The sequence below is a fragment of the Vibrio sp. 378 genome, assembly GCF_033339435.1.
The window spans coordinates 1-57,671 of record NZ_JAWOUO010000012.1; the positions used below are offsets into that span (position 1 = coordinate 1).

47 protein-coding genes, 5 tRNA genes and 1 rRNA gene (1 of these 53 running past the window's edge) are annotated in these 57,671 nt (G+C 46.1%); 32 read left to right on the top strand and 21 right to left on the bottom strand.

What is annotated here, in order from left to right:
• Positions 1-9 precede the first annotated feature (9 nt).
• A 5S ribosomal RNA gene (gene rrf, locus R7Q48_RS18805) occupies positions 10-126 on the top strand.
• Between the two features lie 91 nt (positions 127-217).
• Here rrf and ilvY read toward each other — a convergent pair.
• Entirely contained in the window at positions 218-1,108 is an 891-nt protein-coding gene (gene ilvY, locus R7Q48_RS18810; RefSeq protein WP_005379097.1) for an HTH-type transcriptional activator IlvY, read from the bottom strand.
• Between the two features lie 143 nt (positions 1,109-1,251).
• On the opposite strand from ilvY, the gene ilvC reads away from it, so the two are divergent.
• Positions 1,252-2,736: a ketol-acid reductoisomerase gene (ilvC, locus tag R7Q48_RS18815; RefSeq protein WP_005379098.1), complete on the top strand. Its 1,485-nt coding sequence runs from the start codon at positions 1,252-1,254 to the stop codon at positions 2,734-2,736.
• A gap of 267 nt (positions 2,737-3,003) precedes the next feature.
• Here ilvC and ubiK read toward each other — a convergent pair whose 3' ends face one another.
• The 4 genes from ubiK to R7Q48_RS18835 all read right to left on the bottom strand — a co-directional run bounded on the left by ubiK (position 3,004) and on the right by R7Q48_RS18835 (position 8,226).
• Complete coding sequence (gene ubiK, locus R7Q48_RS18820; protein WP_005379099.1) at positions 3,004-3,255, bottom strand: ubiquinone biosynthesis accessory factor UbiK; 252 nt, start codon at positions 3,253-3,255, stop codon at positions 3,004-3,006.
• A gap of 132 nt (positions 3,256-3,387) precedes the next feature.
• Positions 3,388-6,510, bottom strand: a complete 3,123-nt coding sequence (gene vmeD, locus R7Q48_RS18825; protein WP_005379100.1) for a multidrug efflux RND transporter permease subunit VmeD — start codon at positions 6,508-6,510, stop codon at positions 3,388-3,390.
• Between the two features lie 12 nt (positions 6,511-6,522).
• A complete protein-coding gene (locus R7Q48_RS18830; protein ID WP_053349778.1) occupies positions 6,523-7,626 on the bottom strand; it encodes an efflux RND transporter periplasmic adaptor subunit in 1,104 nt (367 codons plus the stop codon).
• An 18-nt stretch (positions 7,627-7,644) separates the two neighbouring features.
• Positions 7,645-8,226: a TetR/AcrR family transcriptional regulator gene (locus R7Q48_RS18835; protein WP_005384254.1), complete on the bottom strand. Its 582-nt coding sequence runs from the start codon at positions 8,224-8,226 to the stop codon at positions 7,645-7,647.
• 170 nt (positions 8,227-8,396) lie between these two features.
• Here R7Q48_RS18835 and rep point away from each other — a divergent pair, with 170 nt between their 5' ends.
• Complete coding sequence (rep, locus tag R7Q48_RS18840) at positions 8,397-10,412, top strand: DNA helicase Rep (protein ID WP_005379104.1); 2,016 nt, start codon at positions 8,397-8,399, stop codon at positions 10,410-10,412.
• A gap of 73 nt (positions 10,413-10,485) precedes the next feature.
• Here rep and R7Q48_RS18845 read toward each other — a convergent pair whose 3' ends face one another.
• The gene (locus tag R7Q48_RS18845; protein ID WP_005384252.1) at positions 10,486-10,899 is read right to left on the bottom strand and encodes a c-type cytochrome; all 414 of its coding nucleotides are present in this window, start codon (positions 10,897-10,899) and stop codon (positions 10,486-10,488) included.
• Between the two features lie 335 nt (positions 10,900-11,234).
• Here R7Q48_RS18845 and R7Q48_RS18850 point away from each other — a divergent pair.
• From R7Q48_RS18850 to R7Q48_RS18870, 5 genes are all read left to right on the top strand, one after another.
• Positions 11,235-11,311, top strand: a tRNA-Arg gene (locus R7Q48_RS18850).
• Between the two features lie 33 nt (positions 11,312-11,344).
• A tRNA-His gene (locus R7Q48_RS18855) sits at positions 11,345-11,420 on the top strand.
• 69 nt (positions 11,421-11,489) lie between these two features.
• Positions 11,490-11,566 (top strand) — tRNA-Pro (locus R7Q48_RS18860).
• Between the two features lie 48 nt (positions 11,567-11,614).
• Positions 11,615-11,690, top strand: a tRNA-His gene (locus R7Q48_RS18865).
• A 64-nt stretch (positions 11,691-11,754) separates the two neighbouring features.
• Positions 11,755-11,831, top strand: a tRNA-Pro gene (locus R7Q48_RS18870).
• Between the two features lie 195 nt (positions 11,832-12,026).
• On the opposite strand, the gene R7Q48_RS18875 is transcribed toward R7Q48_RS18870, so the two are convergent.
• On the bottom strand, positions 12,027-12,752 hold the full coding sequence (locus R7Q48_RS18875; protein WP_318132404.1) for an HAD-IA family hydrolase: 726 nt from the start codon (positions 12,750-12,752) through the stop codon (positions 12,027-12,029).
• Between the two features lie 661 nt (positions 12,753-13,413).
• Between R7Q48_RS18875 and R7Q48_RS18880 the strand changes: the two genes are divergently transcribed.
• The 5 genes from R7Q48_RS18880 (at position 13,414) to R7Q48_RS18900 (ending at position 20,024) form a co-directional block, all read left to right on the top strand.
• The gene (locus R7Q48_RS18880) at positions 13,414-15,129 is read left to right on the top strand and encodes a dipeptide ABC transporter ATP-binding protein (protein ID WP_005379108.1); all 1,716 of its coding nucleotides are present in this window, start codon (positions 13,414-13,416) and stop codon (positions 15,127-15,129) included.
• Between the two features lie 92 nt (positions 15,130-15,221).
• Positions 15,222-16,775 carry an ABC transporter substrate-binding protein gene (locus R7Q48_RS18885; RefSeq protein WP_186584564.1) on the top strand — a complete coding sequence of 518 codons (1,554 nt, stop codon included), beginning with the start codon at positions 15,222-15,224 and terminating at the stop codon, positions 16,773-16,775.
• Between the two features lie 147 nt (positions 16,776-16,922).
• The gene (locus R7Q48_RS18890) at positions 16,923-17,900 is read left to right on the top strand and encodes an ABC transporter permease (RefSeq protein WP_005379110.1); all 978 of its coding nucleotides are present in this window, start codon (positions 16,923-16,925) and stop codon (positions 17,898-17,900) included.
• 2 nt (positions 17,901-17,902) lie between these two features.
• Positions 17,903-18,853, top strand: a complete 951-nt coding sequence (locus tag R7Q48_RS18895) for an ABC transporter permease (protein ID WP_005384239.1) — start codon at positions 17,903-17,905, stop codon at positions 18,851-18,853.
• A gap of 157 nt (positions 18,854-19,010) precedes the next feature.
• Positions 19,011-20,024: an SPOR domain-containing protein gene (locus tag R7Q48_RS18900; protein ID WP_186584562.1), complete on the top strand. Its 1,014-nt coding sequence runs from the start codon at positions 19,011-19,013 to the stop codon at positions 20,022-20,024.
• Between the two features lie 208 nt (positions 20,025-20,232).
• Here the strand turns inward: R7Q48_RS18900 and R7Q48_RS18905 are convergent, their stop codons facing one another.
• The 5 genes from R7Q48_RS18905 to R7Q48_RS18925 all read right to left on the bottom strand — a co-directional run bounded on the left by R7Q48_RS18905 (position 20,233) and on the right by R7Q48_RS18925 (position 27,792).
• Entirely contained in the window at positions 20,233-22,554 is a 2,322-nt protein-coding gene (locus tag R7Q48_RS18905; RefSeq protein WP_186584560.1) for an acid phosphatase, read from the bottom strand.
• A 262-nt stretch (positions 22,555-22,816) separates the two neighbouring features.
• On the bottom strand, positions 22,817-24,376 hold the full coding sequence (locus R7Q48_RS18910; RefSeq protein ID WP_186584558.1) for a hypothetical protein: 1,560 nt from the start codon (positions 24,374-24,376) through the stop codon (positions 22,817-22,819).
• Positions 24,377-24,378: 2 nt separating this feature from the next.
• Positions 24,379-24,951, bottom strand: a complete 573-nt coding sequence (locus tag R7Q48_RS18915; protein WP_005379118.1) for a sigma-70 family RNA polymerase sigma factor — start codon at positions 24,949-24,951, stop codon at positions 24,379-24,381.
• A gap of 2 nt (positions 24,952-24,953) precedes the next feature.
• Positions 24,954-26,426, bottom strand: coding sequence for a chromosome partitioning protein ParA (locus R7Q48_RS18920; RefSeq protein ID WP_138939185.1), 1,473 nt, complete (start codon positions 26,424-26,426; stop codon positions 24,954-24,956).
• A gap of 13 nt (positions 26,427-26,439) precedes the next feature.
• The gene (locus R7Q48_RS18925; protein ID WP_138939184.1) at positions 26,440-27,792 is read right to left on the bottom strand and encodes a serine/threonine-protein kinase; all 1,353 of its coding nucleotides are present in this window, start codon (positions 27,790-27,792) and stop codon (positions 26,440-26,442) included.
• Positions 27,793-28,011: 219 nt separating this feature from the next.
• Here R7Q48_RS18925 and R7Q48_RS18930 point away from each other — a divergent pair, with 219 nt between their 5' ends.
• The 4 genes from R7Q48_RS18930 to R7Q48_RS18945 all read left to right on the top strand — a co-directional run bounded on the left by R7Q48_RS18930 (position 28,012) and on the right by R7Q48_RS18945 (position 31,010).
• Positions 28,012-29,019 carry a substrate-binding domain-containing protein gene (locus tag R7Q48_RS18930; protein WP_318132405.1) on the top strand — a complete coding sequence of 336 codons (1,008 nt, stop codon included), beginning with the start codon at positions 28,012-28,014 and terminating at the stop codon, positions 29,017-29,019.
• Between the two features lie 55 nt (positions 29,020-29,074).
• Entirely contained in the window at positions 29,075-30,010 is a 936-nt protein-coding gene (locus R7Q48_RS18935; protein ID WP_318132406.1) for a LysR family transcriptional regulator, read from the top strand.
• 269 nt (positions 30,011-30,279) lie between these two features.
• Positions 30,280-30,684: an SMR family transporter gene (locus R7Q48_RS18940; RefSeq protein ID WP_005379135.1), complete on the top strand. Its 405-nt coding sequence runs from the start codon at positions 30,280-30,282 to the stop codon at positions 30,682-30,684.
• Positions 30,681-31,010 carry an SMR family transporter gene (locus R7Q48_RS18945; RefSeq protein ID WP_005478614.1) on the top strand — a complete coding sequence of 110 codons (330 nt, stop codon included), beginning with the start codon at positions 30,681-30,683 and terminating at the stop codon, positions 31,008-31,010. Before R7Q48_RS18940 ends, R7Q48_RS18945 begins: the two co-directional genes overlap by 4 nt.
• A gap of 821 nt (positions 31,011-31,831) precedes the next feature.
• On the opposite strand, the gene edd is transcribed toward R7Q48_RS18945, so the two are convergent.
• Positions 31,832-33,628 carry a phosphogluconate dehydratase gene (gene edd, locus R7Q48_RS18950; RefSeq protein WP_318132407.1) on the bottom strand — a complete coding sequence of 599 codons (1,797 nt, stop codon included), beginning with the start codon at positions 33,626-33,628 and terminating at the stop codon, positions 31,832-31,834.
• A complete protein-coding gene (locus tag R7Q48_RS18955) occupies positions 33,628-34,152 on the bottom strand; it encodes a gluconokinase (protein WP_005467756.1) in 525 nt (174 codons plus the stop codon). The genes edd and R7Q48_RS18955 overlap by 1 nt, the downstream gene beginning before the upstream one ends.
• Positions 34,153-34,305: 153 nt before the next feature.
• On the opposite strand from R7Q48_RS18955, the gene R7Q48_RS18960 reads away from it, so the two are divergent.
• Together R7Q48_RS18960 and R7Q48_RS18965 are read left to right on the top strand one after the other, a co-directional pair.
• Positions 34,306-35,682 carry a GntP family permease gene (locus tag R7Q48_RS18960; protein ID WP_012841240.1) on the top strand — a complete coding sequence of 459 codons (1,377 nt, stop codon included), beginning with the start codon at positions 34,306-34,308 and terminating at the stop codon, positions 35,680-35,682.
• A gap of 9 nt (positions 35,683-35,691) precedes the next feature.
• The gene (locus tag R7Q48_RS18965; protein WP_025624148.1) at positions 35,692-36,303 is read left to right on the top strand and encodes a bifunctional 4-hydroxy-2-oxoglutarate aldolase/2-dehydro-3-deoxy-phosphogluconate aldolase; all 612 of its coding nucleotides are present in this window, start codon (positions 35,692-35,694) and stop codon (positions 36,301-36,303) included.
• A gap of 104 nt (positions 36,304-36,407) precedes the next feature.
• Here R7Q48_RS18965 and xapA read toward each other — a convergent pair whose 3' ends face one another.
• Positions 36,408-37,232, bottom strand: a complete 825-nt coding sequence (xapA, locus tag R7Q48_RS18970; protein WP_005379149.1) for a xanthosine phosphorylase — start codon at positions 37,230-37,232, stop codon at positions 36,408-36,410.
• Between the two features lie 121 nt (positions 37,233-37,353).
• On the opposite strand from xapA, the gene R7Q48_RS18975 reads away from it, so the two are divergent.
• Complete coding sequence (locus tag R7Q48_RS18975; protein ID WP_005379156.1) at positions 37,354-38,259, top strand: LysR family transcriptional regulator; 906 nt, start codon at positions 37,354-37,356, stop codon at positions 38,257-38,259.
• 81 nt (positions 38,260-38,340) lie between these two features.
• Here the strand turns inward: R7Q48_RS18975 and gorA are convergent, their stop codons facing one another.
• Positions 38,341-39,696, bottom strand: a complete 1,356-nt coding sequence (gene gorA / locus R7Q48_RS18980) for a glutathione-disulfide reductase (protein ID WP_005379157.1) — start codon at positions 39,694-39,696, stop codon at positions 38,341-38,343.
• Between the two features lie 259 nt (positions 39,697-39,955).
• On the bottom strand, positions 39,956-40,795 hold the full coding sequence (locus R7Q48_RS18985; protein ID WP_005379158.1) for a 23S rRNA (adenine(2030)-N(6))-methyltransferase RlmJ: 840 nt from the start codon (positions 40,793-40,795) through the stop codon (positions 39,956-39,958).
• 399 nt (positions 40,796-41,194) lie between these two features.
• Between R7Q48_RS18985 and prlC the strand changes: the two genes are divergently transcribed.
• Entirely contained in the window at positions 41,195-43,237 is a 2,043-nt protein-coding gene (gene prlC / locus R7Q48_RS18990; RefSeq protein ID WP_256903260.1) for an oligopeptidase A, read from the top strand.
• A gap of 66 nt (positions 43,238-43,303) precedes the next feature.
• Here prlC and asnC read toward each other — a convergent pair whose 3' ends face one another.
• Complete coding sequence (gene asnC, locus R7Q48_RS18995) at positions 43,304-43,768, bottom strand: transcriptional regulator AsnC (protein ID WP_005389595.1); 465 nt, start codon at positions 43,766-43,768, stop codon at positions 43,304-43,306.
• A gap of 113 nt (positions 43,769-43,881) precedes the next feature.
• Between asnC and R7Q48_RS19000 the strand changes: the two genes are divergently transcribed.
• The 3 genes from R7Q48_RS19000 (at position 43,882) to R7Q48_RS19010 (ending at position 48,635) form a co-directional block, all read left to right on the top strand.
• Positions 43,882-47,007, top strand: a complete 3,126-nt coding sequence (locus tag R7Q48_RS19000; protein WP_256903259.1) for an EAL domain-containing protein — start codon at positions 43,882-43,884, stop codon at positions 47,005-47,007.
• Positions 47,008-47,096: 89 nt separating this feature from the next.
• Positions 47,097-47,876 carry a class I SAM-dependent methyltransferase gene (locus R7Q48_RS19005; RefSeq protein WP_005379162.1) on the top strand — a complete coding sequence of 260 codons (780 nt, stop codon included), beginning with the start codon at positions 47,097-47,099 and terminating at the stop codon, positions 47,874-47,876.
• Between the two features lie 186 nt (positions 47,877-48,062).
• Positions 48,063-48,635, top strand: coding sequence for a hypothetical protein (locus tag R7Q48_RS19010; RefSeq protein ID WP_171343024.1), 573 nt, complete (start codon positions 48,063-48,065; stop codon positions 48,633-48,635).
• Positions 48,636-48,704: 69 nt separating this feature from the next.
• On the opposite strand, the gene R7Q48_RS19015 is transcribed toward R7Q48_RS19010, so the two are convergent.
• A complete protein-coding gene (locus R7Q48_RS19015) occupies positions 48,705-49,583 on the bottom strand; it encodes a carboxylate/amino acid/amine transporter (RefSeq protein ID WP_025768287.1) in 879 nt (292 codons plus the stop codon).
• Between the two features lie 64 nt (positions 49,584-49,647).
• Positions 49,648-50,073, bottom strand: a complete 426-nt coding sequence (gene uspA / locus R7Q48_RS19020) for a universal stress protein UspA (RefSeq protein ID WP_005379165.1) — start codon at positions 50,071-50,073, stop codon at positions 49,648-49,650.
• A 282-nt stretch (positions 50,074-50,355) separates the two neighbouring features.
• On the opposite strand from uspA, the gene ftnA reads away from it, so the two are divergent.
• The 3 genes from ftnA to R7Q48_RS19035 all read left to right on the top strand — a co-directional run bounded on the left by ftnA (position 50,356) and on the right by R7Q48_RS19035 (position 52,671).
• A complete protein-coding gene (ftnA, locus tag R7Q48_RS19025) occupies positions 50,356-50,883 on the top strand; it encodes a non-heme ferritin (protein ID WP_005379167.1) in 528 nt (175 codons plus the stop codon).
• Positions 50,884-50,974: 91 nt separating this feature from the next.
• A complete protein-coding gene (uspB, locus tag R7Q48_RS19030; RefSeq protein WP_005379169.1) occupies positions 50,975-51,298 on the top strand; it encodes a universal stress protein UspB in 324 nt (107 codons plus the stop codon).
• 179 nt (positions 51,299-51,477) lie between these two features.
• Complete coding sequence (locus R7Q48_RS19035; protein WP_065274997.1) at positions 51,478-52,671, top strand: NAD(P)/FAD-dependent oxidoreductase; 1,194 nt, start codon at positions 51,478-51,480, stop codon at positions 52,669-52,671.
• Between the two features lie 93 nt (positions 52,672-52,764).
• Here R7Q48_RS19035 and R7Q48_RS19040 read toward each other — a convergent pair whose 3' ends face one another.
• On the bottom strand, positions 52,765-54,108 hold the full coding sequence (locus R7Q48_RS19040; protein ID WP_005382945.1) for a sigma-54 interaction domain-containing protein: 1,344 nt from the start codon (positions 54,106-54,108) through the stop codon (positions 52,765-52,767).
• A gap of 436 nt (positions 54,109-54,544) precedes the next feature.
• Here R7Q48_RS19040 and R7Q48_RS19045 point away from each other — a divergent pair, with 436 nt between their 5' ends.
• The 5 genes from R7Q48_RS19045 to R7Q48_RS19065 all read left to right on the top strand — a co-directional run.
• Entirely contained in the window at positions 54,545-55,096 is a 552-nt protein-coding gene (locus R7Q48_RS19045; RefSeq protein WP_005379174.1) for a BON domain-containing protein, read from the top strand.
• 57 nt (positions 55,097-55,153) lie between these two features.
• Positions 55,154-55,318: a DUF1328 family protein gene (locus R7Q48_RS19050; RefSeq protein ID WP_411913275.1), complete on the top strand. Its 165-nt coding sequence runs from the start codon at positions 55,154-55,156 to the stop codon at positions 55,316-55,318.
• Positions 55,319-55,326: 8 nt separating this feature from the next.
• Positions 55,327-55,524, top strand: coding sequence for a hypothetical protein (locus R7Q48_RS19055; RefSeq protein ID WP_005379178.1), 198 nt, complete (start codon positions 55,327-55,329; stop codon positions 55,522-55,524).
• A gap of 104 nt (positions 55,525-55,628) precedes the next feature.
• The gene (locus R7Q48_RS19060) at positions 55,629-56,060 is read left to right on the top strand and encodes a hemerythrin domain-containing protein (RefSeq protein WP_017821107.1); all 432 of its coding nucleotides are present in this window, start codon (positions 55,629-55,631) and stop codon (positions 56,058-56,060) included.
• Positions 56,061-56,204: 144 nt separating this feature from the next.
• Positions 56,205-57,671, top strand: partial view of a diacylglycerol kinase family protein gene (locus tag R7Q48_RS19065; RefSeq protein ID WP_318132408.1) — the 5' portion only. Its footprint extends 198 nt past the window's final position; only the first 1,467 of its 1,665 coding nucleotides appear in the window; the start codon lies at positions 56,205-56,207; its stop codon lies beyond the right edge, outside the window.

The window sequence follows — 57,671 nt, forward strand, 5'->3', positions numbered from 1 at the left end:
AAGAATTTGCTTGGCGACCATAGCGTTTTGGACCCACCTGATTTCCATGCCGAACTCAGAAGTGAAACGAAATAGCGTCGATGGTAGTGTGGGGCTTCCCCATGTGAGAGTAGAACATCGCCAGGCTTTAAATTTAAGAAGCCCGCTCGAAAGAGCGGGCTTTTTTGCATCTATAGAGTTTTAAAATTAGCTCACTTTATACCTAAAAAGTGTTCATCTAAGGTGCGATATACTTGCTCTCTGCAACCTTCCAAAAGGCTTTAACAAGCGGATTCTCCAGCTGAGTTTTGTTGCAGCAAACACCAAGTTTAAAAGGTTTAATTGGTAAGACTTTTAAACGATTTATCTTTTCTCTTACCGGACTGTTGTTGATTACAACATCAGGTGCGATACCTACTCCACACCCCAATGCAACCATACTTACGATGGCTTCATGTCCGGAGGTTTGTGCGTAGATCTTTGGCTTTATTTTCATTTGTTTGAGCCAAGTATTGGCCCTGTCCCTTGCCGTTCCTGCTTCTGGGAGTATGAATGGAATGACCGACCAGTCTGGTTTTTCTTTTTGTAGCTCTTCAGCAAACGCACTAACCCCAACAGGTACGATGACAGAAAGTGGGATTTCACTGATCGTTTCAAATGCGATTTTATTTGGCATCTGTTCTGACTTGGCTGATATGGCAATATCGGCTTCATCTGCTAGTATTTTGTCGATCGCTTGAGCTGGATCGCCGGTTGATAGTTTGAATTCAATGAAAGGGTTCTGAATACGAAAGTCAGATATTAGCTCCGGAAGATGGCTGTAGCTTGCAGTAACAGAACAAAAGAGACGGATTTCTCCTTTCAATTCATCCTCGGTTCCCTTCAGGTGACTCTGATACTGCTGCCATTCGCCAAGAATCTTTAAGGCGACTGGGACTAGCTTTTTACCTTGGATAGTTAAATCAACGCTACGGTTGTCGCGTAAAAACAATTGTTGGCTGGTTTCCTCCTCTAATTTTTGTATCTGTCGGCTTAAGGCTGAAGGGCTAATATGCATTGCCGCTGCGGTCTTGGCGAAACTTTTACTCTCACAGAGATGAATGAAAAGTTGCAGGCTTTTGATATTCATTAAATTTTCATTTCCATGTTGCATAAATTGCAATAACTAATTGTGAATATATCACTTTAAGCAATCTCATGTCTGTTTTAGTATGAAGTTATTCGGTAAGGCAATTACTGACCTCAATGGAAGAATCTCAAAGGAGCACCCAGATGGCTAATTATTTCAATACCCTAAACTTGCGCGAGCAGTTGGACCAATTAGGTCGTTGTCGTTTTATGGACCGCAGTGAGTTCGCTTCAGAAGCGGATTATCTGAAAGGTAAGAAAGTCGTCATTGTAGGTTGTGGTGCTCAAGGTCTTAACCAAGGTCTGAACATGCGCGACTCTGGTCTAGACGTTGCTTATGCGCTTCGCCAAGCCGCGATTGATGAGCAACGCCAGTCATTCAAAAACGCAAAAGACAACGGTTTTGAGGTAGGTAGCTACGAAACGCTAATTCCACAAGCTGATCTAGTAGTAAACCTTACTCCAGATAAGCAGCACACAAACGTTGTTGAGACGGTAATGCCGTTAATGAAAGAAGGCGCAGCACTAGGTTACTCTCACGGTTTCAACGTTGTTGAAGAAGGCATGCAAATCCGTAAAGACCTAACGGTAGTAATGGTTGCACCTAAATGTCCAGGTACGGAAGTTCGTGAAGAATACAAGCGCGGTTTCGGTGTACCGACTCTTATCGCTGTTCACCCAGAGAACGACCCAAAAGGTGAAGGTTGGGATATCGCGAAAGCTTGGGCTGCAGCAACAGGTGGTCACCGTGCAGGCTGTCTAGAGTCTTCTTTTGTTGCTGAGGTGAAATCTGACCTAATGGGTGAGCAAACTATCCTTTGTGGCATGCTACAGGCTGGCTCTATCGTATGTTACGAGAAGATGATTGCTGATGGTATCGATCCTGGCTACGCTGGTAAGCTTCTTCAATACGGTTGGGAAACCATCACTGAAGCACTGAAGTTTGGTGGTATCACTCACATGATGGATCGCCTAACTAACCCTGCAAAAGTGAAAGCATTTGAGCTTTCTGAAGAGCTAAAAGAACTGATGCGTCCGCTATACAACAAGCACATGGATGACATCATCACCGGTCACTTCTCTAGCACTATGATGGCTGACTGGGCAAACGACGATGCAAATCTACTAGGCTGGCGTGCAGAAACAGGTGAAACTGCTTTCGAAAACTACCCAGAAACTGACGTAGAAATCTCTGAGCAAGAGTACTTCGATAACGGTATCTTGATGGTTGCTATGGTTCGTGCAGGTGTTGAGCTAGCATTCGAAGCGATGACGGCATCTGGCATCATTGATGAGTCTGCTTACTACGAGTCTCTACACGAGCTGCCACTTATCGCAAACACTATCGCACGTAAGCGTTTATACGAGATGAACGTGGTTATCTCAGACACTGCGGAATACGGTAACTACCTGTTCGCTAACGTAGCAACGCCGCTTCTACGTGAGAAGTTTATGCCAGCCGTAAATACTGACGTAATTGGTAAAGGTTTAGGTGAAACGTCTAACCAAGTGGATAACGCGACTCTTATCGCTGTGAATGAAACAATCCGTAACCACCCTGTAGAGTACATCGGTGAAGAGCTACGTGGTTACATGACTGATATGAAGCGTATCGCGGTGGGCGGCTAAATGACTCCATTTCGGTGTCGAAGGTGCTCGTTTACTATCGTAAAGTCCGCGCCTTCTCCTAGAAATGAAACCTTAATACAGCGTAATTTACTTAGTCTCAAGTAACGCAGTAGATAAACTCCAGGCAGACTGGAGTGATAAATACAAAAATAAAACACAACATCTAATCAAAAGGCTTGGTCGCCGTTGACCAAGCCTTTTTGTTTTTAGCCGATTTATCTGCGCGCCGATAAGAAAAACGCTCCTTTGTGAGGAGCGCTTTGATACTTATTTTTCAGCAAGCTTTTCTTCAAGTTGCGCCAACTTCTGTTCCATTTCTGTTAGCTTTTGACGTGTACGTAGTAAAACTTGAGTTTGAACATCAAACTCTTCGCGACTTACAACATCTAGCTTGTTTAGCTGGCCTTGGATTACTTGACGAACTTTCTGATCGACATCAGAGCCCAATTCTTTTACAGGTTGAGGCATTGAGTCGTGAATCTGTTTAGCAATTTGCTCTAATTTCTTTGGGTCAAACATAGTGGCTAAAACTCCTTTTGATTTGTCCTCATTTTAAGTAAATGATACGTGAAAGTCGCCACTTAGATGGCAAAAAAGAGAGCGGCAATAAAAAAGGCCACCGAAGTGACCTTTTTGAATGCCTTAGATAGCTTATCTGTTATCCGCTAATTCACGATGAGCTGCTTTCGCTTCGTCAACTCGCGCTAACTTCTCCAAGTCTTTGTCTTCAACAAATACTGGCAGAGGTTTGTGTTTTTCAGCTAGGTAGCTGTAAATCACAGGTAGTACGAATAGTGTGAACAGTGTACCGATTGCAAGGCCTGCAACGATGACGATACCGATACTGAAACGTTGCGCGGCACCTGCACCTGTTGCGTACATCAGCGGGATCAGACCTGCGATCATCGCTGCAGTGGTCATTAGGATAGGGCGAAGACGCACTTTCGCAGCTTCCATCACCGCATCAATACGAGACAGTTTATTATGTAACTGCTCTTCTTTGGCGACTTCACAGATCAAGATACCGTGCTTGGTTATTAGGCCGACCAGCGTGATCAAACCAACCTGCGAGTAGATGTTCATCGAGGCTGTACCCCAGGCCAATGCGATCAAGGCACCACAGATTGCCAGAGGTACAGATACCATGATGACAATAGGGTCGCGGAGTGATTCAAATTGAATCGCCAGAACTAGGAAGATGATCGCAAGTGCAAGACCGAAGGTTGCATACAAGGCACTACCTTCCGTTACAAACTGACGAGATTCGCCCATGTAATCGTGGTTATAGCCTGCAGGCAGCTTGGTTTGTGCAATATTCTCAAACCAGTCGATTGCGTCACCCATAGCAACACTAGGCGATGGTACTGCACCCACAGTCGCTGAGTTTAGCTGGTTGAAGTGTGGCAAAGAGCGAGGCTCAGCCACCACATCGATAGTAATCAGACTGCCTAATGGAACCGCTTTACCATCTACAGAGCGTACATAGTAGTTCTTCATCGATTCTGGGTTTAGACGCCATTTACGCTCAACTTGAGGAATCACCTCATACGAGCGACCATTCAGGTCGATTCGGTTTACATAACCATCTGCCATCATGGTGCTGAGAGTGATGCCAATGTCTTGCATCGTCACACCGTAGGCACCCGCTTTGTCTTTATCGATCTTGATCTTCATCGTTGCTGAATCGTAGTTCAAATCAAGGTCGGAATAGACAAACATTGGGCTACTTGCAACATCGGTTAGAATATCGCTAGCGATAGTAAACAAGCTCTCGAAGCTATTTGGTGTTGTAATTACAAACTGAACAGGTAGACCTGAGCCTGCACCTGGAAGCTCTGGCATTTGGAATGCAGTGACAGACATACCAGGCACACTTGATACTAGGCCACCCACACGTTTCGTGATTTCAGATTGGCTTGCCTCTCGTTCACTCCAAGGCTTCAATGTTGCTAGGCCAAACGCTTGGTTTGAGTTTGGTACACCATTAAAGACCTGTGCGTATTCCACCTCCGGTTGATCTGAGAGTATTTGGTTTACGTCATCCATGGTATTTTGGATATAGTCCAAGTTCGCGTTTGATGGGGCGGTACCCATCAGCATGACCACACCTTTATCTTCAGATGGTGCTAGTTCGCTAGGAATAAACTTGAACAAGACCGGTAAGCTTGCAAATACAATGATTGCAAACGCAATAACAACCGGACGATGAGCCATTACCGCTTTCAACATGCCTTCGTAACGAGTGGTCATGCCATCAAGGATATGGTGAACTTTTTGCTCAAACTTGCTTGGCTTCTCGTTCGCCTTCAGCATCTTCGAACACATCATTGGTGATAGTGTCAAAGCGATGATGCCGGATACGAATACTGAACCTGCCAGTGTCAAAGCGAACTCTTTGAACAATGAACCGGTGATACCACCCATCAATGCGATCGGTGCGTACACTGCACCTAGCGTCAATGTCATCGCGATAACTGGAACCGCAATTTCACGCGTACCAATGATTGCAGCTCGGAATGGTGATTCCCCTTCTTTGATGTGACGGTCAACGTTTTCTAGTACAACGATCGCGTCATCCACCACCAGACCGATGGCAAGCACCATCGCCAGTAGCGTCATCAAGTTCCAAGAGAACCCCATTGCCTGCATCACCATTGCCACACCAATCAATGAAAGTGGAATGGTCACGATAGGAATGATTACCGCGCGGAATGAACCTAGGAACAGTGTGATAACCACAAGTACGATGACCGCTGCTTCAAGAATCGTTTTGACTACTTCGTGAATCGATTCGTTGATGGCGATAGTTGAGTCGTACATTACGTTCATTTTGATGTTACTTGGTAGGTTGCGCTCAAGCTGAGGCAACAGTTCAAGTACGTCTGCTGCAATGTTGATTGGGTTAGCACTTGGCGCTGCGTTGATCGCCGCAACCACAGCTTCTTGACCGTTTGCACTTGCGCGATAAACGTCGTGACTCTTCTCTAGCGTTACTTTAGCGATATCACCTAGGCGGATGACATCCCCTTCACCAGTTTTCACGACCAATGCTTCAAGTTCAGCAACGTTTGATACCTGAGTATCTGCGCTACCGTTATAAAGCACGAACTCACCCGTCGCTTGACCGGTTGCAGATTGGTAGTTGTTGGCGTTAAGAACGCTCATCACATCGGTTGCGGTCAACTTCAAAGCGCCCATTTTGGCAGGATCTAGCCATACGCGCAGTGCGTACTTCATACCACCATACAGGTCAACTTTGGACACACCGTTTACGGTGAACAACTGCGGGTTGATTACACGCTCAAGGTAGTCAGTGATCTGGCTTGAAGATAACTCGTCACTCGTAAAGCCGATGTACAGTACCGCCGTTGTCGAACCTGTCGACATGGTTACGGTTGGGTCTTCGGCTTCTTTTGGTAGCTGTGAACGTACCGAGTTGGTTTTCGCCAGAATGTCAGACAACGCCGCATTTGGATCAGTATTCAACTTCATGTTTACAGTAATGGTCGATTTACCCAGTACCGATTGCGAAGTCATGTAATCAATATTATCGGCTTGCGCTACCGCTTGCTCCAATGGCTGAGTAATAAAGCCTTGGATCAAGTTGGCACTTGCACCGTAGTAACTGGTGGTCACGGTGACCACCGTATTCGTCATTTCAGGGTATTCACGAACCTGCATTTTGAACACCGCTTGCAAACCAAGCAATGCAATCAAAAAGCTGATCGATACCGCTAAAACTGGACGTTTTATAAAAACATCTGTAAAGCGCATGATGCCTCCAACTTAAAGCATTGGTGTTTCAGCAGGTGGGGTAGTTGCATCGCTTTCGACAATGCTTACTTTCGCATGGTTACTCAAACGGACTTGACCCGACGTCACCACTACATCACCTGGCTTCACGCCTTCTAGAATGTGTGCGATATCTTTAGAGCGTTCGCCAACTTTTACCACATGCTGCTTAACGCGTTTTTCGCCATCTTCTTCTGTTACGATGTAAACATTGTCGCCATACAGCGTAAATGTGATCGCGGTTTGAGGTAGAGTGACCTGATTTTCTAATTTAGGCAGAATGATGTTTGCACGCGCGAACATACCACTACGTAGTTTGCCGTCACTGTTAGGGATATCCGCTTGAACTTGAATCAAACCACTTTGTACGTTTACAGCTGGTTCAATCGCAGAAATAGACCCTTTGAAAGGTTGGTCTGGATAAGCGTCAACAAAGATATCCACTTCTTGATCGATATTGATACGTGAAATATCGGTTTGTGGCACGGTGAAGCGCAAGCGCATCACGCTGGTATCTTCAAGGCGAACAATGTCGGTTCCCGCCTGTAGGTACTGACCGAGGTACACGTTACGAATACCTACTACACCATCAAATGGCGCTTTGATTTCGCGTCGGTCGATGGTCGCTTTCAAGCTTTCAATGTCCGCTTTTAAGGAGAAGTAGTTCGCTTCTGCTTCGTCATACGCTTCTTTAGAAATAGAGCCTTTTTTAAATAGCCCTTGGTAGCGTTTGTATTTCGCTTCTGCTGCTGGCAACTTGGCTTGCGAGCTCTTTAAATTGGCTTTCTCAACGTCAGAGTCAAGCAGTACTAGTGGCTGACCTGCTTTGACTTGAGTACCGGAATCAAATGCGATTTTATCGATAACACCGCTCGTTTCGTTCGCTACCGTCACGCCTTGATTTGGCTCGATAAAACCAATTGCCTCGATGACTGGTACCCAATCCACCGCTTGCACTTCAGTTACGGTTACTGGGAATGCTGGTTCAGGGCGATTGGCAAACTGCTCCATTTTGTCTTTGATATCAATTAGTCTGTATGTAACAACGCTACCAAAAAGTAATAAAACAATTGATAGCATCAAAATCCACTTTTTCATTCTATTAAGAACTCCAAGTTAGTGTTTAATAATTGCATCCCAACTGGCTTCAATAGCGGCCTCTAATGCCGTCTTATCCAGTTGATAAAATCCCAAAGCGTGTTTCCGAGCAAGTGCAACACTTGCCTCAAAACTTAATCCAGAAAGTACTTCGTTATCGAGAAGCTTGAATACTCCCTCGTCTTTACCCTGATTAAAAAGAAGATCTACTTGGGCAAACATTTGTCTCTCAAGTTCCCGAGCTTTGCTACTATTTGAACAGGGTAAAGATTCATATTGGACTCGGTTGCTGATCGCACTTAAGTTCGAGCTCGCTAGATTCCAAATATTGAGCCACATGGTTCGATAACGCTGTTTTAAAGGCATCTCTTCACTAACACCTAGTTGCACCGCAGTAGCAACACGCTTAGCAACGTTAAGGCGTAGTTCCTCTAAAAGATGTTCTTTATCTGAGAAATAACGGTAAATCGTCCCTGCTGCGACACCTGCCTCATTGGCGAGCTTTTGCATGGAAAGCCCTTGAAAACCAGATTCAGCAATGAGTTGTTCAGCAGCGACTAAGATTTGTTCTCGTTTATCTACAGCAGGGTTATCCTTCATAATGTCACCCTTTAGTGAATGAACGTTCATTCATTATAGCTTAAATACCCGCCATTTATGCAACAGAATATTGCACTTAATTGGTGTGAAAATTACAAGAAATCAGCATAGCTTTCACGAGGCCACCCCTTTATCATAGGCGCCACATTCATCACCCGCAGAGAATTTCTATGAAGCTGAACCCTAGTCAAGATGAAGCCGTGAAATACGTGTCTGGTCCATGCCTAGTGCTAGCTGGTGCTGGCTCGGGCAAAACTCGTGTTATTACCAATAAAATCGCTTATCTGGTTCAGCAATGTGGTTACAAAGCGCGTAACATTGCGGCGGTGACGTTTACCAACAAAGCAGCACGTGAAATGAAGGAGCGTGTAGGTCAAACGTTAGGGAAAGGTGAGTCTAAAGGTTTGATGGTATCAACATTCCACACTTTAGGATTGAACATCATCAAGCGTGAGTACAAGCATTTAGGGTTGAAAGCGGGCTTCTCACTGTTTGATGACCAAGACCAGCTAGCGCTGCTCAAAGAACTTACCGAAAAGCAGCTTGATGGTGATAAAGATCTGCTACGTCAGCTTCTGAGTTGTATTTCCAACTGGAAAAACGACATGTTGACGCCAGAGCAAGCCAAAGCGCGTGCGCAAGGTGAACAGCAACAATTGTTTGCGTTCTGTTTTGATATGTACCAAAAGCAAATGAAAGCCTATAACGCGCTCGATTTTGATGACCTAATTTTGATGCCCGTTTTACTCTTACGTAATCATGAAGATGTTCGTCAGCGTTGGCAGAATCGTATCCGTTACCTACTGGTTGACGAGTATCAAGATACCAACACGAGTCAGTATGAGCTGGTCAAATTAATTGTCGGAGAACGTGGGCGATTGACTGTTGTAGGGGATGACGATCAGTCTATTTATTCATGGCGTGGTGCGAAACCTCAGAACCTCGTGTTGCTGGGTGAAGATTATCCGAATTTGCGTTTGATTAAGCTAGAGCAAAACTACCGTTCAACGAGTCGAATCCTGCGTGCGGCCAACATTTTGATAGCTAACAACCCTCACGTCTATGAGAAGTCCTTGTTCTCTGAAATTCCTGACGGTGAAAAACTCAAAGTGTTGTTGGCTAAAAATGAAGAGCACGAAGCGGAGCGAGTAACGGGTGAACTAATTGCGCATAAGTTCCTAAACCGTACCGAATATAAAGATTATGCGATTCTATATCGTGGTAACCACCAATCACGTTTGATTGAAAAGTCTCTGATGCAAAACCGCGTACCGTATAAAATTTCTGGCGGCACCTCGTTTTTTGCGCGCGCAGAGATTAAAGACATCATGGCGTATTTGCGCGTTTTGGTTAATCCGGATGACGACAATGCATTTTTGCGCATTGTGAATACTCCACGACGTGAAATTGGCCCAGTGACGTTAGAGAAGTTAGGCAGTTATGCCAATATGCGAGGGAAGAGCCTGTTTGAGTCGAGCTTTGAAATGGGGCTCGAACAGCACCTAACGGGACGTGGCCTAGAAAACCTGCGTCGTTTCACCCAATGGCTAGTGGCGATTGCTGATCAAGCTGAGCGTGGTGATACCGTCGAAGCGGTTCGTTCGCTAGTTCGTGATATCCATTATGAAGATTGGCTATACGAAACTTCAGCAAGTCCGAAAGCCGCTGAAATGAGAATGAAGAACGTTTCTGATCTTTATTCATGGATAGTGGCGGACCTAGAGGGTGACAACTACGATCAAGAAGAGAAAACGTTAAAAGAAGTCGTTCAACGTTTGACCTTGCGTGACATGATGGAGCGCGGTGAAGAAGATGAAGACAGTGATGCAGTACAACTGATGACCTTGCACGCATCAAAAGGCCTTGAGTTCCCATATGTATACTTAATTGGGTCCGAAGAAGGTATTTTACCGCACCAAACCAGTATTGATGAAGATAACGTGGAAGAAGAGCGTCGCCTGATGTACGTTGGTATTACTCGCGCGCAACGTGAACTGACTTTCACTATGTGCAAAGAGCGTCGACAGTTCGGCGAGTTGATCAAACCGACTCAAAGCCGCTTTTTGGATGAGTTACCATTTGATGACGTTGAATGGGAAGTAAACAAAAAGCCAGTATCAGCGGAAGAACGTATGGCGAAAGGTCAAGCACACATTGCCAATATTCGAGCAATGTTTAAGAAGTAAAGTAACCTTGTTCTCACTGATTAAAAACAAAAAGGCTTGCCAACTGGCAAGCCTTTTTCGTTGATGTCTTTACTTATAGACCTTCAATCATGTGGTCAATTGCTGCGATGATTTCATCGTCAGAACAGTCCATACAGGTTCCTTTGGCTGGCATCGCATTGAAGCCTTCTAATGCGTGCTTCACTAACGTATCTTTGCCTTGTGCAATACGCGGTGCCCAATCATCGGCATTACCTGTTTTAGGTGCGCCGTTTACACCAGATGCGTGACAAGCAATACAAAAAGTACCATAAACTGTGGCGCCATCACGTGGACCGGTTGGTTCTTCTTTCACTGGCTCAGAACCTGCTAGATAAACATCACCGACAGGTTGGATGCGTTCTGCGATCGCATCGTATTCAGTTTGGCTGATGTCAGAAGCTAAAGCTGCCGTAGAAAACGTTAAGGCAGCGAACAAAACGCTAATCATTTGTCGAGACATATCCATTAAACCCACTTCACATTCCCGAGGTAAGTGACTTACCTATTTATATAGTTAGAGTATTAATGCCGAGCAGAGAAATCATTAAATTCCACTGAATGGCATAGAATGATTAGACAACTTGGTTGCAGCTGTTAAATCAATGTAAATAATGGGTGATTATATCCCGATAACTTGTTGCAATAAACAACAAGTTATCCATGACAGGGCGTGAATCACATCAAAAATCCACTTTAACGGAAGATAACTGTCGAAAAAGAGACCAAACGATAAAAAAAGTAAAAAAAGTACTAGACGGCATAGTGTGATATCCGTATTATTCCACTCCGCCGATAGGGCATGCGCCCGTAGCTCAGTTGGATAGAGCGTTGGCCTCCGGAGCCAAAGGTCGAAGGTTCGAATCCTTTCGGGCGTACCATTGCCTCGGAGGATACATCGGTAAAAATCAGTGGTGGCTATAGCTCAGTTGGTAGAGCCCCGGATTGTGATTCCGGTTGTCGCGAGTTCAAGTCTCGTTAGCCACCCCATTCTTTCTTTTTTAGATTGAATGCGGTAGCATTGCTCCCAATCTTGATTCAATCAAGATAAAACATCGTCGGTGAATAGCGCAGCTTGGTAGCGCATCTGGTTTGGGACCAGAGGGTCGGGGGTTCGAATCCCTCTTCACCGACCACTATTTAGTTTATGGCTCTAATAGAGCGGTAAACAGCAAAAATTGATGGTGGCTATAGCTCAGTTGGTAGAGCCCTGGATTGTGATTCCGGTGGTCGCGAGTTCGAATCTCGTTAGCCACCCCATTAATTAAGGTGACTTCTTAGTTGAAGTGTCCTGTCTGATTTGAGAAAATCAGCAAATACAGTTCGGTGAATAGCGCAGCTTGGTAGCGCATCTGGTTTGGGACCAGAGGGTCGGGGGTTCGAATCCCTCTTCACCGACCACTATTTAAAGCCTCAGTCGAAAGACTGGGGCTTTTTTGCATCTCTCCTGAAAAGAATCGGCATTCCATTTCAATTTTCCCCAAAAGTGTACAGCTCTAGGGGCTTTTGACCACCTATGATCCAAATGCTTTTCGAGCTGACAAAATAAACCCCAGAGCAGTGTCTGGGGTTTTGTAGTTTTCTAATCCGCTGCTTTTATTGGGCGAGTGTTTTAAGGATTTCTTTCAGTTCTACCGTTTCTTGGATTTCAAAACTTGGCGTTATATCCGTTGAGTTACTTGCGCCTGTCGCATTCACCCACACACTCAAAATACCCATATTGTTAGCGCCAGCAATGTCAGCAGGTAAAGAGTCGCCCACGTGTAGAGCCTCTTCTGGTTTTACTTCGACCAAGTCGAGCGCTTTTTGGAAAATACTTGTAGCAGGTTTCTCTTCTGGCTCTTCTCCTCCCACAATAATATGGTCCACCCAGCTGCTCATTTGTGTCGCGTTTAATTTAGGGTGTTGAGAAAAAATCGGACCGTTAGTGATCACGACGAGTTTGTAATGTTGACGAAGGTCGCTGAGCATTTCTTTTACACCAGGGAAGAAGGTGAACGCGCCCATACGTGCAGAGTCAAAGTAGTCTTGAGCTTGTTGAGCCTCTTTTGCAGTGATGCTGACGCCTTGCTCCGCCAAGATGTTTTGGATCAGGCCACAACGGAAGGCATTTTCATCGGGTAGCAGAGCCACAAGGTGAGGGAACTCAGCATTCAGCTTTTTGTATACACCCTGTAAGTAGCGCTGCAAAAACGCTTTTGGCTCGGTAACTTGTGGGTAGGTCTTATGAATCCAAGTTGTAAACGCTTGTCCTGCAACTTTATCGGCTTGTGACGTTGCACATAAAGTCTCGTCCATATCAAAAAAAATCGCTTTAAGCACAGGGGCTCCTTTTATTTACGGCTTGGCTTTGACACTGTTCATCTATTATCCCACTCTCAATTGTGTCGTAAAGGGTTAAAACCGGCGAGTTTTCTTATGACGTACGAATGAGGATAGCGGTACTTTCCTTTGCTTAGTCAATAAACCGCTTAAGTGGCGCATAATCTGCGTTGGAGCAGGATTTGTGTGGTTTTGCTGTTTTGTTCACGTTTTGACCTATCCTTTCTCTTCCTAAGTTTGGCTTTTTGTATTTGCCGACTATTTTATTAATAGTTTTTTATGTTGAAAAAACACTTTTTTCATATGATATTGTTTGTTAAATGTTAATAAATGCACATGAATAATATGGTTAATGATCTTGTTTAGCTCATGTTTACTTTTAGAGCATTTTTCTAGTTTTATTGGTGCATGACGCACAAAAATAGTGTGATATGAAAATGGTTAAATACTTGTTAATGCATTTTTATTCGCTAATTGTGCGTTTATTTAATGTTTTTTCGGCGGAATATACTTTAATTGTTGCTTTTTTGTGTGATTTTTGCCAAATTATTTCCGCATTAAGATTTCAGAGTATTATTCTGAATTTGAACGGATTCATTCAGGTGATGAATGGTGCCTTTGGCATGATTCGATACCACAGACAAGGCAGTAGAGGTCTGAAATGTCACTATTAGAAGTGAAAAACCTTCGTATTGAATACCCATCCCGACACGGCGTTCACGCTGCCGTGAAGTCACTTTCTTTTCATATTGAACGTGGTGAAATCGTGGGTGTTGTTGGCGAATCAGGTGCGGGTAAATCCACCGTTGGTAACGCTGTTATCGATTTGCTTAGTCCCCCAGGTCGCGTTGCTAGCGGTGATGTATTCTTGGATGGAGAAAAAATTTCTGGCCTATCACCAGAAGCGATGCGTAAGGTTCGCGGCTCGAAAATAGGTTTTATTTTCCAAGATCCGATGACCTCGCTCAATCCACTTTTTACTGTTGAGCAACAGCTGAAAGAGACGATCCACGCTAACATGAAGGTCTCTGATGAAGAGGCGTATCAGCGCGCGCTTTCTCTTATGCAGCAGGTTGGTATTCCGCAACCAGAAAACCGCTTAAAACAGTACCCGCACCAATTCTCTGGTGGTATGCGTCAGCGTGTTGTCATTGCTATTGCTTTGGCTGGTGAGCCTGATCTCATCATCGCGGACGAACCAACTACGGCGTTAGACGTTTCTATCCAAGACCAAATCCTCAACTTGATCCGCGAGCTGTGTATCAAGAACAATGTCGGCTGTATGTTAGTTACTCACGATATGGGTGTCGTCTCCAACGTCACCGATCGCGTGGCGGTAATGTATCGTGGTGACTTGGTGGAGTTTGGACCAACAGCCAAAGTATTGGGCGATCCTGATCACTCTTACACTCGCAGTCTAATTTCAGCGGTACCACGTTCAGACAGAAAGCTAGATCGTTTCCCGTTAGTAAGCTATATCGAAGAAGCGGCGGAAATGGAGCCACTCGATATCAAGAACCACTGGTTAGGACAAAGCCAAGATGAGCGTGAGTACACTGGCCCGCTTTTGGACGTGAAGAACGTCAATCTTCGCTTTGTGACCAAAGACTCTTTGTTCGAGAGCCGCCGAGAATACGTGCAAGCATCTAATAATGTGAGCTTTGAAGTGCACGAAGGCGAAACCTTTGGTTTGGTGGGCGAGTCTGGTTCAGGTAAATCGACCATTGCACGTGTGATTGCTGGTTTATACCAACCTAACTCTGGTCAGGTGAAATTCGAGGGCATTGACCTGACCGCTTTAACCTCTGAGAAAGAGCGCCGCCCGATGCGTCGTCAAATGCAGATGGTGTTCCAAAACCCATATACTTCAATGAACCCTCGTATGAAGGTATTCGATATTATTGCTGAGCCAATCCGTTTCCATAAATTGACGAAAAACGAGTCGGAAACTCGCCAAATCGTGAATGACCTATTGGATCATGTTGGTTTGGGTCGAATGGCTGGGCTTAAGTACCCTCATGAATTCTCCGGTGGTCAGCGTCAGCGTATTTCTATTGCGCGTGCGTTGGCGACTCGTCCTCGACTTTTGATTTGTGATGAACCGACCTCAGCACTGGACGTATCGGTACAGGCACAAATTCTAAACTTGCTGAAAGATCTGCAAAGTGAGCTGAACTTGACTATGTTGTTTATCAGCCACGATTTACCTGTTATTCGTCAGATGTGTGACCGAGTAGGTGTGATGCAAATGGGTACACTTTTAGAAGTGGCACCAACAGAACAGTTATTCACGGCACCTCAACACGAATACAGCAAAAAATTGATTTCTCTGATGCCGGAGTTTACTGGCTTGCGAGAAGAGATCGAAACGGCATAAACCAAGCAATTCGCTTGGCTAACCTTTAGTCATAACAAAGACGCAAACACAACAACAAGGGATCCGTATCCCCGCATGAAGGAGTTATGCAAATGAAAACCATGAAAAGCAAATTAGCAGTGGCGCTAATGGCTGCGGGCCTAAGCTTTAACGCAATGGCAGCAGATATCAAAGTTGGCTATGCAGCTGACCCAGTATCGCTTGACCCACATGAGCAGCTATCAGGTGGCACACTGCAAATGTCACACATGGTATTTGATCCGTTGGTTCGCTTTACTCAAAAAATGGATTTCGAGCCTCGCCTAGCAGAAAGCTGGGAACGTATTAACGATACGACTGTTCGTTTCAAACTGCGTGAAGGTGTGAAATTCCATTCTGGCAATACTCTAACGGCTGACGACGTCGTGTGGACGTTCCAGCGTTTACAAAGCTCTCCTGACTTTAAAAACATCTTCGACCCGTACGAAAAAATCGTCAAAGTTGACGACAACACGTTCGATCTTGTAACTAAAGGTCCTTACCCACTAGTGTTGCAAACCGCAACGTACATTTTCCCAATGGACAGCAAGTTCTACACGGGCAAAACTGCGGACGGCAAAGACAAGTCTGAGTTAGTGAAGCACGGTAACTCATTTGCATCGACTAACGTATCTGGCACGGGTCCATTCATTGTGACTTCACGTGAACAGGGCGTAAAAGTGGAATTTGAACGCTTTAAAGATTACTGGGACAAAGAGTCGAAAGGTAATGTTGATAAGCTAACACTTGTGCCAATCAAAGAAGACGCAACTCGTGTAGCAGCGCTGCTTTCTGGCGGTGTAGACATGATTCACCCTGTAGCGCCAAACGACCACAAACGCGTTGAAGATGCTGATGGCATCGACCTAGTCACGCTGCCTGGTACTCGTATCATCACGTTCCAACTAAACCAAAACAGCAACGAAGCATTGAAAGACGTTCGCGTTCGCCAAGCGATTGTTCACGCAATCAATAACGAAGGTATCGTGAAGAAAATCATGAAAGGCTTCGCAACGGCTGCTGGTCAGCAAAGCCCGGCAGGTTACGTAGGTCACGATGACAAACTGGTTCCTCGTTACGATTTGAAGAAAGCGAAAGAACTGATGAAAGAAGCGGGTTACGAAAACGGCCTGACGCTAACGATGATCGCACCAAACAACCGTTACGTGAACGATGCGAAAGTAGCACAAGCGGCGGCGGCAATGTTGTCTAAGATCGGTATCAAGGTTGATCTGAAGACCATGCCAAAAGCGCAGTACTGGCCTGAGTTCGACAAGTGTGCGGCAGACATGCTGATGATCGGTTGGCACTCAGATACAGAAGACTCAGCGAACTTCAACGAGTTCCTAACGATGACTCGTAACGAAGAAACCGGTCGTGGTCAGTACAACTGTGGTTACTACTCAAACCCAGAAATGGACAAAGTAGTTGAAGCTGCGAACGTAGAGACGGACGCTGCGAAACGTGCAGAAATGCTGAAGGGCGTAGAAGCGACACTATACAACGACGCAGCATTCGTACCGCTACACTGGCAAAGTGAAGCATGGGGCGCGAAGTCTAACGTGAAAGCGGCAGATATCGTTAACCCAATGGTAATGCCTTACTTCGGTGACCTAGTGGTTGAATAATCACGGTTAGTCGACTTTGAGGAGGGATGGATTTCCCTCCTCAACTTAAAGCACTCGACTCAATTTTGTTTCAGTCGGATTGAGTTGGTTATTTAGACTGAATTTTCTCTCTAATTTAGAGATCTATGGATAGTTAAGGGGCAAGGAATGTTTTCGTTTCTGGTCAAGCGCCTGTTTCAGGCACTGATAGTGATGTTTGTGATCAGTTTGGTGGCGTTTGCCATTCAGGACAACCTGGGTGATCCGCTGCGTGAGCTTGTAGGTCAGTCGGTTTCGGAATCGGAGCGTCAAGCGCTACGCGACGACTTGGGCCTGAACGATCCCTTTATCACAAAGTACACGCGCTTTGTGGGTAATGCACTGCAAGGTGATTTGGGTACCTCATATTTTTTCAAGCGACCTGCGGTTGAGGTGATTCTCGACAAGCTGGTAGCTACATTAGAGCTCGTGTTTGGCGCGACGCTTATCATCATTGTTTTCTCTATTCCGCTTGGGGTGTACTCTGCGATTCATCCTAAGAGTGTTTTTACCAAATTTGTCATGGCGATGAGCAGTGTCGGTATCTCGATTCCGGTGTTCTTAACCGCAATCATGCTGATGTATGTCTTCTCCATAGAACTTGGTTGGTTGCCTTCCTATGGGCGAGGTGAAACCGCTAACGTACTCGGTTGGGAATCTGGCTTCTTTACCATTGATGGTATCAAGCACCTCATCCTACCTTGTATTGCGCTAGCGTCTATCATGTTGCCGTTGTTCATCCGCTTGGTGCGTTCAGAAATGCTGGAAGTTCTGAGTTCAGAATACATTAAGTTCGCCAAAGCAAAAGGTTTGAACTTACAAAAGATTTATTACCAACATGCACTTAAGAACACCATGCTGCCAGTATTGACAGTAGGTGGTGTGCAGATTGGTACCATGGTGGCCTACACCATTCTTACTGAAACCGTGTTCCAATGGCCGGGCACTGGCTTCCTTTTCCTAGAGGCAATCAACCGTGTAGATACACCGCTGATCACTGCCTACGTTATCTTTGTTGGTCTGATCTTCGTGGTAACCAATACCATCGTTGACTTGCTATACGGCATCATCAACCCAACTGTGAACCTAACTGGAAAAGGAGCTTAATCATGAGCCAATCAAATTTAACACCAGCTCCTGCTCCATCAGCGTGGCAGCGTTTCAAAGAGTCAGATTTTCTGTATTATTTCAAACGCGACAAAGTGGCGATGGCGAGTTTTACCGTCTTTATGATGTTCTTAGTATTGGCATTGGCTGCACCGATTCTTGCGCCAACAGACCCGTACGATCTGACGTCTATCGACATCATGGATTCTGAGTTGCCACCTTCGTGGATGGAAGATGGCGATGAACGCTTTGTGTTGGGTACTGATGAGCAAGGCCGTGATATTTTATCGACCATTCTTTACGGTTCTCGTTTGTCTTTGACGATCGGCTTTTTAGCCGTCGGTCTTCAGTTGATTCTGGGTATCATCATTGGTTTGTCGGCGGGTTACTTCGGTGGTCGTATCGATAGCTTCTTGATGCGCTTTGCGGATGTTCAACTATCGTTCTCAACCATGATGGTGGCGATCATCGTATCGGCCATTTTCAAAGCCAGCTTTGGCAGCGATTTTTACAGCCAATACGCAGTGGTGATGCTGGTGGTGATCATCGGTGTGGCTGAATGGCCGCAATACGCACGGACTATTCGTGCCTCGGTATTGGCAGAGAAGAAGAAAGAATACGTCGAAGCGGCGCGTGTGATGGGCTTTAAAGCTCCGCGAATCATGTTCCGTCACATTCTGCCAAACTGTCTATCGCCAATCTTGGTTATCTCGACGGTACAGGTAGCGAATGCGATCATGTCGGAAGCGGCACTGTCATTCCTAGGTTTGGGTCTTCCTGTTGATCAGCCGTCACTGGGTGCGCTAATCAGCATCGGCTTTAACTACATCTTCTCTGGTGCATGGTGGATTACTGCTTTCCCTGGCATCGTGCTAGTAACATTGGTTTTGGTTATCAACCTGTTGGGCGACTGGCTACGTGATGTATTCAACCCGAAACTGTACAAAGGATAAGAATTTTCCCACCAAGCGTTGTAAATTCACTTAATTCCTTCCTAAACTGAGAGCCGGATGCAAATTCCGGCTCTTTTTTTGCTAGTTATTCTTTGTTCACATTTTTTTGGCGCTTTTCCGCCATGATGACCTTACCCACTAATTTAGAGTGAAGTGTATGGAAATGAAGAAGGCCCAACGCCCATCTAACGTCTTCCAAGCAAGCCTGGCTTTGGGTTTGTTGCTGGTATGCGCCCAGTTTTCTAATCCAGTTGAGGCGGAGGAGTTCCTTTGCCAAGCCACTCAAGCCAGCGAGAAAGAATTACCGATGCTTGAGAAAACATGCCCAATTGGTAACGGAGTATGGGGAAAGAAAGTGCCGCAAGGAGGCAACTACCTCTACTGGATTCAATGCGGATTACTACCAAAGCCAATGTCACTCGCGAAAGCAAAGCCGCTTTACAGCAAGATTACGACCGACGTGTGGATGAAGCCTGAATCCAAAGGTTATCGCTGTTTGATTGGGCCTTACAAAGATCTGTCTGATGCGAGGGGAGATTTGCGAGGAGTCAAAACCTTGTCGAATTACAAAGAGGCGTTCATCCGCGTGGTTGGAAAAGAGAATAAACAGTCTACGACACTATCTAAACCCGCTGTGCCGTCGAAATCAGCCGCATCTTCGGTTAAGCCAACACCGACGGTGACCCCGAAACCCGCGCCAGTTCCTGCTGTGCGAGCTGATACCGACGCCTTTAAAGCGCGGGCAGAGAAGCCAGATACCAATGCAAAAAGTTCGCGTGATAGCTCTTCGTCTAAGCCTGTTGCTAAGACCAAAGCGAAGCCAATTGTCACTGGAAATGATGACATTGAAGTTCGCTTGAGAACTTCAGTACAGGGCAAAACGTACGTGGTCCCATATTTACTCGATCACCATAATCAGTTTTACATGGAACATGGTAAGCCGTGGAACCGCCTCAACTACGAAAACTCGCACAAAGTATGTCAGCAACTGGGTATGAGCTTAGCCAACCCTGCAGAGTTTAAAGCGCTGAGGGCGTCTGGGGTGATGGAAAAAAATCAATGGCCACTGCAACTGCCGTATTGGGGCAAAGATAAGAAAGGTTTGTTCGCCGATCGTGAGCCCAATCAGCTCACCGGGACCTCATTATTGAACGTGGTGTGCGTGAAATAACGACTCAGATATTGTGGTCAAAATATAGAAGAAAGCCCCGAGTTCGGGGCTTTTTTGCGGTCTCAAATATTATCGCTATTTGAGTGGCGTTTCTTTGTGACAGTTAGAGCAGATATACACTTCTTTGATGCCGACCAATCGTTCCCAAAATGTTCTGCGTCTTCTACGCAAATGCACGCTATCACAGCAAGGGTTAACGATGGTTGCTTTAGTCATCATCACCAGGCTCCAAAATCGGTAGTGAACTCGCGATGCTTGTCATGGCTTCTTTGCTGTTAGAGTACAGACCATATTCCGGTGCGGATTCATGACCGTTTTGTTCTTTACTCCAACGAATACCAATATAAAAGTCACCAAAATCGCGGTTGATGTAACGATGACGAGTTTTGTAATCTGACTCTGAGCCTGTTTCTTCTAGAATCAGCAGTTCACGGTCTTCATCATTCTGGATTTCCCAATTACCTGGAGTTTGGAATCCTGTTGGCATGAACGAAGTGTAGTTGTAAGTATCAGTGTCGTATTCGTACGCACCTGACGAGTATTTCAGGACTGTGTCGTCGCCTGTGCCATTACTTTCTACCATCAAGTCATGCTCTACCGTGCCTTGTTTGATGTACTCTGCAACCGAAAGTGATTCTGCAAATGGAGTATTGCTTGAATCCATCCAGAACAGCTCATCATCTGAGATTTTAACGATCATTTGAGTGCCGTTATGCTCGGTTTTGTGCTGGAACAACATTTCATACTCGTCGCCGTAGCTGTTGTATAGCTTGCCGTCTTTCAACTCAACGTCGTTACAGTCTTTATTGTTGTATTCTGTGTAACCAGTTTGTTGGTCCAGATCGGCAAGAATGGCGTAAGCATCGTGTTCCCATGTGTCTTTTAGGAAGTCACTGATGTTCGCTTTGTACTCTTGATTCATCTCATCGTGGTTTGAACCCCAGCAGAATAGTAGGCCTTCAGAATCTTGCATCAGCATGGCGTAGCCGATTTCACCGTCTTTTTGAGCGAAGCTACCCATTTTCCATTCTTGACCGTTGAAGTGCTCGTGAGTGAAGCCCAAAGTCGGTACTACTGGTGGTGGCGTGACGCCTTCGATAACCGTTGGCATGCTGAGCGCAATTTGTACCGCGGTATGGCCATCTGTTGCGCTAATCGCAAGTACTGCTCCAGCTTCACCTGCTTTTGTTGGTGTGCCTTTAATGGTGATAATTGCATTACCATCCTCAGATACTGTTAGACCTTCAATGTCTACATAGTCCGCTGAGTAGTCGGTAATTTGACCGTCTTTATCTTGGAACAAACCAGAAATATCGAGTGTTTGTTCAAACACTTCACCTTGTTGTAGGTACCAACCATCAACGATGGACTGCAGACGCGCTTGTTCTGTTTCTACAACCATTGGTGGTAAGTTTGCCGATTCGATTTCGAACTGAAATACGGTGCTTACCGTACCCAAAACCTTACCTGACGAATCAATGTCTTGCGCCGTTAGAACAATCTCAAAATCACCAGCTTTCTCTACGATTGCAGTTGGATGTAGAACAATCAGGTTGCCAGTTTGCACAACTTCAATGCCTGTGCCTGCAAAGTTGTGCGTCAGTTTGGTTGTCACAAGGTTTTGGTCTTTGTCTGCAAATAGACCTTCAATGTCTAGCTCTAAGCCATCAAAGTCCACGCCTTGTACGATTTTTGGTAGTTTTTCTAGCTTATCTTTAGCTGCCTTTTCGACGATTTTGTTTACGGTTAGCTTGTTATTAACTGCCGTTTCAGGTGCTAAGGTGTCGCTGTCTGGGGTCGCGTCAGTGATGATTGGACGTAGATTTGGGTCATTGATGTTTTCGCCAGATGCAACAAGACGTTCCACTTCTTGGTTTGCCGCTTGAGCAAACTCCGTGGCTTTTTTCTCGTAGTTCGTTGGGTTTTGTGCTTTCGAGTCGGTCAGAATCTGAGCGGTTTTATGTAGTTCGGCGTTTTTTGTCGCACCTTCAACAAAATCACTGTACAGATCAATTGGTGCTTCTTCTGAGCCTCCTAGCGCTTGGTTTACTTTCGCTTTCGCATCTTCTTCACTAATGGCTGGATCTTTTGCCATTTCAATCGCCACAAGATCCGTGATAGGTGAAATCACGTTTGACGATGTTGGTGCACGGAATACGATTTCGTGCGCCATAGCTTGGCCTGGATGATCCATATCAACCGTGTATTTGCCAGCGTACTCTTTCGCATCCAAGGCGATGAGCTGTTTCTGCTTTGAACCGTTTGGTGTGATGGTCTGTAGCGCTAGAGTGCTTTCTGGTTTTGCATCCAATTTCAGTTGACCTTTCTCATTGGTCAGACCAAGGAATGTTTCTTGAGTGTCCCATTGGCCGTTGTTGTTCGTATCTTCAAAAACAACGGCATGCTTGAAGTAGCCGTCAAAACCTGTGATCACAACGCCGTCGTTAGCACTTTTTGAACCACCATCTGAACCGCCACAGCCTGTAAGAGCGATAGCCACTGACGCTGCTAGTAAACTCACCTTATTCATTATTTATTTGTCCTTGTTTCGTTTCCGAATGAGAAAGTCGCTTTTTTAATTATTTTTTTCTTTATATCTCACTAGTGAGATATAAGAGAGTGGTGTCTTTTTAATGACTATTGAGCTTAGGTTCAAGACACGAAAATCCGCACAAAACCCGTAAAATTTATTTCTATTTTTTGTCTATGATGGAAAATTTATAATTTGATCACGGTTCCAGTTTTATTTTGGGAATGATTGTTTTGTTAATATAACCACCGGTAAAAAAGGTTTATTGGGTGCCGCTAAGGACAGGGGCGTGATAAATCATGTTGATCTTAAATTCCTCAACGCGATCAGCAAATTGAGGGTGAGGTTTAAGCACATAACTGTAGACTTCGCCTGGAATGAATATGTCGTAATCTGTGTATTCAAGGTTGTAAAACATAAATGTTCGTTGCCAGTAATCATCTGGCCATTCAGCACAATGTATTGGAGTTACGCCGTCAAAATCCATTGAGCTAGAGATAATATCGGCAAACTCTCCTCGCCCCGCTACGATAGAGCTGTACCAGTAAAATAAATAATCATGACAAAATAGGTCATGTTGATTTGATTTCATATTGAGATCAGAGTCCAGTTTGTGCACTGGTTCGTTACCCTGAACACTTCTATCAAATATGTAGTTGCTAGCAGTCCCGTTTATGTAACCTCCTCCTGAAATTGGGAAGAGGTAGTCAAACGACGTTCCTTGATATTCGTACTCGCCAGTGTGGACATTGATGCGCTTTTCCATGGACTGCTTGTTCTTTTGCATGGTATAGCTTTCGAATTGTTTACCATCAAACACGGTGGTGAAGTAGTTCCGAGTATCTTCATGAACCTGAGATGGGTATTCTTTTTTGATGGTCCAAATTTGGCGTACACCTTGGACATAAACGATCAACGAGTCATCACTGATTTTGTACTTGCCCACTTTTTTCAAGTCTCCCTTTTCAGGACACTGGCGTTTGTTATGTGAGGCGGCATAACTTACTTCGCCCCCCTCAAACTGAAAGGCCTCGCAATACACCACTTCATACGCGTACGCGATACCTGCAAGATTTTGTGTCGTCTCTAGGCGATAAACTACATCGCCAACTAACGGGTGTTCTGTGTCATTTTGATCGGGTGTGATAACGGGTAACTCAAAGCGCGTTGTGACCCATGCATGATCGCTATTACCGTGATAATCATCGCGCGCTGCTACCGCCAAATATGTGGTGGTTTTTATTTCCTCAGGTGCTCCTTGCACCATCATTTGTCCTTGGTTGAGGACTCTTAACCCATTGGCGTTTTCAAGCCAAATCTGAGTGGTGAGGAGATCGCCATCTGGGTCTTCAAAAAGCTGGTTAAGGTTGAGCGAATAACTCACCGGAGAGTTTTGTTTCAGCTCCCAAGCATAAATAATGGTTTGTAGCTGCTGTTCCACAGTGAGGTTGATGATGGGTTTATTATTCTCTGATGGGTCCTCTTGTGGTCGGCTGTTCTTATCACCCAATGCTGACTCGTAAAACGTGTTGTCTTCTGTGGTATGAAATGGATTCGTAACAGGGCCTGGTTGTCCTAAAAGGGCGGAGTTAAATGCGTCATCTCCCGTTTTTTTAGGAGTGCGATCCAACGCAGAACCTGTCAACGCTTGCTTTACTTCAACTAAAGATGTGCGCTCGTATTGACGATGTGCTTGCTGGGTTGACTTGTCGGCGTTGTCTGACAAGTCTTCCACAGATGCCAAATTGTGTTCGTTTGAAATGAAGTAAATACCAAACAAACCGACGCATACTGCGCCGATTATCCAAAGCTTTTTGTTCATGATTACGTGTGCGCCATTCGTGATTGCAGCCAACTGCGAGAGAATTTGAGGTCTTTCTCTATCAGGCTTGCGCTGCACTCGAGTAGCTCACTGATTTCTTGGTTTTTCATGCCCATTAAATACTTGAGTTTGAGTGCGCTCGATTGGCGTGGATAGCGGCTACTGAAACTATCCAGAGCTTTATCCATGATAATCAATTGCTCGAAACGATCTTCTTCATCTCTCATCAATGTAATGTGTTGACGCTTTTGTGCTTGGTGCGAGCGTGCGTTGTCGATCAAGATTTGACGCATCACTTTGGCGGCCATCAAAAAGAAATCGCGCTTTGTTTCAATTTCACTCATGTCGCAGTTGGACATCTTCAGGTAAGCATCATGAATTAATGCTGTGGTGCTGTTGACGCTATCGGCCAATACTTTGTTGTCGGTGCCGTACTTTTCTGCATTTCGTTCACGCTCGTGTTGGGCGATCTTACGCAACTGTAAATAAGCAAACTGATAGAGCTCGCTCTCAGCTCGTTTATCACCAGATTGCCATTGTTGAATGATTTGTGTCAGTGCTACTGCTGTTGCCATGGTTATACATCCTCGCTCACTTTGACAAATTCAGAAATGGTGTGGGTTTCAATGCGATCAGAGCCGTCTTGGTTGCGCAGAACATTTTGTTGATAGCGATATAAAATGCCTTGCTCCCAAGTTGCACCAGCTGGCAAGTATTCCCAGGTGGTGTAATTGATTTCGGATGGGGTTGTTGACCAACGTACCATGACGTTCATTTGCGCGAGTTCGGCTTTGGGGGCGCTATTGTTGACCCACCACATGTCGGCAAATTCGCGGGTAACATCTTGGGTGTACAGGCTTGTATCGGTTGGGCAGGTGTCCGTATTTTTCGGCAGTCGCATGACTTGTTGATGGCGCATCAATAGGCACGATTGTGTCATGGACTGTTGGTGGTATTCGGTTTGTTGCCACACGCCGAGGTAGTCAATGTCGTGTTCGCTAGTATTGGGATACGTAAACCAGAGCATTTCTGTGCGGTTATTGTGTTGGATGTTTTTTTTACGCCCGAGACCTTGTACTTTTTCCATCAATAACTCGGTGCTCGGATCAAAATTGAGGGCAACGGAGCGGTACTTCCAGTCGCCTTCATCATCGAAGTCTTCGAGAGAGAAGCCATTCAAGTCGTTGCGGGTGCACCCTGTGATTGAACAACCAACGATATTAAACCAATCCGCAAACTTGCTTATCGGTTCGACGACATCTTCCGTGATAGGGCGCTTCATCGAGAGGAAGCAGCCTTGAAAATGATCGCCAATGCTTGGGTGTTCAATCAATGAGTCTTTGGTGATGGTGAATCGAGTTTCACCAATAGGAGGACGATATTTGGGATGATGCTGATAGCGTAGATCGTAAGCACAAGCGCGGCCTTGCCAATCCTTCTTTTTGATGACGATGTTTTTGAACGTCATGTCGCGAGGTTCAAAAATGATCTCATCAGAGGAAAAGTTTTTTTCAATGTACTGCTGGCTTTCGTTTAGGTGCTCAATCGCCTCATTGACAGATACCCAATCGAGATTGAGGTAGCGTTTAGCGTCATCCAGGTAATTGAGATCAAGGCCTTTGAGCTGGCTTTGAAAGTGAGGATCAGAAAGCACACGGTTTGCTAGGACAATTTCCTCACGATTCTCAGGCGTGCTGTCGAGAGAAAGCAGCAGACGCGTCATATTGATGCTGCGGCTAGGTTTGGTTGTCGCCATCGTCGGCGTCAGCACTTCTTGGCTTGATAAGGTCGTCAGCAGATAACCTTTATCATCGTTACCAAGGAAGAAGCTAATTACATCACCGGGTTGGTAATGAAATGCTCCTTGCTGAGTGACGCCAGTGATATTGGAACTGGTTTTGTAATACAGGCCAGTCACTGGGGCGTCGATAAAGTAGCCTTGCTTCAAGGTTGAAGCTGGTGGTTGTGAAGTGGCAGCTGAAACGTCTGCTGCCAACGTGGACGTAGCCGTCAATGCAGACAGCCAAAATACCACTGAACGTGTATACATCTTGTTTTAAGCCTTATTGGTTGGTGCTGTCCTTAGACGCACAATTTGGCTGACAACTCATTGGTGTAGTTAGGTGCTTCTCTGGCACCGGTGTCATCATCGCCAACAACATTTTTTGTTTTATATGTTTGGGGATATCTGGGTTAGAGAGTATCCGCCTTCGTGTTAACTCCATCATGGAGTTCACTGAGAGATGTTCGACATTTTGCCCCTTCGCGTGGAAGATGAGGCGAGTCATTTCGTACATCATATCTTCTGCAATCTTCTTCTCTTGTTGCAGCTGGATATTCTTTTGCATCATGGCGCTGCCAAATAACACACCAGAGAGCACAATGATGCCTGACAATACCGAAGCAAGGGGACGTCGCTGTACCAAGCGAAAGGCGCTATACAATGGCCAGTTTTTTTTCTGCTCGATTGGACGGCGTTCGATAATTCGTTCGATATCAATGCGCAATGCTCTAACATCGGTATATCGCATTTGAGTGGCAGGACGCGTTGCGCGTCTTATCACCCAGTAAACATCAGACCAAATTGTTGGTGATGGAAACATCAAAGCGAGAATTTTGCCCAAGGAGTACACGTCGCTTTGCTCTGTTAGAACCAGTCCTGCTTGCTGCTCTGGGCTGGCAAAATTTTGGCTAAACGCAATCAGCGCTGAGGGTGAATCTTCTCGGTTGGAGTGCGCTTTTTGAGTCAAGTTGAAGTCAAGCAGCTTGGGACGCTTGCTACGATCAATCAGTATATTTTCTGGTTTTAGATCGGCATGCAAAACCTGGTGCTGGTGGGCGTGCTCCATCGCCTGGCAGATCTGCTTAAACAACAGCAGCTTCTCCGTTTTTTCTAGCTTATTTTCAGATAGATACTCATCCAAAGTTTGACCAAACACCCGCTCCATCACGATGTAAACCGAATCTTGATGGAGACCGCCGTCAAACACTTTCGCGATGTAAGGATGGTTTAGACGCGCGAGAAGTTGAGCTTCATCGAAGAGTGCGCGTTGCCCTAACACATTGCTCAAATTGCTTTGAATAAACTTGATAGCCAGATCTTGCTCGAACGTTTCATCTGCACGTAGAGCTGCGTATACGACACCCATGCCACCACGCCCCAACTCATGAGTTAGGCGGTACTTACTGATGATTTCTCCGCTTAGATCGACGTCTTGGTTCGTAGCCTGATGAGCACCAAAATAAAGTAACTGCGTTAGTTGTTCTTCCGGTGTCTCGTTGGCTAAAAGAGGAACGAGTTGTCGATACAGCTCAGGTTGACTTCGTTGCAATGCTTGGAGGTATTGCTGCTTTTGGGAGTCGTCCAGATCAAGCAGGTGGTAGTAAATCTGGGTTTCGCTAGAGCCTAACTGCACTGTGACTAATGTCTTATTCTTTTAGGTACGGCATTTTATAAGAACTTTGATATAAATGTCATTTATTTATTCGGTTTTGATTCACAATCCATGAAACGCAATTTGATGGCTAGTGGAGTAATAACGTCATGATTTTGCGAATTATTTTCACTGAGCTTGTCGGCAGAGAGTCTATTCGTCATAATGTTACTTGTAACATTACTGATAAATCACATATTTATGGCTCAACAGAATAAGAAAACTCGTACGACATTGCAGGATGTCGCAGACCAGGTTGGCGTCACGAAAATGACCGTTTCACGCTATATGCGTAACCCTGAATCGGTGGCAGAAAAGACTCGGGCCAAGATTGCGACTGCGATTGAAGAGATGGGTTACATCGAAAACCGTGCACCGGCGATGTTGTCAAAGTCCTCCAGTAAAGCCATTGGTATTTTACTGCCGTCTTTGTCCAACCAAATTTTTGCTTCCTTTGTTCAGGGCATAGAGATGGTGACCAAAGCCAATGGCTATGAGACGCTTTTAGCGCATTTTAGCTACGATGAGCTTGAAGAAGAGCGCAAGATCGCGTCATTACTCTCTTATCAAGTCGATGGGCTTATTCTAACTGAAAGCCATCACACGCCGCGTACATTACAGATGATCAAAAATGCGGGCATTCCGGTGGTCGAAACCATGGAACTGCCATCGGAGCCGATTGATATGGCGGTTGGACTCGATCATGAAGATGCGTCGTACACCGTGGTTAAGCAGATGCTAGATACGGGGAAGCGTACAATCGTCTATTTTGGCGCGCGTCTGGATACGCGAACCAAATTGCGGATGCAAGGTTACGATCGCGCGATGGCAGAAGCAGGGCTAGAACCCAAACATGTATTAACTGGTGATCATTCTAGTTTTTCTTTAGCGCATGATTTGCTCGAACGCGCACTGGAAACGCACCCAACGCTCGATGGGGTGTTCTGTACCAACGATGACATCGCAATTGGCACCATGCTGAGTGCGCAGCAACGTGGCATTCAAATTCCACAGCAATTGGCAGTGGCGGGCTATAACGCGCTGGATATCGGTCAAACCATCAGCCCGAAACTGACCAGCGTTGATACGCCGCGTTTCCAAATTGGTGTAAAGAGCGCAGAGCTATTAATTGCGCGCCTGAAAGGCGAAACGCAAGAAGAAAAAGTCTTCGATATGGGTTATCAGATCACGTCGGGAGAGAGTGTTTAACTAATTGTTAACTGCTCTTTGTATTCGCTCATCAATGATATTGGTAGGTTAGGGTATGGCACATCAGCTGGATGCATTGGATCTCAACTTAATGCGTTTATTAAAAGCCGTGGTGGAAAACCGCAGCATCAAGCTGGCCGCAATGCAGCTTGGCATTTCTCAACCGAGCGCCAGCCGCGGCGTGATGAAGTTGAAACAAGTGTTTGATGACCCGCTTTTTGTGCGTAAAGCACATGGGGTAGAGCCATCACCCATGGCGATTCGTCTCGCCGCCGAGTTCGACAATATGGTTGCACCACTGGAAAAAGTGGTGCAAGAATTTGAAGTGTTCGACCCGCTGCAATTCCAAGGGCAGATTGCGATTGTAACTGACCCTTATTTGATGGATGAACAAGGGCAGCGACTGCTCACTGGTTGTCATCGAGCCTTTCCCAAAGCGCACTTTGCTTTTTCCAGCTGGAATACTTACTCGCACGATGAAATGTTAGAAGGCGAGCACGATTACTGCATTCTTGACCAAGAGACCGAGCTGTCGAAAGACATTTACATGCGCCCGTTATTCGTTGAAAAACGAGTGATTTTGGCGCGCAAAAACCACCCAACGTTGTCGAAAGTCAGCAATGATTGGGACACGGTGTCCAAACTACCACTTGTCTCTTTGCCTGCGCCCGCGTCATATAAACCGCTTTGTACCGTGGAGTCCGAGTATCGACGCATGGGTTATGAGCCAGTAGTGTTACTGAAGTCCTATAATTTGCGTTTGGCTTGCCAAATGTTGCAAGAAACCGACGCGATTATGTATGCCAGTCAAAGCTCGGCATTGTTGATGCCAGAACTCGCCTCTTACGCAATGCCACCCGTTAATCGTGAGTTTAGCCAGTTTGTTGTCTCTGGCGGTTTCCTTCAAACCAACCGCAACCATCCTTTGCACAGACACCTACATAAAGTGGTGCGACAAACCCTCAATACGCCGCTGATTTTTACGCAATGACGTCATCTTATGGCATCGGCTGAATGAGAGAGTAGATGCTTTAACCTTGTCAATATTGTGTGATTACATAGACAACTTACTTCTTAAGATATTCAAAAATGAATATCTCAATTACCTGTCTCTTTTTCCTACCCAGCGCTAACCTTATCTCAAATAGTCAGGAGAAGTGGCTCATTTTTATCTTTTTAACTTTTTGAATGTCGATATAGGTACGCGACATTCACCATTCTCCGTTATGCATTTTTTTAATTTCTGATGGAGGATTAATCATGCTAGTTGCACGTCTATTTTTATTGCTCGCCATCGTTGCCGAAGTAGCTGGCACAAGCACTATGTCTCTTATCGGACAAGGGCACGGGTGGTGGGGCTACATCGTAATGTATGTGCTGATCGCAATCTCTTACTACTTTCTCGCGTTTGCCGCGAAGAAAATATCTATCGGTGTGGCATACGCTGTCTGGGAAGGGTTAGGTATCTCGTTGATCACCGTGGTGTCGATCATCGCCTTTGATGCCAACTTAAACCATCAAGAGTTGTTTGGTTTGATGTTAGCCGTTGTTGGCATTGTGTGTGTGACCTTAGGGGAATCACATGGTCAACCTAACGCCAAGAAAAATGCCGATAAACCGGCAAAAGAACGTTCATTTTCTACTAGTACAAGGTGCGAATCATGAGTCAATTTTTTACGATGTCATTTGGATTTGTCGTGATGGCTGCCTTGGTCGATATCATGGCCAATATGGCGCTGACACGCTCAAAAGGTTTTAAATATAAAGGCTGGGGCATTGCGGCGATTGTGTTGGTACTGACAGCATTCACGCTGTTGGCACAAGCGGTGAAAGAGATCGACTTAGCCATTGCTTATGCCTCTTGGGGTGCGATCGGTATCTTGGGTACCGCAGTGGGTGGAGCCTTGCTGTTTAAGCAGAAACTCAAGCCAATCGGCTGGTTTGGTATCTTTGTGGTGATTGCTGCGGTCGTAGTGATGAAGACTGCTTGATGTAATTTACTGAATGCTAGATATCGTCATTCTGAGCAGCAAGAGACGAGCAAGGTTCCTGATCTCGCTTAGGCTCGTCGGAATGACGGATTCATTCGTTTTTTAGAAAGAACAGAGGCCAATCCTAAAGTTCGTCATTCTGAACAGCGAGGGACGAGCAAGATTCAGAATCTACCAACAAAAAAAGTGCAGTGGCAGAGGAGTTTTCTCTGACGTCTTAGCATGTCGATATTTGATTTCTGATTTTGCTTAGGCTCGTCGGAATGACGGATTCATTCGTTTTTAGAAATAGCGGCGGCCAATCTCAAAGCTCGTCATTCTGAATAGTGAGGGACGAGCGTGATTCAGGATCTACCAACAAAAAAGTGCTGTAGCAGAGGGGATTTTCTCTGGCTTCACAGCACGTTGATAGTAGATTCCTAATCTTGCTTAGGCTCGTCGGAATGACGGATTCATTCGTTTAAAAAGAACCGAGGCCAATCCCAACGCTCGTCATTCTGAACAGCGAGGGACGAGCGTGATTCAGAATCTACCAACAAAAAGTGCTGTGGCAGAGGTGTTTTCTCTGTCTTCACAGCACGTTGATAGTAGATTCCTGATCTCGCCTAGGCTCGTCGGAATGACGGATTCATTCGTTTTTTAGAAAGAATAGAGGCCAATCCTAAAGCTCGTCATTCTGGACAGCGAGGGACGGTCGTGATTCAGAATCTACCAACAAAAAGTGCTGTAGCAGAGTTGTTTTCTCTGACTTTACAACACTTTGATAGTAGATCCCTGATCTCGTCTAGGCTCGTCGAAATGACGAGGTTTTTCTTCTCGCCTTAAACAATAAAGCTTGCGCCTTCTTCTGCACTCGATACGTTTTGGCGGATCACGCTAAACAGACCTCGTCCCCAAGTTTGTTGGGTCGATTCGGTATCGAAATGAATCAACTCGCGACCAGTGGTGTCGCTTAAGTTGTTCAGTTCGCCCGTTTGGCAATCCAGACGAATCAAATCGCCGTTGCGCACCAAACCAATCGCGCCGCCACGAGTGGCTTCTGGAGAAACATGGATCGCAGACGGAATTTTACCTGACGCGCCAGATAAACGACCGTCAGTAACCAACGCCACTTTAAAGCCTGCTTTTTGCACGTTACCTAAAATTGGCATCAGCTTGTGCAGTTCAGGCATGCCGTTTGCTGCTGGGCCGTTGTGTGTGACTACAACGATGCAATCTTTGTTCAGTTCACCACGTTTGTACGCGGCTTCCACTTCGTGTTGGCATTGGAATACAATCGCAGGTGCAACAATCACGCGTTGCTCTTCTTTCACCGCAGACACTTTCACCACGGCTTTGCCTAAGTTGCCAGTCAATACGCGAGTGCCGCCAGTATTTTGGAAAGTGGCGTCCGGTTTGGCGATCACGTCACCGTCTTGGCTGCCTTGGCACTGTGTCCAAGTCAGTTGTCCATCGACAAGACTCGGTAGCGTTATCTGGTCTTCAAATTCACCAAACACGGGTTTCACATCGCGATGCAAAAGCTCGGATTCGTTCAAGCGGTGCAATAGCGCTGGCACGCCACCCGCGTCTTGGAACGCGTTCATATCGGCTGGGCCGTTCGGGTAAACGCGAGCTAACAAAGGAACCACATCCGACAGATCGCTGATGTCTTGCCACGTGAGCAAGATGCCAGCAGCACGCGCCACGGCGATCATATGAATGGTGTGATTGGTGCTGCCGCCAGAAGCGAGTAGAGCGATGATGCCGTTGACCAAGCTCTTTTCTGTGACCACTTCAGCCAGCGGACGGAAGTGTGCAGAACCCGCCGTCATTGAGGCGATTTTCAGAGCGGCGTGATCGGTTAACGCTTTACGCAGTTGGGTATGGGGATGAATAAACGCCGCGCCCGGCAGCATCAAGCCCATGGCTTCGAACACTAACTGGTTGGTGTTGGCGGTGCCGTAAAACGTACAGGTACCCGCAGAATGGTAAGCGCGACACTCCATATCCAGCAGGGCGTCTTTGCCGACTTCACCCGCTGCGTATTTTTGGCGCACGTCGACTTTCTCTTCGTTGCTGATGCCCGTTGCCATCAGACCCGCTGGTACAAACGCAGTCGGCAGGTGCGCGTAAGACAGCGCGCCCATCAGTTGCCCCGGGGCAATTTTGTCACAGATACCAAGCAGTAATGTGGCATCAAAGACATTGTGGCTCAAAGACAACGCCGTTGATTGCGCAATTAAGTCACGTGAAAACAGCGACATATCCATGCCGGCTTGACCTTGAGTCACCCCATCGCACATCGCTGGCACACAACCTGCGACTTGCGCTGTATGTCCGTAGTCCGCCAGCACTTGTTTGATTTGCGCTGGGTAGTCTTGGTACGGCTGGTGGGCGCTCAACATGTCGTTGTAGGCGCTGATCAGCGCGACATTGGCATGAGTAAAATCGAGAATATTTTTCTTTTCAGAAGAGCAAGAAGCGGCGACTGCATGGGCTAAGTTACCACAAGATAAACCAACACGGCCTTTGCCAGCTTCGGCTTGCACTTCGGTGCGAGCAAGAAACGCAGCGCGCGCTTTACGGCTGCGCTCGGTCAAACGTTGTGTGACCTCAAGAACAACAGAGTGAGTCATTACGCCACCTCGATCGCTTGCATTTTGATTAGCTCAGCGGCAGAGCGTTCCACCACGTCGCTGATGTCTCCGTCGATACTGACGATCAGAGTTTGAGGCTCGTTGTCTGGGCGCTCTAGCGTCTCGAATTGGCTCTTCACCATGTTTTCTTTCATGAAGTGGCCTTTGCGCATACGCATGCGATTAAGGATCAACTCCATATCGCCATCAAGGAACAGGAAGGTCACGTTGTCGTTGCCTTCGCGGATCTGATCGCGGTAAATCTTTTTCAGTGCTGAACAGACAATAATGCCGTGTTCGTTTTTGCTTTCTAGGCTGTACGCCGCATCACGAATGCGTTCTAGCCATGGCTTGCGATCATCATCGTTCAGAGGCTGGCCCGAAGCCATTTTCTGAATGTTCGCTCGTGGATGAAGATCATCACCATCAATGAATTTACGCCCTAGCTTTTTCGCTAGATGCTCACCAATTGTGCTTTTACCACTAGCACAAACGCCCATAACGATGACACTACTACCAGCCATAACTTATCCTCATAACCAAATTTGCGCGTGATCTCAATTTTTGAATTCACTTTAAAATATGGGTTTATCTTATTCATGTTATCGGTAACATGTTACCGGTAACTGAAATAAATGTGAACCATAACACAAACAATAATTCTTAAAGGTGAACCTATGGAGCAATTAACCCAAGCCCCAGATCCTACGTTCCTACTGACGATTGCAGGCCTTGCCATTGCAGCGTTACTCGTTCTGATCATTAAACTGAAAGTCCATGCTTTTGCTTCCCTTACTATGGTGAGTTTAGGTACGGCAATCGCCACTGGCGTTCCTTCAGAGAAAGTCGTATCGACCATGATGGGCGGCTTCGGCGGCACGCTGGCTTCCGTGGCATTGCTGGTTGGTCTTGGTGCGATGATCGGTAAAATTCTTGAAGTGACTGGCGGTGCGAAAGTGCTGGCAGACACTTTGATTGGTCGCTTTGGTAAAGAGCGCGCACCATTTGCTTTGGGCGTCGCTTCATTACTGTTTGGCTTCCCAATCTTCTTCGATGCTGGCCTTGTAGTGATGATGCCAATCATCCTAAGTGTGGCGGCTCGTTTTGGTGGCTCACCAATTAAATACGCGTTGCCTGCAGCTGGTGCTTTTGCGGTTATGCACGCGTTTGTTCCACCACACCCAGGTCCGGTTGCAGCGGCAGAATTCCTTGGTGCAAACATCGGTCTGTTATTGGTGGTGGGTATTCTGGTGGCTATTCCAACTTGGTACCTTGGCGCTTACCTATTTGGTTTGTACGCGGGCAAAAAATTCGATATCCCACTATCTAAAGCCTTCTTTAATGGCGAAGCGATGGTGGATGAGCGCAACGCACCAAAATTTGGCACGGTTATGACCATCCTTGTGCTGCCAGTCCTGCTAATCTGTTTGGATACGGTACTGAACACACTGGCGGTTGCGGGTGTGATTGATGGCAAAACGGCACTGGTTGAGTTCCTACGTATGCTAGGTAAAACTCCAGTCGCGTTGCTGATTACTTTGATTGTCTGTCTGGCTGTGTTTGCCAAAGACTACGGCATGGCAAAACTAGAAAAATTGTGTGGTGAGTCATTGGCTCCAATCTGTGGCGTTATCCTAGTAACGGGTGCTGGTGGCATGTTTGGCGGCGTACTGCGTTCAAGTGGTATCGGTGATGCACTGGCTGACGTTCTTACAGACACAGGTATGCCTGTGATTGTGGCGGCGTTTGTGATTTCAACCTGTCTGCGTGTTGCTCAAGGCTCGGCAACGGTAGCGCTAACCACTACGGCAGCTCTTATCGCGCCAGTTGTGGCTGCATCAACAGGTTTGAGTGAACTAGACCTTTGCTTTATCGTAATCGCGATTGCGGGTGGTGCAACGGTACTGTCTCACTTCAATGACTCTGGTTTCTGGTTGGTATCTCGTTTGCTTGAGATGGATGAGAAAACCACATTAAAAACTTGGACGGTAATGGAAACGTTACTTGGCGGTATCGCGTTTATTATCGTCGCAACATTAAGCTTTATTCTTTAGAGGTTCCCCATGACAACACTTGAACAACGATTAAGAGATATCAAAATCGTCCCAGTTATCGCAATCAACGACGTAGCACACGCTCTGCCACTGGCAAAAGTGTTGGTAGAAAACGGTTTACCATGTGCGGAAGTGACATTCCGCACCGAAGCGGCGGCGGAGTCGATTCGCATCATGCGTGAAGCGTACCCAGAATTGTTGATTGGCGCGGGCACCGTTCTGACCACAGAACAAGTGGATATCGCGATCGAAGCGGGCGTGGACTTTATCGTTAGCCCAGGCTTCAACCCAACCACAGTGAAATACTGTCAGCAACGTGGTGTGACTATCGTACCGGGTGTAAACAACCCAAGCTTGGTTGAGCAAGCGATGGAAATGGGTCTGCGTACGTTGAAGTTCTTCCCTGCTGAGCCATCAGGCGGCGTAAACATGCTGAAAGCACTGACGGCGGTTTACCCTGTGGAATTCATGCCGACAGGTGGCGTAAGCCCATCCAACGTGGAAGATTACCTAGCGCTGAAATCGGTTGTGGCTTGTGGCGGTACTTGGATGGTGCCAACCGCAATGATGGACAACGGCGATTGGGAAGGCATTGCTGAATTGGTGCGCGCAGTTAAGTAAAACGCACAAACGGCTCCGAAATACCCCGAACGTTAGAAAACGTGATACGAAAAAGGGTCATCAAGTTACTTGATGACCCTTTTGCTTTTTGGAATGAAACGGCTTTAGAAGTGATGCTTCATAAAGCGCTTAATAAAGCGAATGAAATCTGCTTCGGCTAGCTTCGCGCACTTCAATGTTTGGGCGTGAGACAATTCTACATCTCCCAAGCCTTCTGCCATGTTGGTGATCGCACATACTGCCAATACGGGTAAGCCGCAATGCGCCGCAGAAATCACTTCTGGCACGACCGACATACCCACCACATCACCACCGATGATTTGCATCATGCGGATTTCGGCTGCGGTCTCAAAGTTGGGGCCTGTGTAAGAGACAAACACGCCTTCATTGAGGTGAATACCATTGGCTTTGCCGACTTCAAACGCTTCTGCGCGCAGGTCTTTGTCGTACGCATTGGCGAGGCTGAAGAACCTCGGGCCGTACTCTTCATCATTCGGACCGATCATTGGCGATTCAGGCATGGTGTTGATGTGGTCATGAAATACCACCAGAGAGCCGACATCAATACGCTCAGGGCGAAGTGAGCCTGCCGCGTTGGTGACGAGCAGAAACTCACAGCCCAGCTTTTTAAAGGTTCGTACGGGTGTTGTCATGACCTTCATTGAGCCGTGTTCGTAGTAGTGACCGCGACCTTTCATGCACACTACGTCTACGCCGCCCATGGTGCCAAGTACCAACTCACCAGAGTGGCCTTGCACGGTGCTAACCGGAAAGCCTTCGAGCTCTTCGTATGGAATGACCACTTTGTCTTGTAGCTCGTCTGCCAATACGCCTAAGCCTGAGCCTAAAATAAACGCCGCTTTAGGTTGGAAGTTTGGTTTGCGTTCGCGAATGGTTTGTAGCGCGCCGATTACTGGATCGTGATTCATGTTAGTCACCTTCTGGTTGTGTGTTGATTCCATTGTGTGACTTTCTGCGCTGGTTATCTTTGCTTTATTCGCTACTATCATCCTTAAAAAGAGGATGATGAAATTCGCTAGGACTCAATGCATGAAGTCAGAACCATTTGAGCGCGTGACGCTGAAGATGCTGCGTTACTTTTACGAGGTCGCACAAACCAAGCATTTCACTAAGGCGGCCGAGAACCTTAATATCACCAATTCGCCGTTGAGCAATCGCATCAAAGAGTTGGAAGAGGTGCTTAACGTCAAACTGTTTGAGCGTGATTCAAGAAACGTCATGCTGACGGAGGCCGGGCGATTGTTGGAGTCCAAATGCCAACTGATTTTTCAGACCTTGGATGTCTCGCTCAATCAAGTGCAGCAAGTGGGGTTGAACCAGAGAAATATCCTGCGAGTTGGTGTGGTAAGTAGCGCATTTTGGGGCGGATTTGATCGTCTGTTACAGCGCTTCCATGCTGAGCATGACACTTATCACGCCGACATTTTTGACCTTAACCCAGAGACGCAAAAGAAGCATCTGAGCGAGAAGAAAATCGATGTGGGCATTGTACGTTTTGCTGATGCACTCAACATTTATCCGTATCAGTCGGTATCTTTGGGCAAAGATGTGTTTGTGGTGGCGGTGTCGGAGCAACATGAGTTAGCCAGCAAATCTTTGCTGCGGCTCCAAGATTTAAAGACGTGTGAGTTTGCGTTTATGAGTCTGGCGAATTCTGCCTCGGCAAACTTCATCATCAATGCCTGTCTGCAAGAAGGCTTTTCACCCCATATTGGCAAACAAGTGGTGGAGCCAAGCACCTTGATGGCGTATGTGGCAAACAGCAATACCGTGACGTTGGTGCCGTCGACGTTTTCTCAGCATCATTGGCATGGGATTCGTTTTATCAAGCTGAAAGAGTCACTGCGTGCAGACTTGTGTCTGATTCATGATGGTAAGCAGGAGAGTGCTATTAAAGCCGAGTTTATTCGCACGTTATTGGAGAATGCGAGTTAAGCATGGGCAAACAAAAAAAGGTCATCCTAAGATGACCTTTTCAAATGATTCACTGAAATCAGCAATGCGATTAGAGCGTAATTAACGCATCGTTACGAACTCTTCAGAGCCCGTTGGGTGGATAGCCACAACAGAGTCGAAGTCTGCTTTGGTTGCGCCCATCTTCATTGCTACGCCGAAGCCTTGGATCATTTCATCTACCGTGAAACCGATGCCGTGTAGGCCAACAACCGTTTCTTCTTCGCCCGCACATACAAGCTTCATCTTACATGGTTGACGGTGCTTAGTAACAGCGGTGTACATCGCAGTAAAGCCAGATGTGTAGACTTTGATGTTGTCTTTGCCGTACTTCTCTTCTGCTTCTTGCGTTGTTAGACCGATAGTGCCGATTGGTGGGTGGCTAAATACCACAGTTGGTACCAAATCGTAGTCCATCTTCGCGTTTGGTTTGTTGTTGAAAAGACGCTCAGAAAGTTGACGACCCGCTTTCACTGCTACTGGCGTTAGCTCGATACCGCCTTCCATGATGTCACCCACACAGTAGATGCCTTTCACGTTAGTTTCTTGGTATTCGTCTACCTTGATGTAGCCTTTTTCGTTCGTTGCCACACCGGTTGACGCTAGGTTGATTGCGTCTGTCGCTGGGTGACGACCGATTGCCCAAATCAGTTGGTCAACGTTTTGGCTTTCACCGTTTTCTAGGTGCAGAGTTAGGCTGCCATCGGCTTCTTTTACCACTTCTTTTGGTACAGAGTGGGTGTGCAGTTTTGGACCTTCTGCGTCCATCACTTCAACCAATGTATCGATGATCATTGGATCGAAGCTACGCAGTGGTGACTCTTTACGTACGAACAGGTGCGTTTCTGTACCTAGCGCGTGCAGTACGCCAGCAATTTCAACTGCGATGTAGCCTGCGCCAACAACCGCAACGCGTTTTGGTTGCTCTGCTAGATCGAAGAAGCCGTTTGAATCGATGCCGTATTCAGCGCCTGGAATGTTTGGAATAGTAGGACGACCACCAACCGCGATCAGGATGTGATCTGCTGTGTAGTGTTCACCGTTTACTTCGACAGTTTTTTCGTCAACAAACTTAGCAAAGCCTTTAATCACGTTTACTTTATTGTTGCCAAGAACGCGGTCGTAAGATTGGTGAATACGACCAATGTACGCCTGACGGCTCTCAACCAGTTTGCTCCAGTCGAAACCTTTCACGTCGACATCAAAACCGTAATCTTCTGCGTACAGGTTCATTGCTTCTGCGATTTGCGCGCCATGCCACATCACTTTTTTCGGTACACAACCTACGTTTACACAGGTACCGCCAAGGTCTTGAGCTTCGATTAGCGCAACTTTCGCGCCGTACATCGCCGCACGGTTTGCAGATGCGATGCCGCCACTGCCGCCACCGATACAGATATAGTCAAAATGAGTCGCCATTACTTTCTCCAAGAGCTTATAAATTTTATCTGGTACATAGATAGATTGGGATGACCTTGTCCGAACTCAATGCCACCGTTATCCCACTATCATAAATCGAATTCGACTAATTCCTAAATGGGAAAAAGCGACAATACTTATGACAAATAGCGATGAGAGGCACAAAAAGAAGAATAAGCACGACTGGAGGGAGAAGGTGAGAGCATAAAAAAGCGCAACGAGAATATCGTTGCGCTTGAAGATAGCGGTACTGAAGTGCTTACTCTGGCACAATCCAGTCCACTTTCCAGTGGCCAGTTGCTGGTGCGATCGCGTCTTGCAGGAATGGCAGAATCTCTTTCATCTGGCTTTCCAGTTTCCATGGCGGGTTAATCACAATCATGCCGGATGCCGTCATGCCGCGCTCGTTGGTATCTGGTGCAACACCTAACTCGATTTGCAGAATTTTACGAATGCCCAGTGCTTCCAAGCCTTCGATCATATCTTCGATGTCGTGACGGTTTACCACTGGGTACCAAATCGCGTAGATACCGGTTGCCCAACGTTTATGGCTCTGATGAATCGCTCGTACCACATCGCGGTACTCTTTCGCGAGTTCGTATGGTGGGTCAATCAGCACCAAACCACGACGCTCTTGTGGCGGTAGGCTTGCTTTGAGGCGTTGGAATCCGTCTTCTTTGAAGATGCTCACTTGGCGATCACGATGGAATTCTTGCTCTAACAATGGGTGATCGGCCGGGTGCAACTCGGTCAGCACCATGCGATCTTGTGGGCGGATTTGCGCGCGCGCCACACGTGGTGAGCCTGGGTAGTAACGCAGCTTCTCGCCGTTGTTGAGCACTTTAATGGCATCGATGTAGCTTTTGATGTCTTCAGGAATGCTTGGGTTATCCCAAATACGTGCGATGCCTTGTTTGTATTCGCCCGTTTTTTCAGACCATTCGTGAGTCAGATCGTAACGGCCTACACCCGAGTGGGTATCGTGATAAACGAATGGCTTATCTTTTTGTTTCAGCGCATCAAGAATGAGGCTTTGAACGATGTGTTTGACCACGTCGGCATGGTTGCCAGCGTGGAAGCTGTGGCGGTAACTTAACAAATTAAACTCTCGAAACACTCTTTGGCTGAGTGTGGTCTGTGATTTTCACTCTATGGCGGTATTATACTCAAGTAACTTAAAGATGTAGAACTTCCAATCAAATCTGTTTCTCTGATAAGGGGACGCTATTGAAATTTCTTTAAGTCACCCACACTTACTATTGGTAATCGAATTGAACTAGGTAAGTTTCTCGCACTCAAAAGGGTGTGAAATCTCATTTAGGTATAACAAGACTCAAGGACAGAGTAGCGCTGGTTGACTATATGATGGTCATTGCGGCATAGAGAAAGGGAACGGAGCTCCCCCAATCCATGTTGCTGGCTCGTCTGTACATTGAGTTGGCCTATCTACACAAAATAGACAGGCAATCACAGAGTCAAAACACAAAAGGAATTATTCATGTCTAATCCTCTTCTGACGTTTACGGACCTACCTCCGTTTTCTCAAATTAAACCAGAACACATCAAGCCTGCCGTTGAGCAAGCGATTGCTGACTGCCGAGCAAAAATCGATGAAGTTCTACAAGACAACGCTCACCCAACTTGGGACAGTGTGATTGCGCCAATTGAAGAAGCGGATGATCGCTTAAGCCGCATCTGGTCGCCAGTGGGTCACATGAACTCGGTAGTGAACAGCGAAGAGCTACGTGAAGCTTACGAAAGCTGCCTACCAATTTTGTCAGAGTACGGCACTTGGGTTGGTCAGCACAAAGGGTTGTACGAAGCGTACAAAACCATCAAAGCGAGCGAAGAATTTGCAACGTTAACTCGTGCCCAGCAGAAAACCATCACTGATGCACTGCGTAATTTCGAGTTATCAGGCATTGGTTTGCCATCCGATGAGCAGCACCGTTACGGCGAGATCAGCAAACGTATGTCTGAGCTGAGCTCTAAATTCTCTAACAATGTGCTGGATGCCACCATGGGTTGGACCAAGCACATCACAGACGAGAAAGACCTAGCAGGTATGCCAGAATCGGCGCTGGCAGCAGCGAAAGCTGCCGCAGAAGCAAAAGAGTTAGATGGTTACCTCATTACGCTAGATATCCCATCTTACCTACCTGTCATGACGTACTGCGATAACCAAGAGTTGCGTAAAGAAGTGTACGAAGCGTACGTGACGCGCGCTTCTGATCGAGGTCCAAACGCAGGCAAATGGGATAACTCAGAAATCATTACTGAGCAGCTAAAACTGCGCCATGAAATTTCACGTATGCTAGGTTTCAATACTTACAGTGAAAAGTCGTTAGCAACAAAGATGGCTGAAACGCCGGATCAAGTGCTGGGCTTCCTGAATGACCTAGCGACACGAGCGAAACCGCAAGGTGAACGTGAAGTCGAAGAGTTACGTCAGTTTGCGAAAAGTGAGTTTGGTGTTGAAGAGCTGAACGTTTGGGATATCGCTTACTACAGCGAGAAACAAAAGCAGCACCTGTTCCAAATTTCGGATGAAGAACTGCGCCCATACTTCCCAGAGTCAAAAGTCGTGAGCGGTCTGTTTGAAGTGCTAAACCGCGTGTTTGGCATGACCGTTACTGAGCGCGAAGGCGTAGACACTTGGCATGAGTCCGTGCGCTTTTTCGATATCTTTGATGCTGAAGGCACACTCCGTGGCAGCTTCTACCTAGATCTCTACGCTCGTGAACACAAACGTGGCGGCGCGTGGATGGATGATTGTCGTGGTCGTCGCGTTACGCTATCTGGCGAGCTGCAAACGCCGGTTGCGTATCTAACGTGTAACTTCAACCGTCCAGTGGGCGACAAACCAGCACTGTTCACGCACGATGAAGTCGTGACGCTATTCCATGAGTTTGGTCATGGAATCCACCACATGTTGACGCAAGTTGATACAGGTGCTGTTTCAGGTATTAATGGCGTGCCTTGGGATGCGGTTGAGCTACCAAGTCAGTTCCTAGAAAACTGGTGTTGGGAAGAGGATGCGCTGGCGTTCATTTCTGGTCACTATGAGACAGGTGAGCCGCTACCTAAAGCGATGCTAGACAAAATGCTCGCAGCGAAAAACTTCCAATCTGCGATGGGTATTTTGCGTCAGCTAGAATTCGGCTTGTTCGACTTCACGCTTCACACCGAATATGACCCTGAAGTGGGTGCGCGTGTACTGGAAACTCTGGCGAAAGTGAAAGAGAAAGTCGCGGTAGTTCCTGCGGTTGAGTGGGCGCGTTTCTCACACAGCTTCGGCCATATTTTTGCTGGTGGCTACAGTGCGGGTTACTACAGCTACCTGTGGGCTGAAGTGCTGTCGTCAGACGCGTATTCTCGCTTTGAAGAAGAAGGCATCTTCAACAAAGAGACGGGTCTAAGCTTCCTGAACAACATCCTAGAAATGGGGGGCAGTGAAGAGCCAATGGAGCTGTTTAAGCGCTTCCGTGGCCGCGAGCCACAAATCGATGCACTGTTGCGCCATTCGGGTATTGCGGCGTAAATTGAGCAAAAAACATCAAGGCCAACCGTTCGGTTGGCCTTTTTTGTACAGTTTTTATAAAAAATTTTACGGATTTACGTTTCGGTTGATCGGGTTCTGCAACGATATCAATGTCTCCGTGGACTGAACCTCATCAATGGCTTGCAGCTTGTCGATCAGTACAAATTGCAGCTCTTCAATCGATTTGCACATCAATTTGACGAATATGTTATACGCGCCCGTGGTGTAGTAAGCTTCAACGACTTCGTCGAGCGCGTTGAGTTTTTCTAACGCGGAGTGGTAATCACGAGCTGCATTGAGGTTAATACCAATAAAGCAGCACACATCGTAGCCAAGCTTTTTGGTATTGATGATCACCTCCGTTCCCTCGATGATGTCAGCCGACTTCATCTTCTCGATACGCACATGGATAGTGGCAGGGCTGACATCGAACTGCTTTGCCATTTCTGCGTAGGGCGTTCTGGCGTCAGCCATCAGTGTTTTTAATATTGCGCGGTCAAGGTCGTCGAGTTTCGGCAGGCTCGCATTCATACTATGATTTCCGTTAGGGATAGAGTTTTACCTCCCTTTTATACTCATAGCGGATAGGATTCACAAGGTTTGGCAGGAGTAACTGCGGGTTAACTCCGAGCTATGGAGATAATGTGCAGCGTTTTCTGGTTATTGCCGCGCTATGTTGGAGCGCGTTTGCTACGGCCTCAGATCCGAAGGTGTTGGTCGTGCACTCCTATCATCAGGGTTTTTTCTGGACGGACTCCATACAGCGAGGCATCGAGCAACAGCTGGGCGATCGAGCGCTGGACATGCGTGTGCTCTATCTAGACTCGAAACGTAACCAGAGTGAGCAGTTTTTTGCGCAACTAAAATCCTTGTATCTTACGAAATTACGCAAAGAGCGATTCGATGCCATTTTAGTGAGCGATAACAATGCACTTGAACTCATGCAGCGTTTAGCCCCAATCATCAAAGACACCCCAGTTATATTTAACGGCATTAATAACTACCATCCTTCTTTACATCGTTCTCTGAATGCAACCGGAGTCATGGAAGATGTCGATTTGGAAGCGAATCTCGCTCTTATTGAGCGCTTACATCCGAACTACACACAAGTTCTCATCGTCAGTGACCACTCGGTGACCGGTGAGGTGTTGCGTTATCAAATCGACAATTTTGTCCTCAAGTTCCCGCAATATAGAGACAAAATCGTACAACTTGTCCCAGACAGCATCATCGTTCTAAAACAACAAGTCGCAAAACTGAGTTCCGATAAAGTCGTCTTGTTCTGGACCTATTACCGAGATAAACAAGGTATGGTTGGCAGCGAGCGTGACTGGGTTGGTGTCAACAAAGTCTCAAACGCGCCGCTGTTTATGGTGCATGACATTGGTTTGGGTCATGGCGCAGTTGGAGGGGTTATTCAAAGTGGTTATCGGCATGGTATTGAGAGCGCAGAGATGCTTGAATTCGTTTTGGATAACCCTGATCAGCCTCTGCCTGCGGTGAAAAAAAGTGATTCTGAAATAAAGCTCGATTACCAAGCGGTAGCGCGTTGGGGATTGGGGGCTGAACAAGAGGTTTCTGCGGTATTTTTTAATAAGCCAATGAAGCTTTCTGAACGTTTTGCCAAGGAAATTCGCCTGTTTGGTAGCCTGTTTGTGGTGATGTCGGTGGTCATTTTGCTGATGGGTTATTATTTACAGCGGATGCGTCGAAGTGAGAGCGCTGCGCGAGAAAGCCAGGCTATTCTAGAATCGATTTTCGATCAGAGCATGCAGTATATGGGCATTTTGGATGCCAACGGTGTGCTTAAATCGGGCAACGATCACCTTCAATCCTTACTTTATCACCAAGGACTGCGCTTAGACCGACCACTTTGGTTTCACCCCAACTGGAGTGAAAAAGCACAAGCGTTGCTTGAGGAGTATTTCCACGCGCCTCACCATCAAGTGTCGACGTTTGAAGCTGAAATTTGGAGTAAAGAACACGGCGCATTGGTGTTAGAAGTTTCGCTCAAGCCTTTTTCTCAGCAAGTAGGGAATCATAAGCAATACTTGTTTGAAGCGCGCGATATTACCAGTCGTAAATTGATGGAGGACAAGCTCTACCAACGTGAGTCAACCCTACGCAACTATTACGAGCAGCAGCCCGTGATGATGGTGACGCTTGATAGTAATAACCGAATTCAAGAAGTGAATCGATTTGCTCAACTACTTCTTGGCTACAAACCGATGGACATGCTCGGACATCGCCTGAGGGAGTTCTATTTTGATGACAAAGTGCTGTTCCCTCGCCAAGTGTTATTGCAACCCAACCAGCAAGTGCATGGTGTTTGGCGACGTGAAGTCGAGTATCGTCATGCAAATGGTCATCGTGTTTGGGTGCGCGAGAATATTCGTCCGCTGAGTGAATCTGAGCAACTGCTGATTGTGGGCGAAGATATTACCGAAACCAAACTGCTCTCCGAGAAATTGGAATACCAAGCTCGCTATGACTTACTGACGGGGACTTACAACAGAAACCATTTTGAACTAGAGCTTAAGACCGCACTGTGCGAAGTGGACAGCCATCGTCGAGTCCACGCCATGCTGTACCTCGACTTAGATCAGCTAAAAGTCCTCAATGATACGGTTGGGCATGATGCAGGTGATGCGGCGATTCAATTCTGCGCCAGTATGCTGGAAGGCGTTCTGCCGTACAATTCCATCTTGGCTCGAATGGGAGGCGATGAGTTTGCGGTGTTACTCAAAGACTGTGACGAATATGGCGCCATCAATATTGCCAAACTGATCATCTCGACACTAAGCGAACACCTCTTTATTTGGGAAGACACACGCCTGTTCATCAGTTGCTCAATTGGTATCCGTATCATCGATCATACCGCTGATACGCCACAAATGGTGCACGCTCAAGCAGACTCTGCTTGTCACGCCGCTAAAGAGCAAGGCCGTAACCGCTATAATCTATTCAGCTTAGATAACGAAGAGTTGCAGCGTCGTCAGATGGAAATGCAGAGCGTCAATTTGGTGCATGAGGCATTGTCGAATCAACGTTTAGAACTGTTTGCTCAACCGATAAAAAGCTTACAAAAGCACGAGACTCAAATGTATTTTGAGATTTTGGTGCGTATTCGCAATGGGTACGGTGATTATGTTTCTCCTGCGCTGTTTATCCCTGCTTCCGAGCGCTACAACATTGCCCATTGGATTGATAAGCAGGTTATTACTCAAACGCTAGAGTGGTTTGAACAGCGTCCTGAGGTGATTGAACAGCTTGGTCGCTGTTCGATAAACCTTTCAGGTCAATCTATGGGGAATCAAGAGTTTATTGACTTCTTATTGGAGCGATTGGAAAGTTCGACTCTGCCGTGTGAAAAAATCTGCTTAGAAATCACTGAGACAGCGGCGATGAGTAATCTGGATCAAGCTATTGAGCTGTTTACCAAGTTAAAGGCTTTGGGTTGCATGATTGCATTGGATGATTTCGGTTCTGGCTTGTCTTCATTTGGTTACTTAAAGAAACTTCCTGTCGATATCGTGAAAATTGATGGTCTTTTCGTGCAAGATATCAACGTAAATGAAATGGACCGCGTGATGGTTCGTTCAATCAATGACTTGGCGAAGCAACTAGGTAAAGTGACGGTGGCGGAGTTTGTCGAAAATGACCAGGTCATGCAGCATTTGATAGACCTCGGTGTGGACTACGGCCAAGGCTACGGTATTGGCCATCCTAAGCCGCTTTCTGAGCTAGTGGAGCAACTGACGGCTGTATAACCTCTGCGTAGCAAGCTCAACCTAGCATTAATAGGTAACTTAGGTATACACTCAGCGCCAGTTACCTCGATTTTTATTGGAGCCTCCTTTTGCAACTGCAATTGATCTGTGAAAACCCGTCTCAACAATCTCATCTTGATGAACTCGCTGCGCGTTGGCAGCTTTCACACACTGACGATAGCGATTTTGCTTTGGTGCTAACCACCGAGCGTTTGGAGCTACGTAAAGTGGATGAGCCAAAGCTGGGTGCAATCTTTGTGGATTTGATTGGTGGTGCGGTCGGTCATCGTCGCAAGTTCGGTGGTGGTAAAGGCCAGGCAATTGCGAAAGCTGCGGGGTTGAACAAAGGGGCAACGCCAACCGTGTTAGACGGCACGGCAGGTCTTGGTCGTGATGCGTTTGTGCTCGCCTCGCTAGGTTGTAAAGTGCAGATGGTCGAGCGTCATCCAGTCGTAGCGGCTTTGTTAGATGATGGCTTGGATCGAGCGAAACAAGACCCAGAAATCGGCACCTGGGTATCTGAGCGCATGTCGCTAATCCATGCTTCTAGCCATGATGCGCTGGAACAATTGGCGCAAGATAAAGACTTTGTCCAGCCAGATGTGGTGTATCTTGACCCGATGTATCCGCACCCAGAAAATAAAAAGAAGTCGGCGCTCGTAAAAAAAGAAATGCGCGTTTTCCAATCGTTGGTTGGCGCCGATTTGGACGCCGATGGTCTGCTAGAACCAGCCATGGCGTTAGCCACAAAGCGTGTAGTAGTTAAACGCCCAGACTATGCTAACTGGCTGAACGAGAAAAAACCGACCATGGCGATTGAAACGAAAAAAAATCGCTTCGATGTCTACGTTAAAGCATCGATGGCATAACTTCCTGACGGCTCAACTTTTCTTGTCACAGTACGGTGTGTCGTGCTGTGACTCAGCCTCTCTTTCCTAGTCTCTATTGATAGTTTTCTCTTGCTAATTCCCTTCCCTGACTGTATATCTAACTAAGAATTATTATTATTTCACTTGTTGTGATGCGGTCGATAACTGGGAAGCTGGAGTAGTAGAATGGCTAAACGTTTATGTAAAATGAGTCGCAAACAGATCGCGGCAGAACTTGGTGATATCCATCGTTTAGTTGTCGCACCAAAATTCGTTTGTCGTTCTTGCGCACGCTCTTCATCGGCCAAAGATACCCTTTGTAAGCCAGCCGCAATTCCTCCACAAAAATGCCAAGACAAGCCATTGAGTGAGCAACAAGCATGTGGCTTATTGGTTGAAGCTCTGCCAGCACAAGCGATTCCAGTGATCACTAAACAAAGCAACGAAAAAGCCGCGATTGTGAGGCGTGTTGTTGAGCGTGTGAAAGAGAAAAAACAAGCCGAAAAATCTCCGGAGCCAGTAAGAGCCGACGCACCAGTATGGTTTGATTTAGCGGATAAAAAATCGCTCAAGAAAGCGAAAAAAACACTGAAAAAGCACTATAAGCAGCAAAAGAAGTTGCTAAAAGTGGCGAAAAAACAACAAAAGTTACTTAAGCGTCAGCGCAAGCTTGAAGCGCGCAATGCGAAACTAGAAGTGTTGCTGCCAACGCCACCTAATGCTTTGATAAACGCAATCTCACAAGCCAAAGTGCATTAATCAAACAAAAAACGCTCTCCAGTCGGAGAGCGTTTTTTATTGCTGGAATATTTGTTAGTAGCGATGGCGTTACTTATTGGCGTAGCTCATTTCGACGCGCTTTTTCACCCAGGTTTCGTTAATCCATAGGGATAGCATGATGATCGCACCGCCAATGGCGAGTCGCATGACATCAACATCGCGGTTCCAAATCACAATGTTTACAATCAAGCCCGCCGGAACCAATGCATTGTTCATTACTGCCAGTGCACCTGCGTTCACCATAGTCGCGCCTTTGTTCCAAGCAAAGTAACCAAAACCAGAAGCAATCAACCCAAGGTATGTCAGAATGCCCCATTGCGTTGTAGTGGTTGGTAGTTTGTCGAGGTTACCCATGAGCGCGAAAGCCACGGTTGCTACACAAAGTGCACCTAAGTAGAAGTAGCCAAACACGGTGTGTTGTGGCAAATCGACGGGTTCACTCTCCATGATATATTTGTAGCCCACCTGACCGATGGCAAAGCAGAGGTTTGCTCCTTGTACGACCAAAAAGCCCAGTAGGAAATCTTCATTAATGCCTGCAAATTTAATCCAGGCGGCACCAAATACGGCTATTGCAGCGGTAACTAAGTACCAAGGTGAAAAGCGACCTTTCAAGAAGTCATAGATTAGCGTGACGTAAATGGGTGTGAATACGGTGAACAGCAATACTTCTGGCACGGAAAGGAGCAAAAAAGATTGGTAGTAGAAGCAATACATCAAGCCGAGCTGGAAGCCACCGACGGTCATCAGTTTCGCGATTAGGGATTTGCTAACGCCACGGAATTTCAAAAAGGGAATGAAAACCAAACTCGCCAGTGCCACGCGCATGAACACCGAGAACCAAGAATCAACCTGACCGGCGAGGTAAACGCCGATCAGGCTAAATGAGAATGCCCAAAGTAGGGTAACTGCGGATAGATAAGCCATGGATGAGAATCTTTATCAACAACAAATGTGCCCGCAGTCTAACCAAGTTTTATCGTTGCGCCAATCAGTCTTTTAGCGGTACGACCAGCATATCGACTGGTGAGCAGTTAATCAGCTGTCGAGTCGAAGATAGAATCTTGCTCCAGAAATCTTGGTGATGACCACAAACCACCAAATCAATGCTGTAGTCTTGAATGGTATCGCACAGCTCATTACTCAAATCGCCACTACCGACTAAAGTATGGGCAATTGGGTATTGCGCATATTCTGCGAAGTTTGCCAATTGTGTGCGCGATGCTTCCATTGCTTGATGTTGCGCTTCTGCCATATTGATATCGATAAGCCCGGTGTAGAGTTCTGCGTAGTTCACGTCGATGTGAATAAAAGAGACTTTCGCATCCAGAGGTTTAGCCAGTGATACGGCTTTCTTAATCAACACTTTACTGTCGTCTGAAAGGTCGACTGCCACAAGTATGTGTTTGTAACTCATATTGCTATCTCCTTGTAAGGTCATAGTTTTAGATTAGCACCAACCCCAAAAAAAATTTGCTGAAGTGATCTCATATCGGTGCCGTAGGTACAAAGTCTTGTCTCAGTAATCATGTTATAGTGGCGTTATACCCAAGTGACTTTGATATGCTGAAATAAGCGTAGTGTTACTGACTAGAGTTGAAGTGAAACTTCGCCGTGTCTGCCAGACCAAGCTATTCTCGCAGCGTCATTTATTTCGAGGTTACTTGGGTATATTGCATGCACAATAATAGGAGTTAACATGCTGTCTCAAACTATGGTCGAACAATTGAATGAGCAAATTAACCTAGAATTTTTCTCATCCAATCTATACTTACAAATGAGTGCTTGGTGTGAAGACAAAGGTTTTGAAGGTGCGGCTGAATTTTTACGCGCTCACGCCGTAGAAGAAATGGAGCACATGCAACGCCTATTCACTTACGTGAGTGAAACTGGCTCAATGCCAATCTTAGGCGCTATTGATGCGCCAAAGCATGACTTTGCGAGCCTAGGTGACGTTTTCCGCGAGACATTTGAACATGAGCAAATGATCACGGAAAAAATCAACAAACTGGCGCACGTTGCATTTACTAGCCAAGACTACTCAACGTTTAACTTCCTACAGTGGTACGTGTCAGAACAGCACGAAGAAGAGAAGTTGTTTAAAGGGATTTTAGATAAGATCGAACTGGTAGGTGAAGACGGTAAAGCGTTGTTCTTCATTGACAAAGATCTAGCACAAATGGCGAAAGAAGGTTCATCTTCAATCATGGATGCTCCAGCTGCGTAAACGCGTTTTGGGACGTTGTAAGTAGCGGGTAAAGACGAAGTGTTGATCGTCTTTTTCTCTTGAGCATTGTTGAAGATGTAGGGAGGAAAAGATGATCAGTGGAGACACAATCTTATTTGCGCTAATGGTGGTAACTGGAGTTAATATGGTCCGGTATCTCACCGCTCTTCGTTCTCTAATTTATATCATGCGTGAAGCGCATCCGCTGCTATATCAGCAAGTTGATGGTAATGGTTTTTTTACCACTCATGGAAATGTCACCAAGCAGGTGAGGTTGTATCACTACATTAAAAGTAAAGAATATCATCATCACCACGATGAAATTTTTACTGGTAAGTGTGAAAGAGTGCGTGAATTGTTTGTTCTATCGACCGCGTTGCTCGGCGTGACGCTACTTGCGGCCTTCATTCTTTAAGAGTCAATAATCCAGAAGTTGTTCTGTCTGAGATTTTGCGGACATACAGAGCGCTTAGAGTTTAAGCGCTTTTCCCTTTCGGTATTTGTCGGTAGAATGTCGCGCCTAGAAAGCAAGGATGTGCAATGTGCACATCCTTTTTTATTTTGATTCGATACCAATCAGTCTAAGAGCTACCGATGAGTAAGAAATTTGATGTTGTTGTAATTGGCGCAGGCGCAGCAGGTTTAATGTGTGCTGCAGAAGCAGGCAAGCGAGGCCGCCGTGTTTTGGTGCTCGATCATGCTAAAAAGCCAGGACGTAAAATCCTTATCTCGGGCGGTGGTCGTTGTAACTTCACTAACTACGACGTTTCAGCTAATCACTATTTGTGTCAAAACCCGCACTTTGTTAAGTCGGCGCTCTCCCAATACACTAACTGGGATTTCATCTCGATGGTGTGTAAACATGGCATTGAGTTCGAAGAGCGTGATCACGGCCAGTTGTTTTGTGTCGATGCATTTACGGCCAAAGATATCGTGAAGATGTTGTTAGCTGAGTGTGACATGCCGAACATCGAGCAGCGTTACCAATGCGATGTTCATTCGATTGAAAAAATTGATGGAGGCTTTCGTTTGCATGCTGGTACTGAGATTGTCGAATGTGAGTCTTTAGTTATAGCAACAGGTGGCTTGTCGATGCCAAAACTGGGAGCGACACCATTTGGTTATAAAGTCGCGGAACAATTTGGTCTTCGAGTTATCCCAACCACGGCAGGTCTTGTACCATTTACTCTGCATAAAGAAGACAAAGAAGACTTTGCTGAGTTATCTGGTATCGCGGTACCTGCGGAAATTACGGCTGAAGATGGCACCATGTTCAAAGAAGCCCTGTTGTTCACACATCGTGGGTTATCTGGTCCAGCAGTGTTACAGATTTCTTCATTCTGGCGGGCCGGACAAAAGGTGTTGATCAATCTTGTGCCAAACGATGATGTTGCTGAGTTATTAGAACGCAGTCGTGAGAAGCATCCAAATCAGTCACTCAAGAATACGCTTGCCAAAGTGCTGCCTAAGCGTCTGGTTGAAGTCTTAATTGAACGTAAAGAGCTAGTCGATAAACCGCTAAAACAGTTCAATCAAAAGGAGCTTGCGGCGATTGTGGAGCGTCTAGAGCATTGGGATATCGCCCCGAATGGCACTGAAGGCTACCGAACCGCGGAAGTGACACTCGGCGGTGTCGATACTGATCACTTATCCTCGAAAACCATGGAATGCAAAGACATTAAAGGGCTTTATTTTATTGGTGAAGTGATGGATGTGACTGGTTGGCTAGGGGGCTACAATTTTCAGTGGTGCTGGTCGAGCGGCTTTGTTGCGGGGCAGTGGGTTTAATCAAACACCAAACGCAGCCTAACTGCATAAAAGATAAGATACAAAAAGAGCACTGAATAAAAGTCAGTGCTCTTTTTGTATTCCCATAGCGAGTTACTCGTCTTGATACTTTTCGAGTTTGTTATAGAGCGTTTTCACGCTAATGCCTAACTCCTGCGCTGATTCCGTTTTATTTCCTTGATTCTCTTCAAGGGTATTGAGAATGGCGGCTTTTTCTAGCTCTTCTAGCGAAACGCCCGCCGGAACAAGGTCTTCGATGCTGGTGCCTGTTTCCAATGGTGGTGTGTCGAAGATAAGGTGTTCATCTCGGATGGTGTCATCAGCCAAAATGAATGCACGCTCGATCGTGTGTTTGAGCTCACGGACATTACCTGGCCAGTCGTGTGCAGCGATTTTTTGGATCGCAGAGTCAAGAATCGTTTTGGTTTTTGCCTCATTGGCGTTGCGGTGCGCAATAAAGTGCTTGGCCAGACCTACGATATCACCGCCTCGTTCTCGCAGTGGCGGTATCGTTAATGGGAAATGCGATAAGCGGAAAAACAGATCTTCACGCAGGAACTGCTCCTCAATGGCGATTTTAGGATCACGGTTTGTAGCAGCAATGATGCGAGTATTAGCGATATGAACCGTATTACTGCCAACTGGGCGATACTCTCCGGTTTCTAGCACCCGCAATAGCTTCACTTGATGCTCGATAGGCATCTCGGTGATTTCATCTAAAAATAGGGTGCCGCCCTCTGCCTGCTTAAATACACCTTGGTGAGTTTTATTTGCTCCGGTAAAAGCGCCTTTCTCATGGCCAAACAGTTCACTATCAACCAATTCAGGGCTAATGGCACCACAGTTAATCGCTATAAAGGGCTGTTGTTTACGCTCACTCGCTAAGTGGATGGTCTGCGCCACCAGTTCTTTGCCTGATCCACTTTCACCGACAATAAGGACGTTGGCTTCTGTTTTAGCAACGCGCCTGATCATACGATAGAGCTGATGCATCGGAGAGGAAGAGCCGACCAAAAGACCAAATTGGTCAAGATCGCTGGTGGACACTTTACGCCCTTGATCTTGTTTGTGTTGATAGTACTGGCTGACTTCGCTCAGGGTGTCCGTCAGAATGGCAATATCAACGGGCTTTCTGTAGTGAAAAATAGCACCCAAGTTCATCAGCTTATCCAAGTTCTCGTTTGGAGCGCCTGAGCTAATGATGATCAAGTCCATATCGTAGATGTCTTCGATATTAGAAAGACGTTGATAATCTGCACTAGTAAAGTGGGCGACTTCAACAATCGCAACTTCCGGTTTGAGTTGTAGGAAATCTTCAATCCATTGGTCTGCGGCATCGATGTCATGCAGACGAAATTTGTTCAGTTCCTGGCAAGAAGCGATGGCATTTTTAAGTGATGGATCTTGTATTCTTAGAAACAGGCTTGGCATCGACATAGAAATGTCCTCTTTACTATGACAGAAACAATGTACGTGGATTATTCTCACTTCACAAGACAAAATATTGTCAGCATAGATTTAAGGATTTGTTCGGTATTTTTATGTTGTTAGCCCCTTTTTGATATATATCGGTGAGAGCCATCAGTAGATATTTCCTTTTGTTCAGATTTTTATTTTTAAAATAATAATTTTGCTATTAATTGATTCTGGAGAAATAGCCTTTCTGTTTTATCAGGTTATTTCTGCACAAGTGGCGGAGGCTTTATCACCGATTAAAAATTACATTTTTTACGTGTAAATAATTCATGCTTATACTTTATTGCTCATCTCATTTTTACCTCTTTCCTTTATTAGTCACTTAAAAACAATGAGTTATAAAGTTGGCACATGGTTTGCTCCTAGGGAAGTGCAACGTCAATAAAGGAGAATTACCATGAATAACATCGCAGCTAAAATTGTACTTACGTCAGTTCTTGCTACTTCATCTACAGCAGTCTTAGCGAGTGATAAATGGGAAAAAGAATCCATGGACGCTTGGCTAGATGGTAAAGCTGAAACCACACTACTGCTAAACAGCAATCTCAACTCTTTTGATATCAATACCGATGTAGAGAATCAGGTCGTTACCCTTTCTGGTTCGGTAAACAATGATCTTGAAAAATCACTTGCCGAAGAGCTTGTTACTGGTCTTGATGGTGTGAAAAAAGTAAACAACGAATTGTCAGTAGTGAATGAAGGCAAGAAAGAAACTGATTCAGAAGCTTTAGCTACACTGACCGATTCTAAAATCACGACTATAGTTAAAACGCGCCTACTAATGGATACCAATGTGAGTGGTACGGATATTGATGTAACGACAGAACGCAAAACGGTAACGTTGGCAGGTAAAGTTAATTCAGATGCGGAGCATGATCTTGCAATTTCAATTGCAAATAACACCAATGACGTAAATAAGGTGATTGATAAGCTAGAAGTGGTTCAATAATAGCGAGCCGAGTGATTTAACCCACTTTTATTAGGAGGTAACACTATGGTTCGTTGGATGTTTATTTTTCTGGCACTGGCACTAATTTCTGCACTATTAGGCTTTACCGGTATTGCAGGAGCTGCTGCCTCTATCGCGCAAGTGATATTTTACCTATTCCTACTGTCATTAATTGTATCAATAGTGATTGTTCTACTGGGAAGAAAAAACGTAAATAGATAGGAGATTCCATGCGACTTACGTCATTTATTTACCGTATCGCCGCAGTATTCGGTTTGGTGTTTGCGTTGGCAGCTTGTAGTGAAGAAGGGCCAATGGAACAGGCCGGCAAAAAGATAGATGAAGCCGCCGAAGAAACCCAAAATGCGATTGAAGATGAATGTGAAAACATTAAAGAAAACCTAAACGCTGAAGACCAAGACTGTTAGCCGAATTAGGTTAGGTTTTTTACGCATAGCTATGTAAGAGAGGGGCGGTCAATCACCGCCCTTCCTTTTGTCCCAATTGTTTACAATCAGATAAGGAGTCAAAGATGAAAAACATATTTGATGTACTGAAAGAGAGTCATGAAAAGCAACGCCTTTTACTCGATGCTCTGATGGAAACGTCTGGAGATTCCCCCGCTCGTGAAGAGTTTTATCACAACCTTAAAGAGGAACTCGAACAGCACGCAGCGGCAGAAGAGCGGTTTTTCTACGCGCCTTTAATAGATAGTGATAAGACCATTGATCTCACTCGCCATGGCATCGCAGAGCATCATGAAATTGATAAAGTGATTGCACAGCTTGATGCAACCGATATGAGCTCGCCAGCGTGGCTCAACCTAATGAAAACCTTGCGTCACAAAGTGTTGCACCATCTTGAGGAAGAAGAGCAGCGTTTCTTCCAGTTAGCCGGTAAGGTAATGACCGATAAGCAGAAAATGAAACTAGCGGATGGTTATGTTGAAGAGATGGTAAGCTAGGTAGAGTGTTGGACCTTTTCGTGCCATTTCGGCACGGGAAGGCACTCAATCAAGGCGTTTACTAAAGTTCATGTATCCAAGCTCAATCCCCCGCGTATTCTAACTTCCACTAAAAAGTGCACTCGCTGAAGGCAAGGAGAGCGAATGTTTATCATCAAATATTATATTCTTGGCGCTCTGATCAGTTTATTGGCCGCTATCTATACGCCTCAAATTATCGTTAGTTTGCTGTTCTTATGGATATCGCTTTCTTTAGCGTTGGTCAGCGTAGCCTACGTATTCGACATTCCCTCTATTTTTAGAAAAAACCAAGATGGCAAGATTGTCAGGTGGATTCGCTGGGCATTCATCCCATTTCTATTGGGGGCTAGAGCGTATAACGCCTGGGAAAGACGGCGTGATACAGTGCCTCCAATCCAAAAAGTCAGCGACAATTTATACCTATCTCGCCGTTTGTTTCAGAGTGACTTAGATTTTCTCGAATCCAATGAAATCTCTTGTATTGTCGATGTCACCGCAGAATTTGCAGGCCTTGAAAGTGCGATGACCGACAAGCAGTTTCATTACCTTTCGATTCCGGTACTCGACCACAAAGCCCCAACGCTAGAGCGCCTTCGCCATGCGATTAACTGGATTGATACTCAAATCTCGTGCTCGCGGGCAGTGGTTGTGCATTGTGCGTTAGGGCGTGGTCGTTCAGTGTTTGTTGTGGCGGCGTATTTACTGAGCAAAGACCCGTCACTGACGGTTGAATCCGTGATGAAAAAAATCAATGACGTACGCAGTACCGCGAGATTGAATAAATTACAGATTAGAACGTTACGAGCGATCAGTGAAAAAGGCGTACTAGGGCTGGATCAATCCACTTGGATGGTGGTTAACCCTGTTGCAGGTGGCGGAAAATGGGAGGAAAACGAACAGCACCTGATTCGTGAACTAACCAAAAAATATCGCTTGAGTATTCATCAAACCACCACAAACCTCAGCGCCGAGCAGCTAACACAACAGGCAAAAGAAAGTGGAGCTAAGCAAATCATCGTAGCTGGTGGCGATGGCACAGTAACAGAGGTGGCGAGCCAATTGGTGGATACCGCCCTAAAACTCGGTATTGTTCCGCTCGGAACTGCCAATGCGTTATGTCATGTGCTCTATGGCGTTGGCGCAAAATTATCACCGGTCGAAAAAGCGTGTGAAGCGTTGCTTGGCGGACACTGCCAACGTATTGATACTGCGGAATGTAATCAGCGGCTTATTTTATTGGTCTTAGGCATTGGGCTAGAACAGAAAATGATCGAGCACGCTCAGCGAGAAGAGAAAAATGTTTTTGGACAACTCGCTTACCTCACCGGCTTTTTTAATGCTGTAGTGGCGGAAGAAACGCAAGCTTTAACCGTATCGTTAGACGCTCCAACTGAAGATGGAAACCACGACAAGAATACACAAACGCTTGACGTCCATAGTTTTGTCGTTGCGAATATCGCTCCATTTAGTACGTTGCTTGCCCAAGGTGGTGATGCGCCGCAGCCTGATGATGGCAAGCTGCATATCACATATTTAGATAACACCGAGTCTTTAGGCGGACGTCTTATCGCCTTGTCGGATCTGACATTA

Excerpts from the sequence above, each read along its gene's own strand:
- ilvY (WP_005379097.1), bottom strand. The coding sequence starts at position 1,108 with ATGAATATCAAAAGCCTGCAACTTTTCATTCATCTCTGTGAGAGTAAA.
- ilvC (WP_005379098.1), top strand. The coding sequence starts at position 1,252 with ATGGCTAATTATTTCAATACCCTAAACTTGCGCGAGCAGTTGGACCAA.
- ubiK (WP_005379099.1), bottom strand. The coding sequence starts at position 3,255 with ATGTTTGACCCAAAGAAATTAGAGCAAATTGCTAAACAGATTCACGAC.
- vmeD (WP_005379100.1), bottom strand. The coding sequence starts at position 6,510 with ATGCGCTTTACAGATGTTTTTATAAAACGTCCAGTTTTAGCGGTATCG.
- R7Q48_RS18830 (WP_053349778.1), bottom strand. The coding sequence starts at position 7,626 with ATGAAAAAGTGGATTTTGATGCTATCAATTGTTTTATTACTTTTTGGT.
- R7Q48_RS18835 (WP_005384254.1), bottom strand. The coding sequence starts at position 8,226 with ATGAAGGATAACCCTGCTGTAGATAAACGAGAACAAATCTTAGTCGCT.
- rep (WP_005379104.1), top strand. The coding sequence starts at position 8,397 with ATGAAGCTGAACCCTAGTCAAGATGAAGCCGTGAAATACGTGTCTGGT.
- R7Q48_RS18845 (WP_005384252.1), bottom strand. The coding sequence starts at position 10,899 with ATGGATATGTCTCGACAAATGATTAGCGTTTTGTTCGCTGCCTTAACG.
- R7Q48_RS18880 (WP_005379108.1), top strand. The coding sequence starts at position 13,414 with ATGTCACTATTAGAAGTGAAAAACCTTCGTATTGAATACCCATCCCGA.
- R7Q48_RS18885 (WP_186584564.1), top strand. The coding sequence starts at position 15,222 with ATGAAAACCATGAAAAGCAAATTAGCAGTGGCGCTAATGGCTGCGGGC.
- R7Q48_RS18890 (WP_005379110.1), top strand. The coding sequence starts at position 16,923 with ATGTTTTCGTTTCTGGTCAAGCGCCTGTTTCAGGCACTGATAGTGATG.
- R7Q48_RS18895 (WP_005384239.1), top strand. The coding sequence starts at position 17,903 with ATGAGCCAATCAAATTTAACACCAGCTCCTGCTCCATCAGCGTGGCAG.
- R7Q48_RS18900 (WP_186584562.1), top strand. The coding sequence starts at position 19,011 with ATGGAAATGAAGAAGGCCCAACGCCCATCTAACGTCTTCCAAGCAAGC.
- R7Q48_RS18905 (WP_186584560.1), bottom strand. The coding sequence starts at position 22,554 with ATGAATAAGGTGAGTTTACTAGCAGCGTCAGTGGCTATCGCTCTTACA.
- R7Q48_RS18910 (WP_186584558.1), bottom strand. The coding sequence starts at position 24,376 with ATGAACAAAAAGCTTTGGATAATCGGCGCAGTATGCGTCGGTTTGTTT.
- R7Q48_RS18915 (WP_005379118.1), bottom strand. The coding sequence starts at position 24,951 with ATGGCAACAGCAGTAGCACTGACACAAATCATTCAACAATGGCAATCT.
- R7Q48_RS18920 (WP_138939185.1), bottom strand. The coding sequence starts at position 26,426 with ATGTATACACGTTCAGTGGTATTTTGGCTGTCTGCATTGACGGCTACG.
- R7Q48_RS18930 (WP_318132405.1), top strand. The coding sequence starts at position 28,012 with ATGGCTCAACAGAATAAGAAAACTCGTACGACATTGCAGGATGTCGCA.
- R7Q48_RS18935 (WP_318132406.1), top strand. The coding sequence starts at position 29,075 with ATGGCACATCAGCTGGATGCATTGGATCTCAACTTAATGCGTTTATTA.
- R7Q48_RS18940 (WP_005379135.1), top strand. The coding sequence starts at position 30,280 with ATGCTAGTTGCACGTCTATTTTTATTGCTCGCCATCGTTGCCGAAGTA.
- R7Q48_RS18945 (WP_005478614.1), top strand. The coding sequence starts at position 30,681 with ATGAGTCAATTTTTTACGATGTCATTTGGATTTGTCGTGATGGCTGCC.
- edd (WP_318132407.1), bottom strand. The coding sequence starts at position 33,628 with ATGACTCACTCTGTTGTTCTTGAGGTCACACAACGTTTGACCGAGCGC.
- R7Q48_RS18955 (WP_005467756.1), bottom strand. The coding sequence starts at position 34,152 with ATGGCTGGTAGTAGTGTCATCGTTATGGGCGTTTGTGCTAGTGGTAAA.
- R7Q48_RS18960 (WP_012841240.1), top strand. The coding sequence starts at position 34,306 with ATGGAGCAATTAACCCAAGCCCCAGATCCTACGTTCCTACTGACGATT.
- R7Q48_RS18965 (WP_025624148.1), top strand. The coding sequence starts at position 35,692 with ATGACAACACTTGAACAACGATTAAGAGATATCAAAATCGTCCCAGTT.
- xapA (WP_005379149.1), bottom strand. The coding sequence starts at position 37,232 with ATGAATCACGATCCAGTAATCGGCGCGCTACAAACCATTCGCGAACGC.
- R7Q48_RS18975 (WP_005379156.1), top strand. The coding sequence starts at position 37,354 with ATGAAGTCAGAACCATTTGAGCGCGTGACGCTGAAGATGCTGCGTTAC.
- gorA (WP_005379157.1), bottom strand. The coding sequence starts at position 39,696 with ATGGCGACTCATTTTGACTATATCTGTATCGGTGGCGGCAGTGGCGGC.
- prlC (WP_256903260.1), top strand. The coding sequence starts at position 41,195 with ATGTCTAATCCTCTTCTGACGTTTACGGACCTACCTCCGTTTTCTCAA.
- asnC (WP_005389595.1), bottom strand. The coding sequence starts at position 43,768 with ATGAATGCGAGCCTGCCGAAACTCGACGACCTTGACCGCGCAATATTA.
- R7Q48_RS19010 (WP_171343024.1), top strand. The coding sequence starts at position 48,063 with ATGGCTAAACGTTTATGTAAAATGAGTCGCAAACAGATCGCGGCAGAA.
- R7Q48_RS19015 (WP_025768287.1), bottom strand. The coding sequence starts at position 49,583 with ATGGCTTATCTATCCGCAGTTACCCTACTTTGGGCATTCTCATTTAGC.
- uspA (WP_005379165.1), bottom strand. The coding sequence starts at position 50,073 with ATGAGTTACAAACACATACTTGTGGCAGTCGACCTTTCAGACGACAGT.
- ftnA (WP_005379167.1), top strand. The coding sequence starts at position 50,356 with ATGCTGTCTCAAACTATGGTCGAACAATTGAATGAGCAAATTAACCTA.
- uspB (WP_005379169.1), top strand. The coding sequence starts at position 50,975 with ATGATCAGTGGAGACACAATCTTATTTGCGCTAATGGTGGTAACTGGA.
- R7Q48_RS19035 (WP_065274997.1), top strand. The coding sequence starts at position 51,478 with ATGAGTAAGAAATTTGATGTTGTTGTAATTGGCGCAGGCGCAGCAGGT.
- R7Q48_RS19040 (WP_005382945.1), bottom strand. The coding sequence starts at position 54,108 with ATGTCGATGCCAAGCCTGTTTCTAAGAATACAAGATCCATCACTTAAA.
- R7Q48_RS19045 (WP_005379174.1), top strand. The coding sequence starts at position 54,545 with ATGAATAACATCGCAGCTAAAATTGTACTTACGTCAGTTCTTGCTACT.
- R7Q48_RS19050 (WP_411913275.1), top strand. The coding sequence starts at position 55,154 with ATGTTTATTTTTCTGGCACTGGCACTAATTTCTGCACTATTAGGCTTT.
- R7Q48_RS19055 (WP_005379178.1), top strand. The coding sequence starts at position 55,327 with ATGCGACTTACGTCATTTATTTACCGTATCGCCGCAGTATTCGGTTTG.
- R7Q48_RS19060 (WP_017821107.1), top strand. The coding sequence starts at position 55,629 with ATGAAAAACATATTTGATGTACTGAAAGAGAGTCATGAAAAGCAACGC.